The sequence below is a fragment of the Flavobacteriales bacterium genome (assembly GCA_016779995.1).
Taxonomy (GTDB): domain Bacteria; phylum Bacteroidota; class Bacteroidia; order Flavobacteriales; family UBA7312; genus UBA8444.
Genome location: JADHMO010000004.1, coordinates 115,344 through 173,014 on the forward strand (window position 1 = coordinate 115,344; position 57,671 = coordinate 173,014).

General features: G+C 36.3%; 54 protein-coding genes and 1 tRNA gene (1 of these 55 only partly in view). 25 read left to right on the plus strand and 30 right to left on the minus strand.

All coding sequences use genetic code 11. The features are described from left to right. On the minus strand, window positions 1–1,706 hold the 5' portion of the coding sequence (locus ISP71_04355; GenBank protein MBL6663319.1) for a M1 family metallopeptidase. 739 nt of this gene lie to the left of the window's left edge; the window shows 1,706 of its 2,445 coding nt (coding positions 1–1,706); the start codon lies at window positions 1,704–1,706; its stop codon lies off the left edge, out of view. Window positions 1,707–1,764: 58 nt separating this feature from the next. Between ISP71_04355 and ISP71_04360 the strand changes: the two genes are divergently transcribed. Beyond that, window positions 1,765–2,232 (plus strand): biotin/lipoyl-binding protein, encoded by a 468-nt coding sequence (locus ISP71_04360; protein MBL6663320.1) that lies wholly within the window; start codon window positions 1,765–1,767, stop codon window positions 2,230–2,232. 1 nt (window position 2,233) lies between these two features. On the opposite strand, the gene ISP71_04365 is transcribed toward ISP71_04360, so the two are convergent. Then, a complete protein-coding gene (locus ISP71_04365; GenBank protein ID MBL6663321.1) occupies window positions 2,234–3,157 on the minus strand; it encodes a sugar kinase in 924 nt (307 codons plus the stop codon). Between the two features lie 75 nt (window positions 3,158–3,232). Here ISP71_04365 and ISP71_04370 point away from each other — a divergent pair. From ISP71_04370 to narI, 7 genes are all read left to right on the plus strand, one after another. After that, window positions 3,233–3,306 (plus strand) — tRNA-Asn (locus ISP71_04370). 194 nt (window positions 3,307–3,500) lie between these two features. After that, window positions 3,501–4,124 (plus strand): SGNH/GDSL hydrolase family protein, encoded by a 624-nt coding sequence (locus ISP71_04375; GenBank protein ID MBL6663322.1) that lies wholly within the window; start codon window positions 3,501–3,503, stop codon window positions 4,122–4,124. A gap of 360 nt (window positions 4,125–4,484) precedes the next feature. Continuing rightward, complete coding sequence (locus ISP71_04380) at window positions 4,485–5,318, plus strand: cytochrome c (protein ID MBL6663323.1); 834 nt, start codon at window positions 4,485–4,487, stop codon at window positions 5,316–5,318. 22 nt (window positions 5,319–5,340) lie between these two features. After that, complete coding sequence (locus ISP71_04385) at window positions 5,341–8,982, plus strand: nitrate reductase subunit alpha (protein ID MBL6663324.1); 3,642 nt, start codon at window positions 5,341–5,343, stop codon at window positions 8,980–8,982. Window positions 8,983–9,001: 19 nt separating this feature from the next. Continuing rightward, window positions 9,002–10,495, plus strand: a complete 1,494-nt coding sequence (gene narH / locus ISP71_04390) for a nitrate reductase subunit beta (protein ID MBL6663325.1) — start codon at window positions 9,002–9,004, stop codon at window positions 10,493–10,495. Next, the gene (locus ISP71_04395; GenBank protein MBL6663326.1) at window positions 10,495–11,172 is read left to right on the plus strand and encodes a hypothetical protein; all 678 of its coding nucleotides are present in this window, start codon (window positions 10,495–10,497) and stop codon (window positions 11,170–11,172) included. The genes narH and ISP71_04395 overlap by 1 nt, the downstream gene beginning before the upstream one ends. Next, on the plus strand, window positions 11,169–12,128 hold the full coding sequence (gene narI, locus ISP71_04400) for a respiratory nitrate reductase subunit gamma (GenBank protein MBL6663327.1): 960 nt from the start codon (window positions 11,169–11,171) through the stop codon (window positions 12,126–12,128). The genes ISP71_04395 and narI overlap by 4 nt, the downstream gene beginning before the upstream one ends. On the opposite strand, the gene ISP71_04405 is transcribed toward narI, so the two are convergent. The 6 genes from ISP71_04405 to ISP71_04430 form a co-directional block, all read right to left on the minus strand. Beyond that, complete coding sequence (locus ISP71_04405) at window positions 12,125–12,844, minus strand: Crp/Fnr family transcriptional regulator (protein MBL6663328.1); 720 nt, start codon at window positions 12,842–12,844, stop codon at window positions 12,125–12,127. The two genes, narI and ISP71_04405, sit on opposite strands and share 4 nt — an antisense overlap. A 68-nt stretch (window positions 12,845–12,912) precedes the next feature. Next, window positions 12,913–13,920, minus strand: coding sequence for a GTP 3',8-cyclase MoaA (moaA, locus tag ISP71_04410; GenBank protein MBL6663329.1), 1,008 nt, complete (start codon window positions 13,918–13,920; stop codon window positions 12,913–12,915). Then, window positions 13,917–14,627, minus strand: a complete 711-nt coding sequence (locus tag ISP71_04415) for a hemerythrin domain-containing protein (protein MBL6663330.1) — start codon at window positions 14,625–14,627, stop codon at window positions 13,917–13,919. The genes moaA and ISP71_04415 overlap by 4 nt, the downstream gene beginning before the upstream one ends. 72 nt (window positions 14,628–14,699) lie before the next feature. After that, entirely contained in the window at window positions 14,700–16,328 is a 1,629-nt protein-coding gene (locus ISP71_04420; protein MBL6663331.1) for a NarK/NasA family nitrate transporter, read from the minus strand. A gap of 18 nt (window positions 16,329–16,346) precedes the next feature. Beyond that, window positions 16,347–17,894 (minus strand): MFS transporter, encoded by a 1,548-nt coding sequence (locus tag ISP71_04425; protein MBL6663332.1) that lies wholly within the window; start codon window positions 17,892–17,894, stop codon window positions 16,347–16,349. Window positions 17,895–17,924: 30 nt separating this feature from the next. Next, window positions 17,925–19,244 (minus strand): alginate export family protein, encoded by a 1,320-nt coding sequence (locus tag ISP71_04430; protein ID MBL6663333.1) that lies wholly within the window; start codon window positions 19,242–19,244, stop codon window positions 17,925–17,927. 143 nt (window positions 19,245–19,387) lie between these two features. On the opposite strand from ISP71_04430, the gene ISP71_04435 reads away from it, so the two are divergent. Further along, on the plus strand, window positions 19,388–19,852 hold the full coding sequence (locus tag ISP71_04435) for a hypothetical protein (protein ID MBL6663334.1): 465 nt from the start codon (window positions 19,388–19,390) through the stop codon (window positions 19,850–19,852). A gap of 236 nt (window positions 19,853–20,088) precedes the next feature. Here ISP71_04435 and ISP71_04440 read toward each other — a convergent pair whose 3' ends face one another. The 10 genes from ISP71_04440 to ISP71_04485 form a co-directional block, all read right to left on the minus strand. Then, a complete protein-coding gene (locus ISP71_04440) occupies window positions 20,089–20,421 on the minus strand; it encodes a hypothetical protein (GenBank protein MBL6663335.1) in 333 nt (110 codons plus the stop codon). A 108-nt stretch (window positions 20,422–20,529) separates the two neighbouring features. Then, complete coding sequence (locus ISP71_04445) at window positions 20,530–20,907, minus strand: hypothetical protein (GenBank protein MBL6663336.1); 378 nt, start codon at window positions 20,905–20,907, stop codon at window positions 20,530–20,532. Between the two features lie 4 nt (window positions 20,908–20,911). Continuing rightward, window positions 20,912–21,823, minus strand: a complete 912-nt coding sequence (locus ISP71_04450) for a bifunctional molybdenum cofactor biosynthesis protein MoaC/MoaB (GenBank protein MBL6663337.1) — start codon at window positions 21,821–21,823, stop codon at window positions 20,912–20,914. A gap of 3 nt (window positions 21,824–21,826) precedes the next feature. After that, window positions 21,827–22,267, minus strand: a complete 441-nt coding sequence (locus tag ISP71_04455) for a molybdenum cofactor biosynthesis protein MoaE (protein ID MBL6663338.1) — start codon at window positions 22,265–22,267, stop codon at window positions 21,827–21,829. Then, window positions 22,257–23,336: a HesA/MoeB/ThiF family protein gene (locus tag ISP71_04460; protein MBL6663339.1), complete on the minus strand. Its 1,080-nt coding sequence runs from the start codon at window positions 23,334–23,336 to the stop codon at window positions 22,257–22,259. Before ISP71_04460 ends, ISP71_04455 begins: the two co-directional genes overlap by 11 nt. A gap of 8 nt (window positions 23,337–23,344) precedes the next feature. Further along, a complete protein-coding gene (locus tag ISP71_04465; GenBank protein MBL6663340.1) occupies window positions 23,345–23,593 on the minus strand; it encodes a MoaD/ThiS family protein in 249 nt (82 codons plus the stop codon). Continuing rightward, a complete protein-coding gene (locus ISP71_04470) occupies window positions 23,568–24,155 on the minus strand; it encodes a molybdenum cofactor guanylyltransferase (GenBank protein MBL6663341.1) in 588 nt (195 codons plus the stop codon). Before ISP71_04470 ends, ISP71_04465 begins: the two co-directional genes overlap by 26 nt. Next, on the minus strand, window positions 24,152–24,886 hold the full coding sequence (locus ISP71_04475; protein ID MBL6663342.1) for a sulfite exporter TauE/SafE family protein: 735 nt from the start codon (window positions 24,884–24,886) through the stop codon (window positions 24,152–24,154). The genes ISP71_04470 and ISP71_04475 overlap by 4 nt, the downstream gene beginning before the upstream one ends. A 2-nt stretch (window positions 24,887–24,888) precedes the next feature. Continuing rightward, on the minus strand, window positions 24,889–25,236 hold the full coding sequence (locus ISP71_04480; GenBank protein MBL6663343.1) for a LysR family transcriptional regulator: 348 nt from the start codon (window positions 25,234–25,236) through the stop codon (window positions 24,889–24,891). Between the two features lie 87 nt (window positions 25,237–25,323). Beyond that, window positions 25,324–26,499 (minus strand): molybdopterin molybdotransferase MoeA, encoded by a 1,176-nt coding sequence (locus ISP71_04485; GenBank protein ID MBL6663344.1) that lies wholly within the window; start codon window positions 26,497–26,499, stop codon window positions 25,324–25,326. Between the two features lie 97 nt (window positions 26,500–26,596). Between ISP71_04485 and ISP71_04490 the strand changes: the two genes are divergently transcribed. After that, window positions 26,597–28,075 (plus strand): flippase, encoded by a 1,479-nt coding sequence (locus ISP71_04490; GenBank protein ID MBL6663345.1) that lies wholly within the window; start codon window positions 26,597–26,599, stop codon window positions 28,073–28,075. Between the two features lie 3 nt (window positions 28,076–28,078). Next, a complete protein-coding gene (locus ISP71_04495) occupies window positions 28,079–28,723 on the plus strand; it encodes a sulfotransferase family 2 domain-containing protein (GenBank protein ID MBL6663346.1) in 645 nt (214 codons plus the stop codon). On the opposite strand, the gene ISP71_04500 is transcribed toward ISP71_04495, so the two are convergent. Together ISP71_04500 and ISP71_04505 are read right to left on the minus strand one after the other, a co-directional pair. Continuing rightward, window positions 28,698–28,883, minus strand: a complete 186-nt coding sequence (locus ISP71_04500) for a hypothetical protein (protein ID MBL6663347.1) — start codon at window positions 28,881–28,883, stop codon at window positions 28,698–28,700. The genes ISP71_04495 and ISP71_04500 overlap by 26 nt on opposite strands. An 11-nt stretch (window positions 28,884–28,894) precedes the next feature. Next, window positions 28,895–29,062, minus strand: coding sequence for a hypothetical protein (locus ISP71_04505; GenBank protein MBL6663348.1), 168 nt, complete (start codon window positions 29,060–29,062; stop codon window positions 28,895–28,897). A 40-nt stretch (window positions 29,063–29,102) separates the two neighbouring features. Here ISP71_04505 and rnr point away from each other — a divergent pair, with 40 nt between their 5' ends. The 3 genes from rnr (at window position 29,103) to ISP71_04520 (ending at window position 33,159) form a co-directional block, all read left to right on the plus strand. Then, a complete protein-coding gene (gene rnr / locus ISP71_04510) occupies window positions 29,103–31,223 on the plus strand; it encodes a ribonuclease R (GenBank protein ID MBL6663349.1) in 2,121 nt (706 codons plus the stop codon). Between the two features lie 451 nt (window positions 31,224–31,674). Further along, window positions 31,675–32,109 (plus strand): ribose 5-phosphate isomerase B, encoded by a 435-nt coding sequence (rpiB, locus tag ISP71_04515; GenBank protein ID MBL6663350.1) that lies wholly within the window; start codon window positions 31,675–31,677, stop codon window positions 32,107–32,109. A 9-nt stretch (window positions 32,110–32,118) separates the two neighbouring features. After that, window positions 32,119–33,159, plus strand: coding sequence for a M28 family peptidase (locus ISP71_04520; protein MBL6663351.1), 1,041 nt, complete (start codon window positions 32,119–32,121; stop codon window positions 33,157–33,159). Here ISP71_04520 and ISP71_04525 read toward each other — a convergent pair. The 10 genes from ISP71_04525 to ISP71_04570 all read right to left on the minus strand — a co-directional run bounded on the left by ISP71_04525 (window position 33,156) and on the right by ISP71_04570 (window position 45,079). After that, entirely contained in the window at window positions 33,156–34,301 is a 1,146-nt protein-coding gene (locus ISP71_04525) for a hypothetical protein (GenBank protein MBL6663352.1), read from the minus strand. The two genes, ISP71_04520 and ISP71_04525, sit on opposite strands and share 4 nt — an antisense overlap. Window positions 34,302–34,317: 16 nt before the next feature. Continuing rightward, window positions 34,318–36,510, minus strand: a complete 2,193-nt coding sequence (locus ISP71_04530; protein MBL6663353.1) for a T9SS type A sorting domain-containing protein — start codon at window positions 36,508–36,510, stop codon at window positions 34,318–34,320. Between the two features lie 70 nt (window positions 36,511–36,580). Beyond that, window positions 36,581–37,387 (minus strand): hypothetical protein, encoded by an 807-nt coding sequence (locus ISP71_04535; GenBank protein MBL6663354.1) that lies wholly within the window; start codon window positions 37,385–37,387, stop codon window positions 36,581–36,583. Then, window positions 37,375–38,241, minus strand: coding sequence for a hypothetical protein (locus tag ISP71_04540; GenBank protein ID MBL6663355.1), 867 nt, complete (start codon window positions 38,239–38,241; stop codon window positions 37,375–37,377). The genes ISP71_04535 and ISP71_04540 overlap by 13 nt, the downstream gene beginning before the upstream one ends. Then, the gene (locus ISP71_04545; GenBank protein ID MBL6663356.1) at window positions 38,242–38,625 is read right to left on the minus strand and encodes a cytochrome c; all 384 of its coding nucleotides are present in this window, start codon (window positions 38,623–38,625) and stop codon (window positions 38,242–38,244) included. 38 nt (window positions 38,626–38,663) lie between these two features. Continuing rightward, entirely contained in the window at window positions 38,664–40,208 is a 1,545-nt protein-coding gene (locus tag ISP71_04550; GenBank protein ID MBL6663357.1) for an aldehyde dehydrogenase family protein, read from the minus strand. Between the two features lie 21 nt (window positions 40,209–40,229). Further along, window positions 40,230–41,558 carry an RIP metalloprotease RseP gene (gene rseP, locus ISP71_04555; protein ID MBL6663358.1) on the minus strand — a complete coding sequence of 443 codons (1,329 nt, stop codon included), beginning with the start codon at window positions 41,556–41,558 and terminating at the stop codon, window positions 40,230–40,232. Between the two features lie 4 nt (window positions 41,559–41,562). Further along, window positions 41,563–42,720 carry a 1-deoxy-D-xylulose-5-phosphate reductoisomerase gene (locus ISP71_04560; protein MBL6663359.1) on the minus strand — a complete coding sequence of 386 codons (1,158 nt, stop codon included), beginning with the start codon at window positions 42,718–42,720 and terminating at the stop codon, window positions 41,563–41,565. Then, the gene (locus ISP71_04565; protein MBL6663360.1) at window positions 42,707–44,209 is read right to left on the minus strand and encodes a GH3 auxin-responsive promoter family protein; all 1,503 of its coding nucleotides are present in this window, start codon (window positions 44,207–44,209) and stop codon (window positions 42,707–42,709) included. The genes ISP71_04560 and ISP71_04565 overlap by 14 nt, the downstream gene beginning before the upstream one ends. A gap of 3 nt (window positions 44,210–44,212) precedes the next feature. Next, window positions 44,213–45,079 carry a M23 family metallopeptidase gene (locus ISP71_04570; GenBank protein ID MBL6663361.1) on the minus strand — a complete coding sequence of 289 codons (867 nt, stop codon included), beginning with the start codon at window positions 45,077–45,079 and terminating at the stop codon, window positions 44,213–44,215. 94 nt (window positions 45,080–45,173) lie between these two features. Here ISP71_04570 and ISP71_04575 point away from each other — a divergent pair, with 94 nt between their 5' ends. The 11 genes from ISP71_04575 to ISP71_04625 all read left to right on the plus strand — a co-directional run bounded on the left by ISP71_04575 (window position 45,174) and on the right by ISP71_04625 (window position 57,600). Further along, a complete protein-coding gene (locus tag ISP71_04575) occupies window positions 45,174–47,762 on the plus strand; it encodes a tetratricopeptide repeat protein (GenBank protein MBL6663362.1) in 2,589 nt (862 codons plus the stop codon). A gap of 66 nt (window positions 47,763–47,828) precedes the next feature. After that, window positions 47,829–48,221 carry a polymer-forming cytoskeletal protein gene (locus tag ISP71_04580; GenBank protein ID MBL6663363.1) on the plus strand — a complete coding sequence of 131 codons (393 nt, stop codon included), beginning with the start codon at window positions 47,829–47,831 and terminating at the stop codon, window positions 48,219–48,221. After that, window positions 48,184–48,417, plus strand: coding sequence for an AtpZ/AtpI family protein (locus ISP71_04585; GenBank protein ID MBL6663364.1), 234 nt, complete (start codon window positions 48,184–48,186; stop codon window positions 48,415–48,417). The genes ISP71_04580 and ISP71_04585 overlap by 38 nt, the downstream gene beginning before the upstream one ends. After that, entirely contained in the window at window positions 48,407–48,796 is a 390-nt protein-coding gene (locus tag ISP71_04590; GenBank protein ID MBL6663365.1) for a hypothetical protein, read from the plus strand. The genes ISP71_04585 and ISP71_04590 overlap by 11 nt, the downstream gene beginning before the upstream one ends. 117 nt (window positions 48,797–48,913) lie before the next feature. After that, window positions 48,914–50,053 (plus strand): F0F1 ATP synthase subunit A, encoded by a 1,140-nt coding sequence (atpB, locus tag ISP71_04595; GenBank protein MBL6663366.1) that lies wholly within the window; start codon window positions 48,914–48,916, stop codon window positions 50,051–50,053. A 35-nt stretch (window positions 50,054–50,088) separates the two neighbouring features. Continuing rightward, a complete protein-coding gene (gene atpE / locus ISP71_04600) occupies window positions 50,089–50,280 on the plus strand; it encodes an ATP synthase F0 subunit C (protein ID MBL6663367.1) in 192 nt (63 codons plus the stop codon). Window positions 50,281–50,360: 80 nt separating this feature from the next. Further along, window positions 50,361–50,858 carry a F0F1 ATP synthase subunit B gene (locus tag ISP71_04605; protein ID MBL6663368.1) on the plus strand — a complete coding sequence of 166 codons (498 nt, stop codon included), beginning with the start codon at window positions 50,361–50,363 and terminating at the stop codon, window positions 50,856–50,858. Window position 50,859: 1 nt separating this feature from the next. After that, entirely contained in the window at window positions 50,860–51,414 is a 555-nt protein-coding gene (atpH, locus tag ISP71_04610; protein MBL6663369.1) for an ATP synthase F1 subunit delta, read from the plus strand. A gap of 10 nt (window positions 51,415–51,424) precedes the next feature. Continuing rightward, the gene (locus ISP71_04615) at window positions 51,425–53,005 is read left to right on the plus strand and encodes a F0F1 ATP synthase subunit alpha (GenBank protein ID MBL6663370.1); all 1,581 of its coding nucleotides are present in this window, start codon (window positions 51,425–51,427) and stop codon (window positions 53,003–53,005) included. A gap of 3 nt (window positions 53,006–53,008) precedes the next feature. Next, window positions 53,009–53,863 carry an ATP synthase F1 subunit gamma gene (gene atpG, locus ISP71_04620; protein ID MBL6663371.1) on the plus strand — a complete coding sequence of 285 codons (855 nt, stop codon included), beginning with the start codon at window positions 53,009–53,011 and terminating at the stop codon, window positions 53,861–53,863. Between the two features lie 161 nt (window positions 53,864–54,024). Next, window positions 54,025–57,600 (plus strand): right-handed parallel beta-helix repeat-containing protein, encoded by a 3,576-nt coding sequence (locus ISP71_04625; protein ID MBL6663372.1) that lies wholly within the window; start codon window positions 54,025–54,027, stop codon window positions 57,598–57,600. Window positions 57,601–57,671: the final 71 nt, after the last annotated feature.

Sequence of the window (57,671 nt, forward strand, 5' to 3'; positions counted from 1 at the left end):
TCGTCTGGTTTTTCGTCAAAAATTTCTGCTAACAAAACGTGTTCTGCATCTACAATAACATTGGTAGGTTTTTCTTCTACATCAAAATAATAGTCTTGTTGGTGAGAGTTCATTTCCACCAAATGACGTTTAGGCACACCGTTTTCATAAACGTCTATATAAAATGACAGTCTGTGAATAGGTGTGGTTGTTTTATCTTGTATTTGCTCTAACTTAACTATTTGTTGTTTGTTGTCTGCGTCGTATTCATAGTCTATAACTAGAAGGGGGTGACCAGACGCCAAAAACCATTGATTAAAAAACCAATTTAAATCTTCTCCACATACCTCTTCCATGGCAATCCGTAATTGATGTATTTCTACCGTGCTAAACGCATTGTCATTGAGGTATTTTTTTAATCCTTTATAAAAGGCTTCATCACCTAAGTAATATCGCAACATGTGTAAGACTCGACCTCCTTTAGCGTATGAGTGATTGTCGAACATATCTTCTTTATCTAAGTAGTTAAATCGAATCATATCTACTTGTTTGCGCTGAGACTCTCTCAGGTAATTGTTTAAGTCTGCATCTAAATGCATATCTGCTTCCATACGACCAAAACCTTTTTCTCTCCAGATGTACTCCCCATAAGTAGCAAAAGATTCGTTAAGGGGTAGGTTAGCCCACGACTCACAAGTCACCAAGTCACCAAACCAATGGTGAAATAATTCATGAGCAATGATGTCTTCTTCGTGGTCATCTAGCAATTCTCTATCTGTCATTTGAACAAACTCTCCATAGATAACAGCCGTTGTGTTTTCCATCGCGCCAGAAACAAAGTCTCTAACTATAATTTGAGCGTATTTTTCCCAAGGGTACTCTACACCAAGTATTTCCGAAAAATGGGCTATCATTTGTGGGGTTCTTCCAAAGATTGCTCTTGCAAAAGAGTGATAGTCGTCTTCTAGGTAATAATCTACCTCAATATCTTTCCATTTATCAGAAGTGATGTTAAAGTCTCCAACACCTAACATAGCAAGGTAAGGAGTGTGGGCTAATTTCTGCTCCCAAAAATCTGTTCTGGTGCCGTCTCCATTTTTTTCTGACTTCACCAAAAGGCCATTTGACAAGGTAACAAACTCGTCTTTTACGGTTATAGCGATGTTTTGAGTCATGCGTTCGTTAGGCTTATCTATGGTAGGAAACCAACATGAACTAGCTTCTGTCTCTCCTTGTGTCCAAATTTGTTGGGGTTTATCTTCCTCACCTAGTGGGTTGATAAAGTATAGACCCTTTGCATCGGTAATGGCGTCGCTACCTTCTATTTTTAGGTCATTAGGCTTGGCGGTATAATCAATGTTTATGATGTATTTCTCGTTTCTTTGATACTCTCTGTCTAGCTGAATGAATAGTTGCAAACTATCGTACTCAAAAGAAAGCTCTTTTCCGTTCATATTTATAGAGTGGATATCAAAACCTTTAGCGTCTAAAATTAGTTCGTTGGTAGAGTAAAAATAGGGGCTTATTGTGAGTTCTGCTTGTCCCAATAAGTGTTGTTTTTCCCAATTAAAACTTACGGCCAAATTGGTGTGAATGACATCGCTAAGACGTGTTGCTGAGGGGTTATATATTTCTTTTTCTTTAGAGATATTGTCTGAATTGACCTGATTTTGTGTAGAGCTAGTGCCTAATAATAGGGCTAGAGCCAAAGCTAGAATAGCTTCCATATTGGTATATTTTTTAGTGTGCATAAAAATAAGAAGAATTCTTTGCTAAATTTGTCAAATGAAAGGGATTGTAAATACACGTTTTGATTTTGTGTTAGATGAGGTGGTTAACTGGGATATCGTCGAAGTTAAAGAAGGTCGCTTTCACATTGTTTACAATAACAAATCTTTTGTAGCCGATGTTTTAACACATGACAGAAAAAGCAAAACCTTTGAAATTGCCATCAATAACAACACTTACTCCGTACAACTGAAAGATCGTTTTGATGAATTGCTTCACGATTTGGGTATGGACGCTGGAAACTCCAATAAAGACAATGATGTCAAAGCGCCTATGCCGGGAAGGGTTCTTGAAATTCTTGTTAAGGAGGGAGATGCTGTTGCTGAAGGCGACGGTTTAATTGTTTTAGAAGCCATGAAGATGGAGAATATTATCAAATCAACAAGGAAAGGCGTGTTAAAACACATTCAAACGGCTGAAGGGGATAGTGTTGAAAAAAATGCTGTTCTATTATCTTACGAATAGCTTAAACCAGCTGAATATCAAACTGTACTAAATCTACAAACTGGCTTATTCTGTCATTAACTTCCTGCATATCTAAGCCATTCATTCGCTCTGTACCGAACTTCTCAACACAAAATGACGCCATAGCAGAACCAATTATTACTGCTCTTTTCATATTCTCAAAAGAATAATCTTTAGTAGCACACAAATGCCCCACAAATCCACCTGCAAAGGTGTCGCCTGCTCCTGTTGGGTCAAACACTTCCTCTAAAGGCAAGGCTGGAGCAAAGAACACTTCCTTTTCATTGAATAGTAAGGCTCCGTGTTCTCCTTTTTTAATAATTAAAAACTTAGGGCCAAAGGATAGAATTTTTTTAGCCGCTTTAACCAGTGAATATTCTCCTGAAAGCTGACGTGCTTCTTCGTCATTAATGGTTAGTACGTCAATATTTTTTAGAGCAATCATTAAATCATCCATAAAGTTGTCCATCCAAAAGTTCATGGTGTCAAGAACGATTAGCTTAGGACGCTCTTGCAGTTGGTCTAAAACTTTTTGCTGTATGCTTGGCATTAAGTTTCCTAACATTAAGCAGTCGCAATTTTGATAAGAATTAGGAACTACAGGATTAAAACTTTCTAAAACATTGAGCTGAGTATCTAAGGTATCTCTAGAGTTCATATCGTTGTGGTAACGACCAGACCAAAAGAATGTTTTTTCGTTTTCTTTGATTTGTAAGCCCTCAGTATTTACGTTGTGATTATGCATCATATCAATTGCGTCTTTAGGGAAATCCTCTCCTACAACAGAAACTAAATTTATTTTATCATAAAATTTAGAGGCAGACAAGCCAATATAGGTTGCTGCACCGCCAACTATTTTATCTGTTTTTCCGAATGGAGTCTCGATAGCGTCAAAAGCAACCGTACCTACAACTAATAAGCTCATTTTATCTATTTTTTTTATTTTGGCAAATATATTGCATAATTATTAGCATTGTACTAATATTGCAAACTGATTTTTTCCTCCTTAGCTCAGTTGGTTAGAGCATCTGACTGTTAATCAGAGGGTCCTTGGTTCGAGCCCAAGAGGGGGAGCAAAAGACAAGGCGATTACGAAAGTAGTCGCCTTTTTTGTTTGGTTTTTTTATCTTGCAACAAGTAAATTCAAGTTGATATCCATGACGTTTCTTTTTCGCTTCTTATATTTTATCAAGAGAAAAATAAGAGCCTTATTCGTTTTAAGGAAAATTCATTTTATTGGTGATAGTCATACAGAGGTGTTTTGGAATATGGAGTTTTCTCCATGGTATTTCTGGAGGCTTACTCCAAAAATAAAAGTTGTTCACGGTGCCACAGCCACAGGTTTGGCAAACCCTAATAGCAAAACTCAAGCTCTTGGTATTTTTGAAAATTACTTAAAAGAAGAAGTTAAAAAAGACGATTATGTCGTTTTTCAGTTGGGTGAGGTGGATTGTGGTTTTGCGATTTGGTATCGAGCTGAGAAACATGGGTTAAGTATTCAAAAACAAACTCAATTAGCGATAGATAATTATTCTAGTCTAATTCAAAAGTCAAGTGCTATCAATGATAAAAAAACCATTATCTGCAGTGCTGTACTCCCCACCATACAAGAGGGGAGTAATTTTGGAGAAGTGGCCAATCTTAGAAAAGAGGTAAAGGCCAACATTAAAGAAAGAACTCAGCTAACCTTAGACTTTAATAAAATGCTGAGGCAATTAGCAGAGAAAAACCGCTTAGCTTTTATAGATTTGGATCAATCTCTTTTAAATGAAAAAACTAGCATTATTCACTCCAAATTTTTACATAAAGATTCTACTAATCATCACTTAGACCCCTCTAGTCTAGCTAAAATTATTTCAAGGGAGTTAAATTTTATAATCTCAAAATTCTAATTAAACTGCTGTAGTATTCAATACATCATCTGTTTAAAGTTCTTTTTGGACGTATTTACCTTCTGAACGCCATATTCTTTCTATATTAATTACCACCAATAGTAGTTTGGCCATATTTTAAATGTTGTAATGTGCTCAAAAATCTCTTTTTAAAATAGCCATTATAATCAAGTTTATGTAAAAAAGAGGGGTAATAAGGTGATTAAATCAAGAATTTATATAAATAATTTTTTGTTAATGATTTTTCTCTAATGTTGGTTTGTATATCGTTAAAACATGAGCCACATCATTTTTTGAGTCCAAGGCTATTCCGAATCTTGTAGTAAGAAAAATTAATAGTAATTTTTAAACTACTACTCAATGAAAAAATACAATTCGTTTTGGTTTGTTATAGGATTAGTTTTAGCGTCATTTCTTATCGCAGAGGCTCAAGATGGAGAAGCTCTTTACAATCAAAATTGTACCGCCTGCCATAAGTTTGGACAAAAACTAATTGGTCCTGATTTGATTGGTATCAATGAAAAAAGAAGTGAAAAATGGTTAATTGAATTTATTCGTTCGTCACAATCAATGATTAAATCAGGTGATGCTGAAGCAGTAGCAATCTTTGAAGAGTTTAATCAAATGGTTATGAACGACCAAACTCATTTGAGTGATGCAGATATCAAAGCAATACTAGCACATATCGAAAGTCAAAGCTCTTCAGAAGCTGGTAACAGTGAAACAGCTGAGCCTATTGAAGAGGTTGTTATAGAATACACACAAGAAGATATTGATAAAGGTAAGTTGTTGTTTTCTGGAAAAGAACAATTTGCAAATGGTGGTGCTTCGTGTATAAGTTGTCATAATGTTACTAATGATGAACTTATTAGTGGTGGTTTACTAGCCAAAGACCTTACAAAAGCTTTTAGTCGCATGGGTGATGCTGGTGTGAGTAGTATTATCTCGTCTTCGCCTTTTCCTGTTATGTCCACAGCCTACCAAAACAATCCTTTAGATAGTATAGAAATCGTTCAACTAACCGCTTTTTTAAAACACGCAGATGAGGTGAGTGCTGAACAAATGGAAAACAATGGCAATGCTTTGTTTGTTTTTGGAGGAGGAGGGGGTATTATTATACTCTTCCTTTTAATTGGATTGGTTTGGGCAAGACGACTAAGAAACTCGGTAAAAGAAGATATTTATAACAGATAATAAATTAACAAAACAATATATTATGAGTTGGATAGAAGACATCATATCACCTAAAACACGAAAGTGGGAAGAATTTTACAGAAATAGATGGCAATACGACAAAGTTATTAGAAGTACGCATGGCGTTAACTGTACTGGTGGCTGTTCGTGGGCTATACATGTAAAAGATGGTGTTGTTGTTTGGGAAATGCAGCAATTGGATTACCCACAATTTAATAAAGAAGTACCCCCTTACGAGCCTAGGGGTTGTCAAAGAGGTATTTCATACTCTTGGTATTTGTATAGTCCTATACGTGTAAAATACCCTATTGTAAGAGGTGCTCTAATTGATTTATTTCGTGTAGAAAAAGAAAAAGCTGGTGGCGATGCAGTACAGGCTTGGGCAAATTTACAAGCAGACCCTCAAAAAAGACACCGTTACCAAAGAGCTAGAGGAAAAGGTGGTTTTAGAAGAGTACATTGGGATGAGATTACTGAGCTAATCGCAGCCTCAAATATTTATACTGTTCAAAAGTACGGTCCTGATCGTCTTATAGGTTTTTCTCCTATTCCGGCTATGAGTATGTTAAGCTACGCCTCAGGAGCAAGGTATCTACAATTAATGGGTGGTGTAAATCTAAGTTTTTACGATTGGTATTGTGACTTGCCAAACGCTTTCCCAGAGATATGGGGAGAACAAACTGATGTATGTGAAAGTGCTGATTGGTACAAGTCTAAATATATCATTTCGATGGGTGCTAATCTCGGCATGACTAGAACACCTGATATTCATTTCTTTTCTGAAGCGAGACACAATGGTACAAAAACAGTAGTAATGTCACCAGACTTTAGTATGGTCGCAAAACACGCCGATCAATGGTTGCCATTACACGCTGGTTCAGACGGTGCTTTTTGGATGGCGGTAACTCATGTTATTCTAAAAGAATTTCATGTTGATAGACAAGTTCCTTACTTCATAGATTATGTAAAACGATTTACTGATTGTCCGTTTCTAATTAAGCTTAATAAAAATGGGGACAATTACTTACCTGGAAAAATGGTGCGTGTTAATGAGGTTGTGAACTTTAAAAACGTTGAAAATAGCGATTGGAAGTTTTTAAATTTTGACTCCAAAACAGGCAGCTTGGTTTCTCCGATGGGAACATCGGGTTATCGTTGGCAGGAAGAAAAAGGAAAATGGAACCTCAATTTTAATGATGGTGAAACTGGTAAAGAATACGATCCAGAATTAACTTTAATTGAAAACAATGATGATATCCTTCAGGTTGAATTCACCGAATACGGCTTAGATAAAAAGGCAGTTCGTGGAGTTCCTGTGAGATATATTGTTGATAAAGAAGGCAATAAAGTTCCAGTAACAACTATCTACGATGTTACTATGGCACAATACGGTGTTGGTAGAGGTTTAGAAGGGGATTATCCTTCGTCATATGACGACAAAGACAGTGCCTACACCCCTGCATGGCAAGAAATCTTTACAGGACTTAGTCAAAAAGAAGTTATTCAAATTTCTCGTGAATGGGCAAATACGGCAGAGAAAACAGAAGGGGCGTGTATGGTAATAGTTGGTGCTGCAATCAATCACTGGTTCCACAACAACTTAATGTATCGCTCATCAATAATGGCTCAAATGCTAACGGGTTGTAATGGAAAAAATGGTGGAGGAATGAACCATTATGTTGGACAGGAAAAATTAGCCCCTATGGACTCTTGGGCAACCATAATGAGTTCTAAAGATTGGGGAACAGCTCCAAGGTTACAACAAGGTCCTATTTGGCATTATATCAACTCCTCACAATGGAGGTATGATGGCAATCAAAAATACTATAACTCATCGCCTGAGAATAAACTCGCTAATATGCATAGTGCTGACTGGGCGGTTATGTCAGTTCGAAATGGTTGGATGCCTTACTACCCACAATACAATAAGAGTAATTACGATATTGTTAGAGAGGCTCAAGAGGCTGGACATACGACTGACGAGGCTATGCGTAAGCATATTGTCAATCAGTTAAAAGACGGCTCCTTGGTACATTCTGTGGCTCAACCAGACGAAGAGATTAACTTCCCTAGAGTGTGGTTTATATGGAGAGGTAATGCCATTGGTACATCAGCCAAAGGACATGAGTATTTCTTAGACCATTATTTAGGCACACATAACAATAAAATTGCAGATGAGGTGGCTGGTGACGTTGTACAAGATATTGAATTTAAGAAAGAAGGTGCTAGAGGAAAAATGGACCTGGTGATTGATATCAACTTTAGAATGGACACTTCAGCCTTGTATTCTGACATTGTTCTGCCAACTGCCTCTTGGTATGAAAAAGCCGATATCAACTCAACAGACATGCATTCGTTTATTCACCCCCTTTCTGAGGCTATTCCACCAGTATGGGAGGCAAAAACGGACTGGCAAATTTTTCAAGGTTTAGCCAAAAAAGTTCAAGAAATGGCACCTCATTACTTACCTGATGTCATGAAGGATGTTGTAAATGTGCCATTGGTTCATGATTCAAAAGATGAAATTAGCCAAACTAATTTACAAGATTGGAGTAAAGGAGAGTGCGAAGCTATTCCTGGCAAAACAATGCATAAAATTGTATTTAAGGATAGGGATTACACCAAAATATATGACAAATTTATTTCTTTGGGTAAAGGGGTTGCAGAAAACGGATTGGGCGCACACGGAAATTCTTACAAATGTGAAGATGTCTACCAAGAAATGTTGCAAAGAAGACAACACATATCCAAATGGGATGATGGAACAGAATACCCTTCATTAAAAGAAGATGTTGAAGCTATAAACGCAATATTGAAACTATCAACACTAACAAACGGTAAGTTAAGTAAGCGTTGTTATGAGAATATGGCAGAAAAAATCGGTGTCCCAGAAATTGCCAAGTTAGGAGACGCTTATGAAAGTGTTCAAATGGAATATATGGACCTTCAAGCACAACCTAAACGCTATAATTCTTCTCCTTTATGGTCTGGTCTTATGCATGATGGCAGAACCTATGCCGCCTACACATACAATGTTGACATGTTTGTCCCTTGGAGAACACTTACGGGAAGACAGCATTTTTACTTAGATCATGATGCTTATATCGCTTTTGGAGAGCATCTATCGACCTATAAACCTTCACCTACCCCCGAAGCTTATGGCGACCTGAGGGTTACTGTAAATGATGGTAAAGCAAAAATGCTTAACTGCCTTACTCCGCATGGAAAATGGCACATTCACTCCACTTATGGAGATACATTAAGAATGCTTACGCTTTCTAGAGGGGCTGAGCCTTGCTGGATTAGTGAGGTAGATGCTGCCGAATTAGGAATAAACGATAACGACCACGTAGAAGTTTATAATGACCATGGTACATATGTGGCAAGGGCTTGTGTAAGTTCTCGTATTCCTAAAGGTGTATGTATTGTATATCACGCTGTAGAAAGGACGTATAACATCCCTAAGTCACAAGAAAGAAGGGGTAAAAATGGTGAGCCAAGACGAGGGGGTATGAACAATTCTTTTACAAGGGTACACCTTAAGCCAAATTTAATGTGTGGTGGTTACGGTCAATTTACCTATCACTTCAACTATTGGGGGCCAGTAGGCGTCAATAGAGACACCCATGTGTTGGTTCGTAAAATGGAAAAAGTAGAATATTAATAAAGAAATAGATAGTATTATGGATATTAGGTCGCAAATTTCAATGGTTTTTCATTTAGACAAATGTATTGGTTGTCACACTTGCTCTGTCGCTTGTAAAAACATCTGGACAGATAGAAAGGGTGCTGAATACATGTGGTGGAATAATGTAGAAACAAAACCAGGAACTGGATACCCCACAAAATGGGAAGATCAAGATATTTACCAAGGGGGGTGGGAAAAAAACGGCGATACTGTTTCTTTAAAAGGTGCTGGAAAATTAAAAGGTTTGAAAAACATCTTTCACAATCCTAATATGCCAGTATTAGATGATTATTACCACCCATGGAGATATAAATACGAAGATTTATTTACCTCGCCAGAGGGAGATGACCAACCTATTGGAAGGGCGGTTTCATTAATTACTGGTGAGCCTATGGAAATTAAGGCTGGTCCTAACTGGGATGATGACTTGGGTGGTTCGCCAGACTATGCGCGTAAAGATACCAACTTCAAAAGCTTGAGTAATGCCGAACAAGAGGCTATGTTTCAGTTAGAAAAGATGACAATGATGTATCTGCCTCGAATATGTAACCACTGCCTTAATCCGGCTTGTGTGGCGTCATGTCCTTCTGGTGCTTTATACAAAAGGGGTGAGGATGGTGTTGTTCTCATTAATCAAGAGCGTTGTAGAGCGTGGAGAATGTGTGTGACTGCTTGTCCCTATAAAAAAACATATTACAATTGGAGTAGTGGTAAGTCTGAAAAGTGTATCCTTTGCTATCCAAGACTGGAGTCGGGTCAAGCTCCTGCATGTATGCATTCTTGTGTTGGGCGTATTAGATATCTTGGTGTTATGCTATACGATGCAGACAAAATTCATGAGGTAGCATCTTGCGACGAAAAAGATTTAGTGGATAAGCAGCTAGATATATACCTAGACCCCAATGACCCTAAGGTTATAGAAGAGGCTAAAAAATGTGGAATAGCTGAATCTACTATAAAGGCTGCTCAAGACTCGCCGGTGTACAAGTTTGTTAAAGAGTGGGAAATTGCACTTCCTTTACATCCAGAGTTTAGAACTATCCCTAACCTATTTTATGTTCCTCCAATGCTACCCGGAATGGCTCAGGTTGACGGCGATGGGGTATATGAGTCAAGTTCTAAGTCTTTGTTTCCAAGTATTGACGAAAATCGATTGCCAATGAAGTATATCGCCTCCTTATTTTCTGCGGGAGATACCGATATTGTAAGAAAAGTATACGACAAAATGATGGCTGTTAAGGTTCATCGTAGAGCAGAAACAGTCGGAGATTTACCTCAAGATGAGGTCAAGGATTTGATGGCAAAAGCAAAAATTAATGGAGATTCCGCAAACGCTATCTATAGGCTAACATCGCTTGCCACCTTTGAGGAGCGTTTCGTTATTCCGCCCGCTCATAGAGAGGAGTCTATTGAAATGCTTGAGGCTACAGCTGAGTTTAAAGGAGAAAATGGATTTGGATTTAAAGAAAGACCTGCTAGAGGATTATAATGAAAGAGCAATATTTAACATTAGCAGAAATATTCAAGTACCCCAAAAAGGGCTATGTTGAAAACGTCAAGAAGTGTTCGGCTTTTTTAAATCGTTACTACCCAGAGGCGGGCTCTTCGTTTAAGCGATTTTTGAGCTATGTAGAAGGTAAAGATTTGTTCGAAATTGAAGAGGTTTTTGGTTTTACATTTCATATTCAAGCCATTTGCTATTTAGATATCGGCTATGTTTTATTTGGTGAAGATTACTCTAGAGGAGAGTTTTTGGTTAATATGAAAAATGAACAGTTAAAACTTAAACACGACTGTGGAGAGGAATTAGCAGACAACTTGCCTCACGTTTTACATCTTATCGCTGTTTCTGAAGACAAAACTTTTGTGGACGAATTGGTTCAAATCGCACTTATTCCTGCGGTAGAAAAAATGCTAGAAGAATTTGAGACTGGAAGAATGGCCTTAAAGAATAAGGTTATGAAGAAAAAACAAAAAGCCATCATTATGGAAAATATTTCTGATGGTAATATTTATCAAAACGCTTTACAAGCACTATTGATGGTGTTAAAAACAGATTTTAACAATGATTCTGAAATCCCCGCCTACTCGGCAACGCCTGTTGGTCTTGCTAATTTATGTGGCGGTGGCTGCTCATTTACAACAACTAAAACTACGAAAAAATGATGTTATTAGATTCGCTTATTTTTGAAAAAACAATTAATTATTCTCTTATTGGACTTGCGGTTATTATTTTGGGGCTTACCCTATTTGTTGTTTATAAAATTTGGCCTGTTGTTGAGGAAAAACGCATGAGGATTAAACCCAAAGCCAACAACTATGTCAATGTACTTTTAAGTATGTTAATCGCCGCTTCATTTATTGTGTTTTTAATCAAAGAAGGATTAGAAAATAATGTTGGCATGTTAGACTATTTTCTCTTTTCTATATTTCCATATATAACCGTTGTTATTTTCATAATAGGATCAATTTATCGATACAAGAAAAGAGGTTTTCAAGTTTCTTCGTTATCTTCACAGTTTTTAGAGAGAAAAAAATTGTTTTGGGGTAGTCAGCCGTTCCACTGGGGTTTAATGGTCTTGTTTTTTGGACACCTCATCGCATTTCTATTTCCAAAAGCCTTATTGGCTTGGAATGGAGAGCCGGTGCGTTTAATTATATTAGAAATATCGTCTTTTGTATTTGGTTTATCAGCACTAATTGGCTTAATTCTACTCATCAAGCGTCGATTGGAAAGCAAAATGATTGTTGTCTCGACAAACAAAATGGATATGTTAGTATATACCGTGTTAATAGTTCAATTTGTTTCTGGTCTTGGTATAGCTTATTTTGAGCGTTGGGGATCGTCGTGGTTTGCTGGTGTTTTAACACCTTATCTAAGGTCTATTTTTGCATTTAATCCTGAAATTAGTGCTGTAAGCGAGATGCCGTGGATAATACAAATTCACATCTTTTCGGCTTTCTTTATTGTGGCTATAATTCCTTTTACTCGATTTGTGCACTTTTTGGTTGCACCAATAGACTATATATGGAGAAAATACCAATTGGTCATTTGGAATTGGAATAAAGATAAAATCCGTAAATCTACAGACTACTTCTACGGAAGAAAACCAGAAAATTAATCGTAAATGTTTGCGGTCTCGACAAGACGGCTCATATTTACCAAGCCTATGGATTTACCTTTTAGGTGTATGATGCCTTTTTTGTTGAGCTCTGATAGTGTTCGTATGGTTGTTTCTGTTGTTACTCCCGATAGGTCTCCAATTTCTCGTCTACTAAGTTTTACAGTAAGGTAGCCGTCTTCAGTAAGACCAAACTTTTCTTTTAGAATTAATAACGATTCGCTAACCCTTTGAATAACAGGCTTTTGTTTTAGGTTGATTATTTTTTTCTCCGACTCTTTTAGGTTTTGTGTTAGCATTTGAATAACATTATAAGAAAGGTTTTTGTTGTTTTCTAGCATTTCTAAAAATGTCTTTTTTGAAATATAACAAAGTATCGAGTCTTCAAGAGCTGATGCGGTTGCATAGTATGGCTCATTGCTTAACAATGAGCGATAACCAATAACGTCTCCTTCTTTGGCAAAACGAACGATTTGCTCTTTGGCTTCAACACCAAGTTTATGAATTTTTACCTTTCCTTTATAAACACAATACAAACCGTGACCACGAGTGCCTTCGGTAAAAATATGTTGCCCTTTTTTATAGCAACACCCCCCTTTTTCTTTGCTTGTCTTGTCTAGTTCTAATACTGACAAGGTGTTGAACAATTGGTTGTCACACCTTGAGTCGCATTCAGTACAATGTGGTGTTTCAATTATATTATTTGGCTTTGTCATTTTAAGGGACGTTAAATTTTTCTATTACAAAATTACAAATATTAAACAGTCTTTAATGGTGGCTATACTCAACCTCCTATGCTAATCATACTTCTGTTTGGTGTTATTTCAGAGGGGTCTGATATTGTGTTGAATAATTTCATTCCGCCTCGTTCTGCTTTCTTAGATTGTAAATTATTTTTTATCAACTCATAAATGCTGGTTGTGTTGTTTCTTAAGGCATATAACAAATCTGTTTCAGAATTAGAAAATAAACAGTTTTTGATTTTACCATCTGCAGTCAGCCTTATTCTGTTGCACCCACTACAAAAGGGTTGGGTTACTGAACTAATTATTCCAAACGTTCCTTTATAGCTCTTTATGGCGTAAGAAATTGCGGTATCGTTAGTGTTGGCTTGCTCTTTTTCAATGTTAGATTTACTATAATGGCCTTGTACTACGTCCATTATTTCTTTATACCCAACCCCTTTGGACCAATCCCATTTATTGCCATCAAAAGGCATAAATTCTATAAATCGTATGTGAACATTTTTATCTTTACTTAACTCAATGAAATCTATTATTTCATCATCGTTAACCCCTTTTATAAGCACCACATTTATTTTTACATAAAAGCCCTCATCAACCAAAAGACAAATGTTGTCAAACACTCTTTTAAAATAATTTCTTCTGCTAATTTTATTTTGTTTGACCTCAACAAGAGAGTCTAAACTGACGTTTACCGCCCTTATTCCGGCAGCATTAAATGTTTTTATGAATTGATCTACTAACACACCGTTAGTTGTGATGGCAAGTTCTACATCTAATTTTGCTAACTGAAGAATTATCTGATGAGCATCTTTTCTAATTAGGGGCTCTCCTCCTGTAAGCCTAATTTTATTTACTCCTAATTCAACAAAGGTTCTTGCTATTACAAGCAATTCTTCTTGGGTCATAAAACAGGACTTCTCTCTAATAGGAATTCCTTCTTCAGGCATACAATAGAAACACCTTAGGTTACATCTTTCTGTAAGTGATATTCTTAAATAATTATGAACCCTACCATACCGATCTGTTAAACAAGTTTGTTTGTTCATCGCTTTGTTATCTCGGTAAATTCTTTTGGCGTAATTAATTGATGGGCTAATGGAAATAAAATATTGTCCTCTCTGTATATATGGAGTCTTAAAAGTTCCACAAATTCCATCCCGTTGTTAAAAGCAACATCAAAAGCTAATGCTTTTGAGTGGTTGTCTGGAAGCCTGGTCGCTAAGCCCAATATGTTAAATGTCAAAACACTAAGTTGAATTAGTTTTACGTGGTCGTCCTCCATCATGTCTATAGCTGTCTGTGGCTGGTCTCCCTCGCTTTTTTCTCCTGATTCAATTAGTCTTTGATGTAGTAATGGAAAAAGTTGTTTTTCTTCTCTAATATTATGGTCTGAAATGCTTTCATCATAAAACTGAAAAAAAGAGCTAAAAGAGTCATTTATTTCTTTGGTTAGAATGTAGTTGTTCTCCTTAAAGCTAATTAAAGATTGTTCGAAGGTTTGTAGTTTTTCAATGGCCAACTTATGGTCATCGACAAACCCTTGCAAAAGAGGGTTCATGTCTTCGTATTTAACACCCTCTACAGTATAGGTTGAATCATAAGCTGTTGGAGGATCCATAGGAGAGTGTTCTTCTAACTCATCGCCCTTCAAGGCGTTTCTTTGTATAGGGTCTAGTTTGTTTAGTGATTTGTTGATTTCTTTTTGATTAGAACCAACTATTCTTTTGCCTGTTTTTTTATCTATTATTCTCATAAGCTAATCAGCGTTGTATTTTAATGTAAATAACGGATTATGCTTGTGATAATAATATGACCTAAATCATATTTATGGATTATCAAACTCTCTTTTTGGACCTTGATAATACCACCAGTTTAGGATAAGGCAAATTAGGTAATAAACCGCAAAGCCATATAGGGCGTATTCTGCGTGTCCTGCTTTTACTTGCTGACCAAAAACTTTAGGAATTATAAAGGCGCCATAGGCGGCAATAGCTGAGGTCCAACCCAAAACAGGTCCCGCTTTTTCTTTGCTAAATATGTAAGGGATACTCCTAAAGGTAGAGCCATTGCCTATTCCTGTAGTTAAAAATAAAACCATAAAAGCAATGAAGAATGGCCACCAATATGTTTCTGGTGTTTCTGTTCCTTTTGCTTCGACTACATAATATGCTACCGTTAGAGCTGCAATAATTTGAAATATCGTACTCCACATTGTAACTTTTGCCCCACTGTTTACTTTGTCTGATAATATTCCTCCTAGAGGTCTGATTAAGGCCCCAATTACTGGCCCTAAAAAAGCCCATAACATAATATTTGGTGCGTTGGGGTTAGCCCAGCTGGGGTCTTGAGGGTTAGAATAAACAAATATGTCTTGTGCTAGTTTTGGAAACACCATAGAATAACCAATGAATGAACCAAAGGTCATGGTGTAAATGATGGTCATTATCCAGTTATGTTTGTCACCTAATATAGAAAATTGTTTTTTGAGGTTTCCCTTAATCTCTGTTGGTGTGGCGTGTTTCATTAATAGTACTGCAACAACAACAACTATTGGTAAAACAATCCACATAGAGGTGTTTTTTAAGCCCCAATCTGCCCAAGGCAACCCTATTAGCATGAATGCCCCAATAGCCGCAGCGGTTATCCCCAAAACAACCATATAAAGTGTTTTGGACACTCCTTTTAGTGTGTTGGGAAGGCTTGGTGTTCCTGTAGAAACATTATTCATTCCAAAAAATGCTCCAAGGGTGGCTAACGCTATTAAAGGCACCCATACCCAAGCAGCGTTTTGTAAGCCCTCAAATGGAGCGCCTTTGGCCGTGGCTATCGACCCTGCGGTTCCTCCAAACAACGAAACCGTAACCACTAATGGTATTAATTTTTGCATAACACCAACCCCTAAGTTTCCTAATCCAGCATTCATTCCTAGGGCGTAGCCTTGTACTTTCTTTGGGAAAAAGAAGCTAATATTACTCATCGAAGAAGCAAAATTACCGCCGCCAAAACCTGAGAGTAGTGCCATTACAGCAAAAAACATATATGGCGTATTGATGTCGCTTAATGCCATACCGGTACCGATAGCAGGAATCAATAAAAGTCCTGTTGTAATAAAAATAACATTTCTACCCCCTCCTAAAGAGATAAGAAAAGAGTTTGGAAGCCGTAATGTGGCTCCCGCCAAACCAGCAATTGCGGGTAAGGTATAATACAAGTTGTTAATCTCTTTGAGTTTATTAATAAATTGGTCTGAGCCAGGAACAAGCCCGTCTGTTAAACCAAAATTAAAGCCAAACTCTTTCATATACTTAATCAACACCCCCCACATAATCCAAATAGAAAATGCTAGAAGTAGAGCAGGAATAGAACGCCATAGGTTTTTGTTTGCTATTTCTTTTCCTTTAGAGTTCCAAAAACTTTCGTCTTCTACATTCCAATCTTTTATGTTTACTGACATTTGATTTGTTTTTATTTGTTAGTATTCGTCTTGGTAATTTTTTTCTGGTGCTTTTAAGAATAGCAGGCAGTATAAAAAGCTTAAGGCTGCCCCTCCTGCAATAATGTAAAAGAAGGTTTTGTCATCTACCATAGAATAAATGACTAGATAGACAACAGCTCCAACGTTTCCGTATGCTCCTGACATGCCTGCAATTTGTCCTGTCATACCCCTCTTAATCATTGGTATGATAGCAAAGGTAGCTCCCTCGGCTCCTTGAACGAAAATAGAACAGGCAATGGTAATGATAATAGCAATCACAAACCACCACATTCCGTCGAACATAGGAACTATCGTTTGAACACCATCGATAACAGGCCCGTATTTTGCAATAAGCCCCATACAGAAAAATCCTATTGCTATTCCAATCATATAAACAAGCATTGTTTTTTTTCTATTAGCCATTTTATCAGACAAATACCCACCTAAAGGTCTAGCAAAAAGATTAACAAAAGCAAAAGAGGCGGCAACCAATCCAGCAAGAGTAGCTGTCATTATCATGTTTCCGCTTGAGTCGGTAAGGTTTTTAAATACGTTCTCAAAAAACATTGGCAACATAGATACCACCGCCAACTCAGCTCCAAAGTTTGCAAAATAAGTGCTGTTTAAAGCTGCAACGCTGCTCCATGGGTATTTTTTATTTTCTGGAATTCCTGCTTTTAAGTCGGGTAAGTTTGTTTGAAGTATTTTAATAACGTGGGCAACGTATATTAATGCCAACAACCCATAAATTATATTAAGCATCGTTTCTGGTAAAAATGGCTGTCCGTTTATAGATACTTTACCCACGCGCCAAGCTAAAAAACCCATAGCTCCTATTAAAGGAAAAGACCAAACTATATATTGTATAAGGTCGCCATAAGAAGTAACTCTCATGGGTTCTGCTTTGGGCGCGAATTTAATTTCTTTATCGGGGGGACAGTCTTCTACTAAAAAAGGGTAGGCAATACCATATAATAAACACACTAAGCCGTTTAATAATAAGGCGTATCTCCAACCGTCTTCAGCAAAGCCTAGCCAGTCTTGAAAAACAGTAATGGCTAACCAAGGTAGTGTCATAGCCGCAAAAGCAGAGCCAAAGTTTCCCCAGCCCGCATAAAACCCTTCGGCTCGTCCAATCATATGTTTTGGAAACCATATTGCCATCATCTTAATACCAATAACAAAGCCTGCACCGATAGTTCCTAACAATAATCTAGAAACCAAAAGTTGCATAAAGGTGTCGCCAAAAGCAAAAAAGAAAACAGGAATTGATGTAATAATCATTAGGCCTGAGAAAACACGTTTTGGTCCATACTTATCTATTAGGGACCCAACAACAATCCTTGCGGGTATAGTAAGAGCCACATTGCAGATAGCTAAAATCTTAATGTGGTCTTTGGTTAGCCAATCTATGGTTGCAAGCATTGTTGTTGCTAAAGGAGCCATGTTGAACCAGACGAAAAATGTCAAGAAAAAAGCAATCCATGTAAAGTGCATCGTTTTAATTTTTTCTTGGCTGAAGTCAAAAATCTTAAACTTTTCCATAATATAATTTGTTTGCGTTTTTAGTTTCGATTATCCCTTGATGAAGTTGGGTTTAAATACAATCATTAACCAGCCCCATTCGTTGCGTTCGTTGATGTCGCCACCTTTTAGATAGCCTAGTGTTTCGGTTGGTTCAAGAAATGAATAACCCGCTTTTATACTGACATCTTTAGACACGCTATATGCTAAACTCATATCCAACTCTGTTCCAAGGTGTTTGTCGGCTTCTGTTGTTCTTCCTGTTCTTGCAAATTCAGCATCGTCTTTCACACTAGCATTGGAGTGGAAATAGTGTAGGCTGGCTACAAAGGTGTAGGCATTTTTTTTATAAACTCCTGTTAGGAAGTAGTCGTTCAAACCAACACTATTAATGTGGTTTCCTACGAAAAAATAATCCATGTGTCCGTTAAACTTGTGATTTGTGCCATAAAAAGGATTAAAGGCGTGGTTCTTATCATTTGTTGTTAACTCACTATTTCCCGATAGCATTTCTAAGCCTGCGGTAGCCTTGAAGTTATCGCTCAATGGAAGTGTTCCGTCTATCTTGAAGTTATACGCTTGTATTTCTGTGTCAACAACATCAGCTTCTTCCCCTCTCTGTATATATCCTGCTATATGAATTAGTGCGTCTGAAGTGTTAAATGACAGTCTTCCACCCATTGTTTGACTGTAGTTATTTCTCCCACCGGTGATGTTTCCTTGAGAGTCAGTTAAAAACACTTGTTTTCCGTTGTTTAAAATAAGTGCACTTAGTTTGAAATTTGAGGCCTCGTGGTTATACCAAGCGTATTGGAAAGTCTTATATGTACCATTACTAGCCAACTGGCCGCTCAACCCTGCTTTGTCTTGGTTGTAAGCAGCTCCAAAATGAAGGTTATAATTGTTGTTTTTAAATTTCAAAATTGCTGCGTCGTGGCTTCTTGCTTGTTGTGTCCAATCAACACTACCAAAAATTCGATGATCATCATAAATTATTTCTTGACGACCAACTTTTAGCGAGTAATTAGGTTTTAAGAATACCTCTCCCCAACCTTCGTGTAGTGAGGTTAGCCCATCGCTTGACACTAATTGGGGTTGGCTTCCCCACACGCGAACATCTTGTAAACTAAACTTTACTTTGTATTCAGCAGACAAAAAACTCATATTTAACCTTGACCTTTGGTCAACAAAAGCCGCTGGATCATGGTTTGGAGAAGCGATTGTTTTGTAACCATGTCTATACTCTCCTCTAGGCCTTATCTCGCCTGACATTGTAAATTGGGCTAGAGAGTCTACGGAAAATAACAAAAGGAATAAAACTGTTAGGTGTTTAGTTAGGTGTCTTTTAGTGTTGGTTGTGTTCGCTTTCATCTTTGTGTGTTTTAAAAGTTATGTTTACAAACCTATTACCTGATTTTATTGAAAAAAATGACATAAATCATGTTTAAAAGTATGATTTAACTCATTTTTACGGTCATGCTTGAAGCTTAGTTTTGTTAAAAATTAATGTTGTTATGAAAAAGGAATTAATCTCTAAAGATATGGTGGATGGTCAGCTAGTGGAACAAACACTTAGTTTTTGGTTTAATAATGAAGATTTGCAGATTCGAAGTCCTTTTCCCGAGTATATTCGTCCCGACTTAAAGCGTACAGCAACACAAGCTTTTTATGTTTGGCTAAACGGCTTAAGCGAGGGGGCTGAAAAAGAACTTAATGATGAAATGATTGGTGAGAAATTCGAAGAAATTCTGTTTGAAGAAGGCTTAAAGCTTGTGCATACAGAAGACGAAAAAATAAGCATTAACTACCCTTTTTTGCCTCGTCTTAGTGATGTCATAAATGCTAATGACGAATCTGAAAAAAGTGTAATTATTGATCGTTCTGTTGTAAAAGAAGATGATGTGGTTTTCTTACTTATAAAGTTAGAAAAGGTGTCGGATAAAACTGTTTGGGAAACAAAATTCGAATTACCAAAATAAAGGCTTTAGCAGTTAAAAACACTAAATGTTGGGGGATGGGTAAAATTTGAAAGGTTTAATTTGAGAATGTCGTCATTCTCGTATGTTTTTAAGGTTAAAGCCGTTTCAATTGTTGGTTATTTATTTTATCTCCCAACTTTAGTGTTTAAGTATTTTGGTTATCAAATTTAGCTAAAACATTTCATCATAGCTAAGCATAGCTGTTTTATAGTTATTGTTGTAAGTGTCTTTATTTATTAGGGGCAACTAGCACCTAAGCTACAGGGGTATCGACCATTATTATTTATTACTATCTGAGCAAAGTCATAGTTCTGATAAGAAACAAAGATTAGGAAACCGATAGTAATTAGCTTCCAAATTGATTTAATCTCAAGTTTTATGTCTCTAATTATCTTAATCATCACAAGTAGATAGACGAAGGTCAATAGGATTATGTGAATAAGGAAATAATAGCCTTTTATACCTTCAATCCACATAATCAAAATGATAATAAAAAGAAAGAATAGGTTGAGGATTCCCCAACCAATACAGGTTGCTCTAAAAAAGTCTATCAATCCTCTTTTATTCATTTTAATTTTTAGTCATAACGTTGATAAAAAAACCATTGTATCGTTTAATTGATATCGGAGCTTAACTATTAAAAATAAGGGGGAATATGATTTTACCTAAACAACCTCTTATTTATCTAAATGTATTAGTTGGTCGTTTTTATAAAATTGGTGTTGTGTTTTTTCAAGACTTATCCATCGTATAAACTCGCCGTCAAGCTGGTCGTTTACATATTGTGCTTGTGTTAATTTTCTTCCGTTAATATCGTAAGTTATCCATACTCCGATTCTTTTTCCTTTATTGAATTCTCCCTCCATCTTCTTTGCTCCATTATGATAATACCATACCCAGTGCCCGTGGTTTTTTCCATCTTGTACCCCTCCAGTACTTCTAGCTTGACCACTGTTGTAGGTTGGTTCTTTTTCCTTTGTAGAAAAATGTAGTATCGACCAAATGAGTAAAATTATAACCGTTATTATCTTGTGGTGGCTGTTGTATTTAAACATTTTTCTAGTCGTGTCGAGCCCCTTTGAAAATTCTTAGAATATGCAATAATGACGGAAACAAAGCGTCCACACTTTGGCTGGCCCCATTAGTAGACCCAGGCAGTGTTAAAACTAAGGTGTTATTGGTAACTCCAGCAAGACCCCTAGAAAGTATGGCGTAGGGTGTTCGATTTTGTCCATAACTTCTAGCTGCCTCCATAATGCCAGGAATCTCTCTTTCAAGAAAAGGTCGAATTGCCTCTGGAGTAACATCCCTGGGTGATAGACCTGTTCCACCAACAAAAATGAGCAAATCTACCTCCTCATTAGTGCTTTTTTTAAAGACGCTTTGGATTTGTTCAACCTCATCAGGAATAATTTTATAGTTTGTGGTTCGAACGCCATTTTCTTGAAGTTTTTGAACAACAGTCTTTCCTGCTTTATCTTTCTTTTTTCCAACTGAAACGCTATCGGAACAAACTATAACGTGTGCTGTTGGGTTAGTTTTAAAACCGTCCTTAAAGTCTGATTTTCCTCCTCGCTTTTCCTTTAGTCTAATGTTGCAAATCTCTATCCCTTTGTCGATAGGTTTTAACATATCGTATAGGGTGAGTGCTACTAAAGAGGCCCCGTGCATGGCTTCAACCTCAACTCCTGTTTTATAGGTTGTTTTGACCTCTAGGTCTATGTTTATTTGCGTAGCGCCCAATTGATATGAAATATGGGTATATTCTATTGGTAAAGGGTGACAGTCTGGAATAAGTTCTGCTGTTTTTTTTACCGCCAATAAACCCGCTGCTCTAGCGATTTCTAACACATTTCCTTTAGGCACCTTGTTTTGTTTAATGGCGTCTATGGTTTCTGGTTTGCTTACCTTTAGTATTGCTTGAGCGTGGGCATATCGCAGAGTGGTGTTTTTGTGGGTGATGTCAATCATATATTATGTGTTGGTTTTCCATTGATAATTATCGTCCTCCAAAATTTCTTTGCCGAATATGGGGGCTTTTTCTTTTATTTCTTCCACCAAATATTGAATGGCGTTAAAGCAGTCTTTGCGGTGTGGAGAAGAAACAAAAACAAACAAACAAAGCTCGCCAACCTTAACTGTATTTAAACTGTGATAGATGTGGAGACAAGTTAGATCAAAGCGTTCAAAAGCAGCTTCTCTAATGTTTTTAAAAACCTCATTGGCCATGGGCTCATAAGCAGAGTATTCTATAGCCTTAACTTTTTTTCCTTCTATAAGGTCTTCTCTAACTTGACCCAAAAATATTTGATGAGCTCCAATCGAGGTTTTGTGTTGGTGTTTTCGAATAGAATCTGCTATAAAGTCTGATTGTATGGCTCCGTCTACAAATGTGTTTTTGATTTTATTTTTCATGTTGCTTTGTTGTGGTGTTTGGAAATTGTTTTATCCACTCATTTATTCCTCCTTTCAAACTTAAAAAAGAGGGCGTGTGCTTATTTTTTTCAACAAATTGACCGCTCCGAACACCAGACTGACAATACACTATTGTTAGCACGTCTTTTTGGGCTTCTGACGGCAATGTGCTATAACGCTCTAGTAAAGGTGGTTTTGGTAGTTCATTTGGTTCTCTTAAGTCAATAGTTTGTATTTTTTTTCCTGAGATAATATGCTCCATAACTTCGTTTGCACTTATCTCTCTGAGTGTTGTTGTGCATCTCTGTTTGTATTCGTTGTTATAAAACTCCTCTACTGATGGGGTTTTTTGGTGAATCTTATCAAAATGTATAGTCTGTGTTTGGTTGTCTAAGGCGTTTATTATGGTTAGCTTACCACTAAGAACCCGCCCTATTCCTAAAATAATTTTAATTGTTTCATTTGCTTGTAGAGTGCCTACTATTCCTGCCAAAACACCTAAAACCCCTTCTTCTGAACAACTCTTATAATGGTTGGGGGGTTGTGGAAATAAACACCTATAGGTGGGGCCGTTTTTATAATTAAAAACCGAAAGCTGACCTTCAAATTTATATATTGAGGCATAAACCACGCTTTTATTAGTTATTAATGCGGCGTCATTTATTAGGTAACGACTGTCGTAATTGTCTGTGGCATCTAATATTATGTCGTACTTTGCAAAAAGCTCTAAAGCGTTTGATTGAAGCAATCCTTCTGGGTGGGCGTTAATTGTTATTAAGGGGTTGTTTTTTGATAAGACGTTTTTAGCTGTCGTCGCTTTATTTTTTCCTATTGATGCTGTGTTAAATAGTATTTGGCGTTGTAAGTTACTTTCTTCAATCTTGTCAAAATCAGCTATTCCTATTGTGCCAACGCCTGCTGCGACGAGGTATTGAAGTGCCGGACAACCCAGCCCCCCAGCTCCCACCACTAAAACGCTGGCTTGTTTTAGTTTTTGCTGACCCTGAGCTCCAACCTCCTTTAGTAGAAGGTGGCGGCCGTAGCGTATGTGTTCTTTTTCTGAAATCATCGTTTTTTTTATCCTCCAGCGAAAGGGGGTAATAGTGCTATTTCGTCTTTGGCTTTTAGAGATTGATTGGCTTGTATTATTTTTTTGTTGCATACCAAAGTATAAACAGCGTCTTTTAGTGGCTTATATTTTGATAAAATAAGTTTGTTTAGGTGCTCCACAGTACTTGTGTTGTTGACCTCAAACTCTTCAAAATCGCAATTAGTTGCGTCTACAATAGAGCCAAAGTATTTAACAGTAATTCTTATGTTTTTCAAAATCTTCTGGGGTGTTTATGTTTGTTAATAATTTTTCATTAAAAAGAGGGTAATCATTGTGTACGTCTATTAGCTTGACCTTTATCAGTGATAATGCTTCTTTTACCTTTAGTTTTTTGTTTTTTAATTGGTTGTTAAAAACCTCAAAACAAGAGGTGTGATAAACCGCAGTTAGTGGATAGCTTTTGTTTTTGTAATAAGGCACAACAGCCTGATACCCCTCTTTTTTGCTAATCAAAAAAGAAATAAAATCTGAGTGTATGTGTGGATTATCACAACTAAGAAATATGTTCCAGTCTGTTTTAGAAATTGACAAGCCTTTGCATAAACCAGAAAGTGGTCCGCTATTTTTTACTTCGTCTTTAAAAACTGGGTGTCCAAAATGATTGTAGCTATCGTTGTTTGCTAGTATGACAATTGATTGGGCATGGTTCTTTAATGCGTTTAACACATACTTTACCATAGGTGTGCCGTTTAAAAACAATAAGCCTTTGTCTTGTCCCATTCTGCTGCTTTTCCCCCCAGCCAATACATAAGCTGTTAGTTCTTGCTCTTGAGTCATGTTAATAATAGTTTTGTGCTTGCTATAACCAAAACAAAGGCTAACAAGTAGTTTAGTTTTTTATTACTAAATTTTTTACTTCCAAAATAACCCCCAAAAAAACCACCGGCAACAGTAAGAAATAAAAAAATAGGCGTTTTTTCATCAATACTAAATTGTCCGCCACTAAAATTTCCTAAAAGCGCTGCTGCTGAATTCACCCAAATAAATAAGGCTGAAACAGCGGCGGTATGTTTTATTTTTCCCCATCCGAATAATAGTATTACTGGACTTAATATTATTCCGCCCCCTATTCCTATCATCCCTGAAAACAGCCCTATTAAAGCCCCAATTAATAACCCTTGCCATAGCTTTATGTTTTTTGTGTTTTTTTCCTCTGCTCCTAAGAGCCCCAATAATCTTAAGACTGAGAGTATCAACAAAACAGCTAATAGCTGTTTGTATATTGAAATGTTTAAACTTATCGTGCCTCCTAAAAATGCAAATGGTATGGATGTTATGGCAAAAGGGTAAAACAAACTCCACTTAAAGTGGTTTGCTCGATGATAGTTGTAAAAAGAAACTCCAGCCACAAAAAGGTTTAGAATTAATACTGTTGGCCTCATTTGGCTTATTGAAAAACCAAAAATTGCCATAAGAGCAAGGTATCCGCTTGCCCCTCCGTGTCCAACTGAAGCGTATAAAAACGCTACTAAAGGCAGTAGTATGTAAAAGAAGTTGTCTGGGCACATAATTAAAACTCTCTGAGGTGTTTTTCTAGTTTTTGATTTAAATATTGGTCGTGGTCTTTTGTAAGGTTTTTAAATAATTGAATTACTTTTTGTCCTTGTTTTGTAAGGGTTGTTCCTCCGCCCTGTTTCCCGCCAGTAGAACGCTCTACTAATGGTTGTGACGAAGCTTTGTTCATGGACTCAACTAATTTCCAAGCCTTTAAATAAGACATGTTCATAGATTTTGCCGCCTTACTTATTGAGCCTAACTCAGAAATAGCAAGTAATAAAGCTACACGACCCTCTCCCAAAAACGTTTCTTCTTGGGAAATAATCCACAGTCTACTTTTAATTGTTAGTTTATTTTTCATTAGCGTTATATTGAGTAGAATATAACGTTCAAAAGTATGTTTCTTCAAATAGGCAAACTATGATTTACATCATAATTAAAGCTAGATTTATGGTAGTATGTAGGCTGTTATTTTGTCACCAACAACTACATTTTGTTGAGGTTCAGGGAGGTACACCAGAGCATTTGCTTGTGCAAACGTGTGAAGCATTGCTGAGCTTTGTCCTTCTAATAGTTGCGCTTGTGACTGGTTTATTTTTGCTTTTAAAAATTGTGGCCTAGAGCCTTTTTTAACAAAGTTATTTTGAGAGATTAGTTCTCTTTTTTCGAGTTCTACATCCTTAAACCCGCTCATCATTTTCAATGATAAAAGAACATAATGATAAAAACATATTAAGGATGCTGATGGATTGCCGGGAAGACCAAAAAACAAGGTGGTTTCGTTGTGTCCAAAAAACATAGGTTTGCCTGGTTTTTGGTTTACCTTATAAAACACTTCTTTTACGCCTATGTTTAGAAGTGCTTGTTCTACATAATCGTAGTCACCAACCGATATTCCTCCGCTAACAATTACAACATCTGATGTTTTTGATGCTAATTCTAGTTCTTGAATAGTGTTATTTAAATCGTCTTTGACCCAAACTATATTGTTTGAGGTGTATCCGCTAGCGTTTAGTGCGGATGCCAACATTTGAGAATTGCTTTCATATATTTTTCCTGGCTCTAGCTTTTCATTTGACCGGCTTAGTTCGTTACCCGTTACAACTATACTAATACTTGGTTTTTGATAAACATTTATGTCGGTAATTCCTAAAGCTGTTAGAAATCCTATTCCTGCAGGATTTAATAGCGTTCCTTTGTTTAGGGCAATCTGATTTTTTTTGATTTGCTCTCCTATTGGTCTAATATTAGACCCTTTTATTGGTAGTTCTTGTAGATTTATCTCGTTTCCATTGGCTACAACTTTTTCTTGCATGACAACTGCTGTTGTACCTTGTGGTATCATTGCTCCTGTGAAAATTCTAGTACACTCTCCTTTTTTTAATGTTAAAGCTTGAACGTCGCCTGTTTTAACTTCAGCTATGACTTTAAATTTTGTTGTCGGTGATGAAAAACTTATTGCATAGCCATCCATAGCTGATTGGTGAAATGAGGGTAGGTTTATTGGGCTATAAACATCTTGTGATAAAACAAAACCAAGAGAGTCTTTAATGTGTTGTTTACTTTCTTTAAGTGAAAGAGTGTGTTTTCTTATCAGGGCTTTAGCGTCCTCTATTGATGTCATGGTTTGGTTTGTTTAGTTAGTTGTGTTCTTTAAATTATATATTTAGCAGCTCTGATAGAAAATTTTTATCTTATTTTTACATATCAAGATATGGTGAATGTCCTTAGTTAAAAAAATTGTTGGTCAGTCTGCGGTATATTTTTTTGGTACTGTTATTTCTGTAATAGTTGGTTTTTTCTTTAAAGTATACTTGTCTAGAATTTTAGGTGCTGATGCTTTAGGAATATATAGTCTAGGTATAACAACGATTGGTGTATTAGGAATATTTTTAAGTTTTGGATATGGCAATGGGCTTATTCGTTTCATTTCAAAGTACAAAGCTACTCAAAACTATAACAACCTTATTTCCTACCTTACTAATACTTCAATAATAAATCTGTGTGTTGTTCTGCCTATTTCTTTTTTATTTTATTTTTTTCCAGAAATTGTTGCTGATAACGTATTAAAAACTCCCAAACTTAAGGAGTATGTTCCTTTGTTTGGGTTTATGATGTTTGTAAATAGTTTTTTGATTTTAGCAGAACAAACTATTCGTGGTCTTCAAGAGGTGAAAAAAAGTACTATAATTAACACTTTTCTTAGGTTACCTTTTAAAATTGGTTTGGTTGTTCTATTTTTTAATTGGGGTTGGCAATTAGAGGGTTATATTATTGCTGAAGTTTTTGGCTCGGTACTAGCTTTTATTTTTCTAATAATTCTGATTAAAAGATTATTACCTCGTCTTTCGGATTTTAAAAGAACTAATTTTAATAAAGAAGAAAAAAAATATAGTCTAAATCTTCTTATAACTAATAGTGTTTTAGCTCTAGGAAGACACGGAGATAAAATTGTATTGGTTTATTTTTTGAGCACCTTTGAGTTGGGTATATATTCGGTAACTTTGACTATTGCTGCTTTTATGCCATTAGTACTAACTTCTGTAAATTCTATTTTTTCCCCTATTATATCTCAACTTCACTCACAAAACAAGCTAAAGGATTTAGAACATTACTTTCAATTAAATGGAAGGTATATTTTCTTATTAAGTTTTCCTTTAATGGTTTTTATTTTTCTTTTTTCTAAACCTATTATGTCCTTGTTTGGTAATGATTTTATTCAGGGTAGTGTTTTATTATCATTAATAGTAATTGGTCAGCTTATTAATGTTTCTATGGGGTCTGTAGGTTTAATGCTTCAAATGACAGGTTTAGAAAAACCTATGAGAGATATTTCAATAATCACTTCATTAATTTCATTTTTATTATACTTTGCGTTAATAAGCAAGTGGGGTTTAGTTGGTTTAGGTGTAGTTTATATTTTTAATATTTTATTACAAAATATTGCTTGTACTTATGTTTTGAACAAACACTTAAATATACATCTCTTTCATACGGAATATATCAAGCTTATAATCTTATTTTGCGGTTTATGTATTCCTAGTTATTTTATTATTGAAGGAATAAGTTTAAATCCTAGTCCTTTGTTTTTGGGAAGTGTATTAGTAATAATTTATGCGGTGTTTATCTTTTTATGGTTTCTATTTTTTTCTAAAAAAGATCTTCCTCAAATTTTGAATACTATAAATTTTAAACGTTAAATAGTGAGTTCTTTTTACAATAAAATAAAAGTCTTTTTAGGTGTTGAGAAAAAAGAAACTAACCCTATTTTATCTATTTTTTTAGAGAAAAAATGTGTTTTTTTTCATATCCCTAAAACCGCTGGAATTTCTATTTCAAACGCTCTATTTGGAGATGTAAAATGGGGTCATCGGAGTGTCAATTTTTACAAATCACATTATGGAGAAAACGTTTTTAATTCTTTGTATAAGTTTTGTTTTGTAAGAAATCCTTATGATAGACTCTTTTCTGCATATACATTTTTAAAGGAAGGTGGTATCAATAATCTAGACTTAGAATTTTCTAATTCATACTTACAAGAATTTGCAAGTTTTGATGAATTTGTTTTAAAAGGTTTGGAAAAAGAAGAAATTATGAATTGGGTTCATTTCAAACCTCAATATACTTTTGTTTGTGATGAAAACGATAATATTGTAATGGACTTTGTTGGAAAAATGGAAAATTTAAACGCTGATTTTAATACCGTTTGTAAACATTTAAATATTGAGTCAGAATTACAAAAACTTAATATGAGCGCAGCTAAAAAAAATGATTTTTCTGAAGAAGTAAAAGCAATGATAAGGTTAAAATATCAAAAAGACTTTAATCTTTTTTATCCTCATTTATAGATTTCCTAAGTAGCTTGTCTACACCTAGCCAAATAAGTATTACAGGCCAATACACTCTAATGAGTTCTGCTAAAGAAACCTCTATTAAATTGAGATTATTCAATAAGAATATCAGTCCTAAAACAATAAATAATATTCCTATACTTTTTCCTTTTAACATCTGATTTAATTTTAAGGGTTAGAACTAGCAGGTAATATTCCTTTTTTGAACAACCCTTGTTTAGTTTTATTTTTTTTGCCTTGTTTACCAGTATCACAACCTACTGAAGTAGATTTAGATTGTGATCCACAAGCTGATAAAAATACTATTAACAATATAAAATGAAAAGCTCTTCTCATGTTAAGCAAAGTAAACACATTTAATTTATATTTTCGTTGAATGGGTAGAAAAAAGAAAAAAAGAAATATTGAAAAATCCACATTAAAATCTCTTATCACATCTATTCTTCGTCAAAACCCTAGAAAAGCTTTTAATTACAAACAGCTTTCAAAACAAATAGGTGTAGGAGATGAAAATACCAAACGCTTAATTCAAATTGTTCTTGAGGATATGGAACAACATGATTTAATTGTTTCTGTTTCTAGAGGTAAGTATAAATTAAAAAGTAAATCTACAATTGTAGATGGTATAATAGATATAAATAGTGCAGGAAATGCTTATATAAATTGTACAACTCTTGATGATGATATATTTATTCATAGAAAATATATTCCAAATGTTGTAAGTGGTGATAAAGTAAAGGTTTCTGTTTTTCCTTCTTTTAAAAAGAGTAAAAAAGAAGGTGAAATTATTGAAGTCATTGAACATAATACCGAACAATTTGTTGGTGTTGTTGAACTCGCTACAAATCATGCTTTTGTACTTCTTTCAAACCCAAAAATACATTTCGATATTTTTCTACCTGCCAAAGAAATTAAAACTATTAAAAATGGACAATTAGTTGTAGTAAATGTTGTTGACTGGGGTGATAAAAAAACTAATCCAACGGCTGAATTAAAAGAAATATTAGGTTATCCAGGAGAACATCAAGCAGAAATTCATTCAATTTTAGCTGAATATAATTTCAATAATAAATTCGATAAGCATATAGAAAATGCTGCAAAAAATATTCCTTCAAAAATTACATCTGATGAAATTAAAAAAAGACGTGATTTTAGAAATATTACAACTTTTACTATTGATCCTTATGATGCTAAAGACTTTGATGATGCTCTATCAATTCAACAGCTAGAAAATGGAAATTGGGAGGTTGGAATTCATATAGCAGATGTTTCTCATTACATCCATGAAAATGATAGTATAGATAAAGAAGCACAAGAAAGAGCAACCTCTGTTTATTTAGTTGATAGAGTAATTCCTATGTTACCAGAGATATTATCAAACAATTTATGTTCGTTAAGACCTCATGAAGAAAAATTATGTTTTTCGGCTGTTTTTGAACTTGATGAAAGGGCTAAAGTATATAATGAATGGTTTGGAAGAACAGTCATTTTATCTAATCACCGTTTTACCTATGAAGATGCTCAAGATATTATAATTAACAAAAAAGGTAAATATGTTGAAGAACTTTTAAAACTGGATTCACTAGCTAAAATATTAAGAAATAAAAGAATAAAAAATGGTGCTATTTCATTTGAAAGATTAGAAACAAAATTCAAAATTGATGAAGAGGGTAATCCTATTTCTATTTATTTTAAAGAAAGTAAAGATGCTCATAAATTAATAGAAGAATTTATGCTTTTAGCTAATAGAAAAGTAGCTGAATTTATTGGAAAACAATCTTTAACTTTTGTTTATAGAATTCATGATAGTCCAGATCCTGATAAATTAGATGTATTAAGTGTATTCTTAAAAAAGTTTGGTTATAATTTACAAACAGAAAATAAAAAGACAATTGCTCAATCCATGAATAAAGTACTAAAAGATATTCAAGGAAGTCAAGAAGCAAATATGATAGAAACTTTGTCAATAAGAACTATGGCAAAAGCAGTATATACAACAGAAAATATAGGACACTATGGATTAGGATTTAATCATTACACCCATTTTACCTCACCTATAAGACGTTATCCTGATGTTATGGTACATCGACTTCTACAACATTATTTAAGTGGTGGAAAAAGCTATAATAGAACTAAAATAGAACAACTATGTAAACATTCTTCTGAAATGGAGATTATAGCTTCTAAAGCTGAAAGAGATTCTATAAAATATATGCAAACCAAATACATATCTCAATTTGTAGGTCATACGTTTGATGGAATAATATCAGGAGTTACTGATTTTGGAATTTTTGTGGAAGTTAAAAATACAGCTTGCGAAGGATTAATAAGACTAAAAAACATACCAGGAGATTTTTATATATACGACGAAAAAAATTATTGTGTTTACGGAAGTCAAACCAAAAGAACACTTACTTTAGGTGATTCATTAAAAGTAAAAATTAGAAAAGTAGATATTGAAAAAAGAGAAATTGATATGGTTATAATAAATATATAATATTTTTAATTTTAATAATAATATGTATTTATATATAGGCTGTTAATTAAGTTGATAATTATTTTTAATAAAACTATTTAATGTTAGTTATTAATGGATATTAACAATTAATTAACTTCTTATTTTATTATAAACACCACAAAATAAAGAACTTATATATTTATTAATATTATTTATTAAGAATATTAAAGTTTAACTAACAATTTAATTTTGAAAAAAAAGAGCTTTAAAAATTATATTTTATGTTAATAGTATCTTAACATTTTGTCTATTAAAATTTAGGTAAAAATTAGTAGAAATGCTAAAAAAAATGAAAGCAAAACAGATATTAAAAAGTCAACTAAAATTTATTAAAATTTTTAACTGTAATTAACAAAAAATGAGTTTTGTTTGTTAATAATCTTTATGATATACTAATATAATTATTAACCCTTATAAACATTACCATCAAATGAGTAAAAATATAGGCATAGCATGTGATCATGCAGGTTTTGACTACAAAGAGAGCGTAATATCACATTTAAAAAACAAAGGTTATACTGTAACAGATTACGGTTGTTTTAGTACAGATAGTGTAGACTATCCTGATTTTGCTCATCAATTAGCCCAATCTATTGAAAATGGAATTAATGAATTAGGAATTCAATTTTGTGGCAGTGGTAATGGAATAAATATGAGTGCTAATAAACATCAAGCTATACGTTCAGCATTATGTTGGGAGGTTGAAATTGCTGAATTAGCACGATTACACAATGATGCTAATGTATGTACTATGCCAGCACGTTTCATAGATTTAGAAAAAGCGCTTTCAATAATAGATATTTTTTTAAATACAGATTTTGAAGGTGGAAGACATCAAAGAAGAGTTGATAAAATAAGTTGTTAAATAAGTACCATGAAAAAAATATTACTACTATTATTTCCTTTAGGATTGTTTGCTCAAGTAAACACTTGGTCAGAGACTACTCCTAAACTTAAATATGCTAATTCTATAATTGTTGAAGATTTACAAAAACACATAAGTGTTTTAGCTGGAGATTCTTTGCAAGGTAGAGAAACGGGTCAGCCAGGTCAGAAAATGGCGGCAAATTATATTGCCAACTTTTTTAAAGAAATAGGCATACCTCCCTATAAAAACAACTCTTATTTTCAAAAATTTAAAGTCAAAACAGTTAAACGTTATGGCAAATGGAAATGGGATAAAAATGGTGTTTTAGAAAAGATGCTTAATAATAATTATATCAGAGGAGAAAACATTATCGGTTTTATTGAAGGAAGTGATTTAAAAGATGAAATAGTAGTAATTACAGCACATTATGACCACTTAGGTATTAAAGACTCATTGATTTATAATGGTGCAGACGATAACGGTTCAGGTACTGTAGCTATTATGGAAATAGCAGAAGCTTTTATGTTAGCAAAAAAAGAAGGTAAAGGACCAAGACGAAGTATACTTATTATGCCGGTTTCTGCTGAAGAAAAAGGTTTGTTAGGTTCTAAATATTATGCTGAAAACCCTATTTATCCATTAGAAAATACAATAGCAAATTTAAACGTAGATATGATAGGTAGAATTGATGATTATCACGATAATCCAAATTACATTTATCTAATAGGTTCGGACAGATTAAGTACTGAATTACATGATATTAGTGAATCTGTAAATGATAAATACATTAATCTAGAATTGGATTATAAATATAACGATGAAGATGATCCTAATAGATATTATTACCGTTCAGACCATTACAACTTTGCTAAAAATAATATTCCTGTAATATTTTATTTTAATGGTGTACATGCTGATTATCACAAACCATCAGATACTATTGATAAAATACACTTTCCAAAAGTTGAAAAAATAAGTAGATACATTTTCTTAACAGCCTGGGAACTGGCTAATAGAGATGAAAGACCAAAGTTAAATATTGATTAATTTAGAATTAAAATAGAACGGCTATTGTTAAATTCTGAAATATAACTACCTCTATTAAGAAAAGATAAATTTACACTGGATTTATTATAAGCAGAAAAAACACGCTTTCCATCTAAGGAATAAATAGTTATATCACCTTTAAAAGGAAAAGTTAATCTATTATTGAAGATATTAAAAGCTGATTTATTTACTTGATTAGACTCATTTACACTTGATATATCAGTCCAATACACTAACCCTCCTTCTGTTCCTATCCAATAACCTAATTCATCTTTTTCTATACATAATACATAGTCATTAATTAAACCGCTATTATCAGTATTGAAGGTATTTGTATTCTGAATGCCAAACTCATAACTAAAAGAGAAAAAACCACCACCACTACTACCAATGTAAAACAAGTCATCACCTTTGTATATGGTGTTTAAACTGTTGCTGGGCCAACCACTAAAAAAACCGGTATTAAAAACTAAGAAATTCCCGTTCAATAAATGTGATATTAAACCACCATAAGGAGTAGTTATCCATATATTTTCATCATCAACCACCATATCAGTGGATGTATTGTCTATTAATCCATTATTAGCATTATACCAACTAATAGAGTCGTTATACAAATAACCTAAACCACCATTAACAGTGCCAATACATAAAGAATCGCCCTTAAAAGTCAAGCAACGTACATTTATAAAACTTGGTTCTAAAGAAGATGAATCAAGAACAATAGAAATGTCATCATTACTCATTTTAAACAAACCATCAATAGTGCCAATATAAGCTGTATTGTCATCATCGAAAACCACCTCATTAACATGACTAGTAACAATACTATTCTGTGAGGTAATAGTTTCCCACGAACTCCCATTATAAATAGCTATGCCACTTAAAGTGCAAACATAAATATACCCCTCTTTATCTATTGAAATAGAGTTTACTAAAGGATGGGGAAGCATATCAGTATAATCTACCCAAGAGGTGTTGTCGTAAGTATATAGCCCCCAGTTTGTGCCTATCCATTTTACACCATCAACAATTAGAATATCATTGATTTGATTATCTACCAGAATAGTATTTTCTGTGGTGAAATTTTGCCAATTGCCTTGCGCAAAAAGAGCCCCTAAGGGCCCTAATTGAAACATCATCCATATGAGGATTGTTTTATTGAAGGACAATCTTTTCAAACGTTTTCTGATTGTTTATATTAAAGCTTATAGTGTAAATACCTTTTGGTAGCATTGACCAATCAAAAGACTTATCTAATTTAGTCAATTTTCCTAAGTTTTCATAATATACCATTTGACCTAAAGAGTTGCTTAAAGTCAAACCTACATTATTTTCTTTTTCGAGGCTTAGGTTTATAGCAACAAGCCCTTCGGTCGGGTTAGGATATATACTTATATCTACAAGAATCTCATCTATAGAGCTACAATCTTCTACTGTTACAGGAAAAACAACAGGATTACACTCAATAGGCTCGCCAACAATTACCCAATTATATAAGTAGTAGTAGTAAGTTGTATAATCATCACCACCACTATTGTCTATACCTTGTCCGTAATAAACAGCTTTATTAATAGAGACCTTTCCGTCTAATACATATGGGTATGACAAACCACCATTAGTACCTGTTCTTTTCAGTTGTGGGTTTTCTCCGCCAACACTACTTACATTTACTTCAGCATCTGTGCCAATTTGATAATTTACTCCAGCAGGAACCTCAAAGTTTAACACGACCACTTGAGGTTCATCAGCACAAAAACCGATAAATTCAGTATGTTCAGCGATAACCTCACCAGCCTCATTCATCAATATAAATTTTCTTTCAGCAGGTTCTTCTGTATAAACACTTACACTTTCTAAAGTAAACGCGCTCAAAGCATCAAAAGAAAGAAAGCCAATAGCATTTGAACCTCCACTATAATTTGAATCTCCCTCATGTTGCTCAGGACCTACATTGTTATCAGAAAAACTATTAGTGACATAATAGTTAACACTTTCGTTTAATACTGGTGTTGTAAAGCTAAGACCTGAGCCTACAACATTCATATTTTCATCGTACCAAGTAACATCGTGTTCTGAACCTACAGTTAACTCAGCGCTTTCGTTTTTACAAATGGTTACTGAATCAAAACTAGGATTACTGATAGTAGAAACAACAATATTTTTTGTGGCAGGACAATCAAACTCTTCGCTATTTATTGTTACTGAATACGTTCCAGCCTGATTAATTTCAATAGACTCAGAGGTGCTTCCGTTTGACCACAACAAAGTTGTGTTGTCAGGAGCGTCTATAGATAAAGAAACGTTTTCTCCCTCACAAACCAAGTTAGTAGCAGAACTTGTAATTTCTGGTACGTTTGGTACTTCAGATTGTTGTGTTAAAGTTACTGGAAACCATGTGAAATTGTTATCCAGACGCTCTTCAAGCATCACCTGAGGAACCTCTAAAACAACAGCATAGTCTCCATTACAAGTGCCTAATGGAATATTCAAAAACATACCATCTAAATACGAACCATAAGTGTCGTTATACCCTACAGAAATACCTTGTGAAATAGGGCTACAGCCATATTCACCACCACCAAGACCATAGTTAGGAAAGTCGTCTTGTGAAAGAAGGTTTCCCTCGTTGTAAACAGACTCATCGTCTCTACAACCCGCATTTACACTACTACAGTTTCCGAGGTCCATTACACAAAAACCAACTTTTGCACCATCGCCGACAACTTCCCACTCTAGAGGGTTTTCCATGTTGTTGGGGTCAGGAATACGTAAAGACATTATTGTCCATTCGTTAAAGTGCATGTGTCCATGTGTAGGGTGATACTCCATTGTGCCCACCATTACTTCATAAAAATCCATGCTTCCGTCAGCATTTTTATGATATACTCTTTGAATAGAAATGTGTTTAGGAGTGCTGTTATCAGGACAATAACTTTGTTCGTTCCAATCAGGATCATAAACTGAAAAGGTGTCAGCAACACCACTATCGTAGCAAATCATCCATCTATATCCGTCTTTGTCAACACCTCTTAAATTTAATGGACCAGAACCAATATTAGGCGTTCTTGCCCCCACTCTTATCCTGCCCATAGCTTCGACTTCTGGGGTTATTTCAAACCAATTTTCAGGGTAGTTAATTTCACCGTTTTGCAAACCTTCACCAGGAGGAAACTCTTCATAGTCACCTATACCCCATTGCCAAGAAACAGTAATATCAGGTAGTAAATCACAAGAAGTGTCGTTTGCGTCTTCACACTCACAACCCAAAGCGTTTTCGGTTGTACATTGAGCATAAGAAAAATTAACACCGACAAAAAAAGCAAAAAATAAGAAGCAGAACTTGTTCATATTAAAGAGGTTAAGTTAGATAATCTGTAAGTACAAAAATACTAAAAAAAAGAGCAGATAGAAAAAAAACCTAATTCTCTTGAGCACCTTGGCTTATCCAGGTCAAAATAGTTTGTACTTCAAAAGGTGTTAGAGCGTTGTTTGGCGGCATCGAATATTCAACATCTTCGTCTGCCACCAAGCGATATAAATAGCTTTCTTCAGGCTGTAGGCTATTGATATAACTCACCCCACCATCGTTTTTACTTATACCATTAATAAGGTTTTCATAGGCAACATTAGCTGGGGCAAGTCTTATTTGTCCACCGTCAGAATTATGACAAGGCATACACCTTCCTTCACCGTTATTATAAAAAATAGGATTGTAGATGTCGTTCAAAAAGCTAACCAAAGGCACCTCTGCCCCCATATCTAAAAGATGATAATAATCTTTGTAAACCCTGATATAACTGCCGCTCACCAGAGTGTATTCCAAAACCATTAACGAATCCTCTTTAACAACCACTTTTTGTCTCAAAGTGTCTTGACTATTATATAAAAACAAGGAGTCTAACATAAGCTCAAACACCCCATTAGTAACCCCAACAAACACACTGTCCTTACTTTCTTCTAAAAAAGTAAGAGTATATTCTTGTGTTTCATAAAACAAACTCAAGGTGTCAGGAGAAGATATGCCGTAAGGCGTTACTTGTTGATTCAGAACAGCAGTGTCTAACAATAGAGTATAAACCAAAGAATCTTTTTTCCAATACTCTGTAGGATATATATAAGGTTCAACATCAATCAAACGGTCTTTACTACAAGAAGCTAGAATAGCCGTTGTTAACAAAAGAACGAACACCAAGCCTTTTATGTTTTTTACACCTAAAACCACCATACTCTACGAATATTAAAACCCAACACAAACTCATTTGGACCCTGATAAAAATCATAAGGCTCAAGAGTGTAAATATTAGCTTCTCTTAAATAGTAACTATTACTCATAAACACCTGAAAAACGTGTCCCGCTGTACCAAATTCAAAACCTAAAGAAAAGGGGTTGTCAAGCGCCGACTCAGAACGGTTGTTTAGTTTGTGAGCGTATTCAAATAATATTGCGCTACCAAACGAATATTGAAAACGACCACTAAAGGGAAGAACAAACGTAAAGTGGTCTTCTTCCAAACCCCAAACTAGGTTTTTATATATCATTGTTGGGCTCAATTGTAGCGATAGTTTATCGCTAAACTTTCTAGAAAGAATAAGCTCTGTTGTGTAGCTTATACGATGAGAAAACTTATTTTCAAAAGGCGTTATACTATCAGAGAAAAAAGCATTAGGACCATAATCGTTAAACGGCTCGGTGTTTATTCCTGTGTTGTTAAAAATAGCAATACTTAAAGGTGAACTGTTGTCGGCGGTTTGTCTTAACAAGACGTATTTACCCTCAACATCTATGGTTTTACCAATTTTGGTTCTTCCCACCCCAACATAAAGCCTGTCGTTTAACTTATAAGACAATGAAAAGCGAATGTTTGCAGGATTATCAAAACCTAAAAAGTCTTTATACACCCTATCGTCTAGACCAATCTTACCAAAGCGATGCATGATGGTAAAGTCAAAACCCTCAGGAATTACAGCGGTTTGTGCATTGATAAGCTGCTTGTTTTTAAAAGCGTTTACATACTCCTTTTCTTGTGCTCTAACATCCAAACTCAACAACAACAAACCAAGAACAACAATTTTTTTCATCTACTTTGCGCTTAGGGTTCTTATATAGTTTATTAGTTGCCAGCGTTTTTCTTCATTCAAAGAGTGTTTGTAGGGCACCATCATGCCCTTGCCGTTTGACAACTTCCAAAACAACTCGCCGTCAGTTTGTTTTTGTAGGTCAGCAGACGAAAAATCCCTAGGTTTGGGCTTAAGGTTGGTAGCGGCAGGGCCATCACCTTTTCCGTTTTTGCCATGACACGTCCAACACAACTTAGAGTATAACACTTGACCTTTTTGAGCTGCTATTTTATTACCAGCATACGGATTGTTAATCTCTTTAGCCGACTCTGGAGCTTGCCACGACACTTGAGCAAAAGAGTTAAATCCAAACAACACAAATGAAAGCAAAAATAATAATCGCATTAGACTAATTGGTTAAGCTACAAAAATACGACCTTTTATTATAAGTCGAATTTTATGCCTTGAGCAAGCGGTAGTTCATCAGAATAATTAATGGTGTTGGTCTGACGACGCATATATATTTTCCAAGCATCAGAGCCTGATTCTCTACCACCACCAGTTTCTTTTTCGCCACCAAAAGCACCACCTATTTCTGCGCCAGAAGTACCAATGTTGACATTGGCAATACCACAATCAGAACCAGAAGAAGCCAAAAACTTTTCAGCGTCTTTAAGGTTAGAGGTCATGATAGCAGACGACAAGCCTTGTGGCACATCGTTTTGTATTTCAATAGCGTTTTCTAATTCACCAGAATACTTAATTAAGTATAATATTGGAGCAAAAGTTTCGTGTTGAACGATAGCAAAATCGTTCTTTGCTTCAGCAATAGCTGGTTTTACATAACACCCACTTTCGTAGCCAGAACCCTCTAACACACCACCCTCAACCAAGACTTTACCACCCTCTTCAACAACTTTAGTTAGCGCGTCCTGATACATGCCCACAGCATCTTTGTCAATTAACGGCCCAACGTGGTTGTTTTCGTCTAAAGGATTTCCAATTTTAATCTGTTGGTACGCGCTAACAATAGAGTTTTTAACGGTGTCATAAACAGATTCATGAATAATTAAACGCCTTGTTGAGGTACATCGTTGCCCACAGGTTCCGACCGCACCGAATACAGCGCCAGGAACAACTATTTTTAGGTCAGCGGTTGGCGTGATAATGATAGCGTTGTTTCCGCCAAGCTCTAGCAACGATTTACCGAAACGACTCGCCACTGTTGCCCCTACTATTTGTCCCATTCTTGATGAGCCTGTTGCTGAGATTAGCGGCATACGTTTGTCGTTGGTCATCATTTCACCAACTTCGTAGTTACCAGTCACGATACAAGAAATACCTTCTTCTAAATCGTTTTCTTTTAAGACTTCAGCAATTAAGTTTTGACAAGCCACTGAGCATAATGGCGTTTTTTCAGAACCTTTCCACACACAAGTGTCACCAGCTATCCACGCCAAAGCGGTGTTCCAACACCACACAGCCACTGGAAAATTGAAGGCAGAAATAATGCCCACCACTCCTAAAGGATGATATTGTTCGTACATTCTGTGTCCTGGACGTTCAGAATGCATAGTCAAACCGTGTAATTGTCTAGACAATCCAACCGCAAAATCACAAATGTCAATCATTTCTTGAACCTCACCCAAACCTTCTTGATAAGATTTGCCCATTTCATAAGAAACTAACTTTCCCAAAGCTTCTTTGTGTGTTCTTAGTTTATCTCCGAATTGACGAACCACTTCACCACGTTTTGGGGCAGGTACTGTTCTCCAATTTTTGAACGCAGAGGTAGCTGCCGACATAACCTTTTCATAATCCTCTTTGGTGCTGCACCTTACTTTTCCAATTAATTTTCCATCAACAGGAGAATACGACTCTAAAAGCTCTCCGCTAGAAAAACAATCGCTACCAGTAGAGCTGCCGTTGTTGATTTCTTTTAAACCTAATTCTTTTAATGCCTCTTGTATTCCAAACGTATCGTTCATTATTTTTTATCTTTTAGTTAGCTATGATAGTAATTTAAAAATATCGTTTCCATTGGCATATAACACTAAGCCCAATAACAATATTACACCTAAGGTTTGGGCATATTCCATTACTTTTTCATTAGGCTTTCTGCGAGTAACCACTTCATATAATAAAAACATAACGTGACCCCCATCTAAAGCAGGAATAGGCAATAAGTTTAATACTGCTAACATAATAGAAAGAAAAGCGGTTAAACTCCAAAAACGCTGCCAATCCCAAACAGGAGGGAAAATGCTGCCAATAGAAATGAAACCACCTACAGATTCAGGTGATTTTTTAATGAGTTTAAACTGCTTAAGATAGTTGGCAATTTCTGACTGTGTTTTCTTTAGTGCTGCTGGAAATACTGTAAGCACATTATATTGCTCTGTTTCTAGTTCATACAAAGATGAAAACGACGTTAATTGCACACCCATAATACCTTCTTCCAAGAAAACGCTAAATTCTTTTTCTTGTCCGTTTCTGTCCACCACAACAGTTGCAGAATCTCCTTTTAGTGATGGCGTGTAAGCAATGACGTCACCCGCAAACCCCATGGGCCTATTGTTAATAGTAACTATTCGGTCGCCAACTTGAGCTCCTGCTTTTTTCATCACAGAACCCTCGCTAAAACCCCCAATAACAAAAGGTATATTTGGCGAGAACAGCGGTGTTTTTGCTAAAACAGCATTTTTGACCTCTTCTGTAAACGGCACATCTAATTGTTTGCCACTCCTTACTACAGTAATTATTTTAGCATCATCTAGAATCAGCTTTTGTATCATTTCTGAATGCAGACTTCCGTTTTCTCTAGCAAAACGATCTACTTTGCTTCCGTCGATGGAATATATTATATCGCCGTTTTGAAAACCCGCAGCTAAAGCTAGAGAATCACAATGTATGCCGTAAGTCGCCTTTTCACTAGGCAAATATTTTTCTCCCCATATCACCAAACTAAAAGAGTAAATAACGAAAGCTAGAATAACATTTACAGTAACACCACCCAACATTATGATGAGTCGTTGCCAAGCGGGTTTTGAGCGAAACTCCCAAGGCTGAGGAGGTTTTTTCATTTGCTCTTTGTCCATAGACTCGTCTATCATACCAGAAATCTTAACATACCCACCAAGAGGTAGCCAACCTACACCATATTCAGTGTCGCCTACTTTCTTTTTAAAAAGAGAAAACCAAGGATCAAAAAACAGATAAAATTTTTCTACTCGGGTTTTAAATAATTTAGCTGGAATATAGTGTCCAAGTTCGTGTAAGATGACCAATATTGACAAACTTAAGAGAAGTTGTCCTGCTTTAATTATTATTTCTTCCATTTATTTAAATTAGTGCGTTAGCTAAAACCCGACTTTCTTCGTCTGACGACACAAAGTCATCGTATGTGGGATTCGCCACAAAAGTACTCTTTTCCATGCAATCGGCAATCACATCAGACATTTCTAAAAAGCCTATTTTGTCTTTTAAAAACGCATCTACAACAACTTCGTTAGCAGCATTTAGAACACAAGCCATATTACCCCCTTTATTCATCGCTTTATAAGCTAGTGCTAAATTTTTGAAAGTGTCAGTGTCAGCCTTTTCAAAGGTTAAACTTGGGTAGTCCATAAAGTCGAAACGTGGAAAATCCGAAACAATCCTTTGCGGGTAAGCTAAAGCATACTGTATAGGCAGCTTCATGTCTGGCAAACCCATTTGAGCTTTCATAGAGCCGTCTGTAAACTGCACAATAGAGTGTATTATGGACTGCGGGTGTACAATAACATCTATTTGTTCGCTTTTTAAACCAAACAACCATTTTGCCTCTATAACTTCAAGCCCCTTATTCATTAAGCTCGCCGAGTCAATCGTAATCTTAGCCCCCATATCCCAATTAGGGTGTTTTAACGCTTGTTCTTTTGTAACATTTAACAGACGGTCTTTTGTCCACCCCCTGAACGGACCGCCTGAAGCAGTTAGGTATATTTTTTCAATAGGGTTGTGGAACTCTCCTACCAAACATTGAAAGATTGCTGAGTGTTCGGAATCAACAGGATAAATACTTACACCGTATTTTTTTGCCAAGTCTGTAATTAAAGCACCCGCCACCACCAAAGTTTCTTTGTTGGCAAGAGCAATGTTTTTCTTGGCTTTTATGGCACTTATTGTAGGCTTTAATCCAGAATAGCCAACTAGGGCGGTTAACACCATGTCTATATCCTCCATTTCCACCACCTGAGCCAAAGCTTCTTTACCAGCATAAACCTTAATGTCTTGACTTGACAAGGCTTCAAACACCTCTTGATATTTTGTTTCATCAACAATAACAACAGCGTTTGGATTAAACTTCAGGGCTTGTTTTATTAATAAGTCGCTATTGGAATTGGCGCTGAGCACTTCAACAACGAACAAATCCGTATTAGCTTCTATTACATCAAGAGCTTGAGTGCCTATTGAGCCGGTTGAACCCAGTATGGCGATGTGTTTTTTATTGTCGGTCATCTAAAAAGGGGGTTAAGCTATTTGCAAGTTTACGATTATTTGACAAACGAGGCGGCTTATTCTGTCCCCCTAATTTACCTTCGGACTTCATGTATTGATGAAATCCACCCTCCCGAACCTTTGTTATTGTTAATGGTTTTAATACTTTTCCTTCGATGAGGTCTTTGTAATAGCTGTTTTGTTTTTGCATAGCTTCGTCTAGGTCCTCAGCAAACACAAACTCATCGGCAGGAGGTTCTTTAAACTCTATAAACCATTCGTGGTAAGGCAAATCTGTTTTAGGATTCACCTCTGGAGCAACATGGAACTCGGTTACTACGGCACCTTGCTTTTTCAAAACTTCACGCATAGCCTCCTCAACTTCTTTACCAATAACGTGTTCCCCAAAAGCAGAGGTAAAGTGTTTTATTCTACCACTTACCACCAACCTGTACGGAGAGGTAGAAACAAAACGAACAGTATCACCAATATTATACCCCCATAAACCAGCGTTGGTGTTTAAAATAAGAACATAATCTTTTCCCACCTCTACGTCTGCTAGAGTTATTCTTTTAGGGTTTTCTTCAAAAAATTGGCTTGACTCGATGAACTCATAAAAAATACCGTGATTAACACACAACAACAAACCCTCAGTTTTTTGTTTGTCTTGATAAGCAATAAAGCCTTCTGAGGACGGGTATGTTTCCACACTTGGCACATCTTTTCCTATCAACTCCAAAAAACGATTTTTATAAGGCTCAAAGTTTACACCACCGTACACAAACAAGCTATAATTAGGAAAGACATCTTTGATTTTTTTGTCTGTTCGTTTAGCAAGTCTTTCAAAATACATCTGTACCCAAGGAGGAATACCGCTTATCAGAGTCATATTTTCAGAAAGGGTTTCATCAATAATAGCCTCTATTTTTGTTTCCCAATCCTCAATACAGTTGGTTTCAAATGACGGCTTATTATCTCTTTGCAGATACCAAGGGATATGGTGAGCAACAATACCAGACAAACGCCCTATCGGTGATTTTTTACTAAAATCTAATTCTGGACTTCCTTGTATAAAAATGTTTTTACCATTTAAAAATTTAGCCTCGCCCGTTTCTTCAATAAAGCTCAAAATAGCGTCCTTTGCACCCTTCAGATGATACGGCATAGATTCCTTTGAGATAGGAATGTATTTGGTGCCAGAGGTGGTCCCCGATGTTTTACAGAAATACAAGGGGCGACCCGGCCATAAAACGCTTTCTTCTCCTTCCAATGCGCGCTCAACATAAGTCTTTAAACCCTCATAATCTCTTACAGGAACTTTAGATTTAAAATCTTCGTAAGTGCGAATGTGTTTGAAATCGTGTTCTTTTCCGAAAGCCGTTTCAGACGCTCGTGACATTAAGGAGTTAAAAATCTTTTCCTGAGATTTTATAGGGTTTTTTATCCACCACTTGTTTTGTTGTTTTACAACACGAGCATACAGAACACCAAAAAAAGACTTTACACCCATCTGTTAAAATAAGATATACTGTTCAGGGTCAACAGGGTTGTTGTTGTACCACAATTCAAAGTGTAGGTGTGGACCACTGCTCCATTTGCCAGAGTTTCCAATAATAGCAATAGCTTCTCCAGCCTTAACTCTCTCACCCTGACTCTTTAGCAAGACAGAGTTGTGTTTATAAACAGAAAGTAGATTGTTTTCGTGCTGAACAACTATGACGTGACCAGTTTCAGAAGTCCAAGAAGACATCACTACCACCCCATTAAGCGTACTTTTAATAAGTTCATTTTCTTTAGTAACCACATCAACACCATAGTGTTCATCTTCAACATTAAACGATCCAGTAACAAGACCTTTTACAGGTAGAAAAAACAGGAGTTTTTCAATACTTTGATTATCCACGTTTGTATAACCAAAAAAGTTAAACTTTTCTTCTGCCTCCACCTGCTCTCTCAACAAAGAATCTTCAGGTGTTTTTTCAAAATTAATATCTTCTTGTGTTGAGTTGAGCGACACTACCCCTATTTGGTTTGTGTCTATGTTGCGACCTTCGATAATATTTTTGATGTTTTGGAGGTAGCGTTCTCTGTTGATTAATTCAACACTTAGAGAATCCGACAACAGGTTAAGGGTGACCATTTGTCGCCTTATGTCTGTGCTCGTATAACCAGGGATATACTCTCTCAATGGGCTAAAAGCAATAACCAAAGCAGTCCCACCCATTAATAAAGTTACGGTAATACAGGTCAATAAGAAGACGTTTAGCCTCGACATATTGAACGATAAGCGTTCTTCGAAGTTTTCGCTATTGAGAATAACAAAGCGATATTTGAATCGCCACCTATTCCAAAAAGAGTTCTTTTTTTTATCTTTCGACATAATCGCTGCAAATATCTTAAAATTTTATCTTAACACCCTTTAATCTTTATTCAAGAAAATAAAATAATTTTGTCAGATATAAGTTATTGCACTAATGTTTGTAAAAACCAAATCTTTCATTCTAGCCTCTTTCTTGTTGCTCACCATCTTTTTTTTGGGGTCTTGCAAAACCACTAAGAACAAGTTTTTTAACAAAGCCTATCACAAGACCACTACAAGATACAACTGGTATTTTAACGCTAAAGAAAGCTATAAGTCAGGTGTAAATAGACTGGAAACACAACACAAAGATGATTTTAATGAACTTTTAAGCATATACCCCCTTGGAACAGATAAAGACGCACAAAGTGTAAGCCCTCAAATGGACAAAGCACTAAAAAAGAGTGCTCAAGCCATCAGCAAACACTCTATGCTTATTAAAGGCAAGGAGTATAACCGCTGGATTGACGATTGTTACTTGCTTATTGGAAAAGCCTATTTCTACAAAAAAGAACACATCAAAGGTGTAGAAGCCTTTCGATTGGTTAGCCGACAATTTGAGGGGCTTACCTCCTCTTATGAAGCCAAAATTTGGCTAGTCAAATCTTTTGTAGAAGCTAATGACCTCAGCTCAGCAGACCTCATACTTGAAGAAATTTTGTCTGACGAAGATTTCCCCACCGAACTTAATAAAGAGTTAGCCTTGGTAATGGCGCATTACCATATTCGACAAAAAGACTATGCCCCAGCTATTTTGGAGTTAGAGGAGGCGATTTCTTTAACCAAAAAGAAAAGAGAAAAGTCCCGCTTTTTATACATTATTGCACAATTGCATTACAACCAAGAGAATTATTCTGCGGCTACCAATTATTTTTCTAAAGTCATACGGATAAGTCCAGATTATGAAATGACATTTAATGCTAAAATTAATAGAGCACGTTCTTTTGACACTTCTTCAGGGGGTTCTGAACAAATTCAAGACGAACTTAATAAGATGTTGAAAGATGCCAAAAACAAAGAGTTTTTAGACGTTATCTATTTTGGTTTAGCGGAACTTTCTAAACGCCAAGGCAAGACTAAAGAAGCTATCCCTCTGTATGTTAAGTCGGTTGCTAAAAGCATTAAAAACGACGCTCAAAAATCCTTGTCAAGCGTTATACTAGCTGACATTTACTACGATCAACAAAATTACCGTTTTTCTCAAGCTTACTACGATACTGCCGTTGCCTATATGAGCACTGACAACGATAGGTTTGTACCGGCTTCAGCTAGACAAAAAACCCTAACAGAACTGATTACCAATTTGGATATTATTCAACACCAAGACAGCATACAGCGTGTAGCGCTGATGCCAGAAAAAGAGCGTTTGGCATTTATCGATAATATTATAGAAAAGCTAAAACAAGAAGAACAACGCTTAAAAGAGCTAGAAAGCTCTAGACGTTCTGAAAACAACTTTTTTAACGACCCACAACAAAACAATAGCTTTAATAGGCTGAACCAAAACAGAGGTGGGGATTGGTATTTTGACAATCCTAATACGCTGAGTTTTGGTTTTTCAGAGTTCAACAGAAAATGGGGAAAAAGAAAATTAGAAGACGATTGGCGACGTTCAGATAAAAAATCACTAACCATAGAGGAGGCTTTGGCAGACACCACAAATGAAGACGAGTTTGACCCTAAGAGCAGAGACTCCTATCTAAAAGAATTACCCGTAACGGTTGAAGCTATGAAAGAGTCCAACCAAAAAATTATAGAAGCCTATTTCGATGCAGGGGTGATTTATAAGGAAAAACTAAGCGACATCCCCCAATCTATAAGTACTTTTGAAACTCTAAATAATCGTTTTCCAAACAGCGAAAATAGGGTAATGGTCTTGTATTTTTTGTATAGACTACACGAGGAGAAAGGCAATATAGACTTTGCTAAGGACTATAAAAATATGTTGCTCAAAGAGTTTCCCCAAAGTGACTACGCCAAACTCATTAAAGATCCCGACTATGCCGAAGAATTGGTTCAAGCCAATAGCCTACTTAACACGGATTATGAGAAGGCACACCAATACTATTTACAGTCTCAATTCGACGCTTGTATTAATCTTTGTGAGCGAGTCAACAAAAACAACCCCAACAATACCCTTTACCCCAACTTCGACTTTTTGAAAACTATGGCTAAAGGCTTTGGTATGACCAAGAGCAATTACATTAATGCCCTCACGCTAATCGTGGAGAAATACCCCAAACATCAGGTTGCAGAATCCGCTAAAGAGATATTGGTGTATTTAAAACTAGAGGAATTAGAAGGCGATAAGATGGTATTAAGTGAGGAAGACCTAGCTTATTTGGATAAGCCCAATGCGGGGCACTATTTTATTTTGTTGTTTAAGGAGTTTGACCTCGAAGTATCTATTGCTAAGTCCACACTTTCCGACTATCACGCCGAATATTATCGACTAGATAGGCTAAATGTTAGCGATTTACTTTTTGACGACCATACCCACATGATTACAGTCAGGGAGTTTCCCAACAAAAGCAAGGCTATGAGCTATTACAAGGCATTTGTTGAGGGAGATGTAAGGGGTGTTTTTGGAGACGATTATGACGTTTTTGTCATTGCAAGTCCAAATTTTCCAACCTTTTTCAAAAACAGAGATATTGAGGGCTATAAAAAGACTTTTCAAGAGTATTATCTAAATAATCAATAATCAGACTTTTTATTATATTTGTTCTACCAAAAACAAATAGTAATGTTTTCATCAAAAGAAAAAACCATGGCAAAACCACACGAAAACACAGGAGTAGTAAATTTAATTGGCGTAGGCACAACTATCGTTGGCGAGGTAACTTCCTCTGGCGATATTCGTGTTGATGGTAACCTTTCAGGGTCTATAAACACCAAAGGAAAAGTTGTAATTGGATCTACAGGAATGGTAGAAGGCAATGTAAACGCTTCAAACGCAGATGTTTCGGGTGAGTTAAAAGGCTCTATCTCGGTATCAGAGCTTTTAGCCTTAAAATCTACCGCAAAATTAGACGGCGATATCGTAACAAACAAACTTGCCATAGAGCCAGGCGCTTCCTTTACGGGTTCTTGTAGCATGGGTGCAGTTATAAAAGACATCAACCATGCCGGAAAACAAGAAAAACAAGAAAAAACAGCCTAAACGTTTTATCGTTCTTATTGCTGTTGCCTCTCAGATGGGAATAACCATCTTTTTAGGAGCTACTTTGGGCAAATTTCTAGATGCCAAATACCAAACTGAAAAAGCTTGGTTCACCATCGCTTTAACCCTTTTTGCCCTGCTCATCTCTTTGTATTCTGTTATGCAGACCCTCAACAAACTTAACAATGACGACTAGTCGTTTTGTTCTTTCTTTTGCTAGTAAATTAGGACTTGTTTTAGTCTGTGTAGGGCTGATGCACTACCTGGCTTTTGAGTTGCAGGATATTCAGCTTAATCTAAAAATGTGGGCTTTTACTTACCTCAGCAACTTTCTACTGGCAGGACTTGCCATTTTGACGATTTATAAATTTAGAATCACCCACACCGCGAGTTTGGGGTATATTTTTTTAGCAACAAGCCTACTAAAACTGATTGTTTTCCCGCTCTTGATACAGCCCATCTTAGTTGAACAATGTCCTAACTCAACCCATGCTTTTCTCTTGTTTTTTATTCCATATTTTGTGGCTCTAATGGTTGAAATAAGTGTTTTAATAAAGCTACTCAATCGACTCTAAACTTCTTGACAACAAGACGTTAAAAAAACTTTAAAATAATTCATCATTTTATTTTTAGAATAAACATTAATATTTAGTTTTGCAGCGAATTCCATAACAGCAATTTTTTGCAGACGAATGAGAAGAAAAATTAATTTATTAGCCTTACTTTTTACACTAACTATTAGCAGTGTAACTTTTGCAAAATCTGACAATACACACCAAAAAGACACTCCAGAAGAGGTAAAAGGTTTCATCAAGCATCACTTGAAAGACGCCCATTATTTTGAGCTTTTTCACGGTGTAAAAATGCCGCTACCAATTATTGTTTGGGACAATGGTATTCAATTCTTCTTGTCTTCAGACTTCAAGAAGGTTGAGGTTAAAGAGGTCACAGCACCCGATTCAACCATTACTTTTGAGCCGCTTAGCGAGAGCGACACTGTAGCTAAAGAAAGTAGAGACTACCTTTATGAGTCTAAGAGTTCTAATTACTCCATTTTCCACGGAAAAATAGTGGCGGCACAACATGGAGATATGCTGCTCAAACTTAACTCAGACGGTAAGAAAAAGCTAATCAGCCACCCCTACTTAATTGACTTTTCTATTACAAAAAACGTTTTAATGACTCTGTTGATTTGCGTTTTAATATTCTTTCTTTTTACAGGTCTTTCAAAATCTTATAGCAAAGGACCCCTGCCTACCGGCTTTGGTAGATTATTAGAGCCACTCGTTTTATTTATCAGAGACGACATCGCTATTCCTAACATTGGAGAAAAGCACTACAAAAGATACATGAGTTACTTGCTAACGGTATTCTTTTTCATCTGGATTGTGAACCTAGCTGGAATGACACCCTTAGGAATTAACATCACAGGAAATATAGCCATCACATTTTCGTTGGCACTGATTACTTATTTAATCACACAATTTACAGCAAACAAAAATTATTGGGGACACATCTTTTGGATGCCTGGCGTACCAGTACCAATGAAATTTGTTCTTATGCCCATAGAGCTTTTAGGAACAATCATTAAGCCATTTTCTCTAATGATACGTTTGTATGCTAACATTACAGCGGGTCACGTGGTGTTGATGTCGCTTATTGGTTTAGTGTTTTTCGCCTCCAATTTATTTGCTTTTGGATCATTTTTTGGACTAACACTATTCTTAGGAGTTATTGAATTGCTTGTAGCCTTTTTACAGGCTTACATATTCACTATGCTAACAGCCCTTTATTTTGGTGCTGCAGTAGAAGAACATCACGATGAACATTAAGATATTAACTAATTATTAACTTTAAATTTTTTATTATGACTATTCCAAATATTGTAGGAGCGGGATTAATTGTAATCGGTGCAGGTTTAGGTATTGGTAAAATCGGTGGCTCTGCCATGGATGCTATCGCTAGACAACCTGAGGCGACTTCAAAAATCCAAACAGCAATGATTATTGCCGCTGCACTTATTGAAGGTATTGGATTTGCTGCATTATTTGCTGCCTAATTCATCATTTTAAATCAAAGCTGTAAGGGTTGCTTACAGTTTTGATTTTAGCATTTTAAAAAGAAAAATAAAGATATAATATGGATTTATTTAACGACTTTTCACTTGGCTTGTTTGTTTGGCAAACCGTTTTATTTTTAGCTCTTTTATTCTTATTAAGAAAATACGCTTGGAAACCTATTCTTAGCGCGGTAGAAGAAAGAGAAGAAGGTATTAAAAATGCTTTGGAGGCAGCAGATAACGCCAAAAAAGAGATGGAAGCCCTCAATGCTGACAACGAGCGTATTTTGCGTGAAGCAAAAGCCGAAAGAGATAGCATACTCAAGGAAGCAAGAGAGATAAAAGAAACAATTATTACTGAGGCAAAGACACAAGCTACAGAAGAAGCAGATAAGGTTTTGGCATCAGCAAGAGAGCAAATCAACAATGAAAAATTGGCGGCTATTACAGAGCTTAAAAACCAGGTAGCAGACCTTTCTATTGATATTGCAGAAAAAGTATTGAAGTCAGAATTGAAAGACGCTGACAAACAAAAAGAATTAGTAAACAACGCTTTGAAAGAGGCGGCTTTGAGTTAAGATGAGAAACACAAGAGCAACACTGAGGTATGCTAAGTCTTTACTAGAGTTAGCCAAAGAGCAAAACACATTAGAGCTTTGCAAAACAGATATGGCTAGTGTCGTATCTCTATGTCAAAACTCTAGAGAGTTAGTTTTGTTGTTGAAAAGCCCTGTGGTTAAGACCGATAAAAAACTAACCATTATAGCCGAAGTATTTGTAGGTTGTTCACCTTTGGCGTTAAGTTTTATTAACCTCATTACTAAAAAGAAAAGAGAAGCTCTATTGTTTGATATAGCACAAGGCTTTTTAGATTTATACAAAATTGACCAAGGCATTGAATCGGCAACCCTAACCACAGCTGTTGCATTAGATGAAGACACCAGACAACAAGTCTTAGACTTCATCAAAAAGCAAGGCGTTAGTCAGGTCGATTTAACAGAACAAGTAGATGAAAGCCTTATCGGTGGAGCAATCCTTAGGTTGGGCGACAAACAACTAGACGCCAGCGTAGCGCGTCAGATAAAAGATTTAAAACAATCGTTTAATAAAAACCTTTACATAAAGGACTTCTAAATTAACAACTATGGCAGAAGTAAAACCAGCTGAGGTATCAGCAATTTTAAGACAACAATTAGCAGGGTTCAAATCTGAATCGGACTTACAAGAGGTAGGAACTGTATTGCAAGTGGGTGATGGTATTGCTCGTGTTTACGGTTTAACCAACGTTCAGTCGGGTGAGCTTATAGAATTCGAAAGCGGACTACAAGGTATCGTTCTAAACTTAGAAGAAGATAATGTCGGAGCGGTATTATTAGGACCTTCTAAAGGGATTAAAGAAGGCGATGTTGTTAAAAGAACCAACCGTATTGCTTCTATCAATGTAGGAGAAGGTATGTTGGGTCGAGTAGTAGATACTCTTGGAAACCCTATCGATGGTAAAGGACCTATTCAGGGCGACACTTATGAAATGCCAATTGAAAGAAAGGCACCGGGTGTTATTTACCGTCAGCCAGTAAACGAGCCATTACAAACAGGTATCAAAGCCATCGATGCTATGATTCCGGTTGGTAGAGGACAAAGGGAGCTAATTATTGGTGACCGTCAGACAGGAAAGACTGCCGTAGCTATTGACACCATTATCAACCAAAAAGAATTTTATGATAAGGGAGAACCTGTATTCTGTATCTACGTTGCCGTAGGACAAAAAGGCTCTACCGTAGCAGCTATAGCTAAGACTTTAGAAGATGCTGGAGCATTGCCTTACACCGTTATTGTAGCGTCTAATGCTTCTGACCCTGCACCGATGCAGTTTTACGCACCACTTGCTGGAGCTGCTATTGGCGAATACTTTAGAGATACAGGTCGTCCAGCATTGATTGTATTTGACGATTTATCTAAACAAGCGGTAGCCTATCGTGAGGTATCTTTATTATTAAGAAGACCACCAGGTCGTGAGGCTTATCCAGGTGATGTATTCTACTTACACTCACGTTTATTGGAAAGAGCTGCCAAAGTGATTAATGATGATGCTATTGCCGCTCAAATGAACGATTTACCAGAATCCTTAAAAGGTATGGTAAAAGGTGGAGGTTCATTAACTGCTCTACCTATTATTGAAACACAAGCGGGTGACGTATCGGCTTATATTCCTACCAATGTAATTTCTATTACAGATGGTCAGATTTTCTTAGATGGTGACTTATTTAACTCGGGGGTTCGTCCAGCTATTAACGTAGGTATTTCGGTATCTCGTGTAGGGGGTTCGGCACAAATTAAATCCATGAAGAAAATTTCAGGAACCTTAAAATTAGACCAAGCACAGTACCGTGAGCTAGAGGCTTTTGCTAAGTTCGGTTCGGATTTGGATGCGGCTACTACGGCGGTTATCGAAAAAGGTAAGCGTAATGTGGAAATCCTTAAACAAGGTCAATACTCACCATTAAGAGTAGAAGAACAAGCAGCTATCATTTTCTGTGGTACTAATGGTCTTTTGATGGACGTACCAACTGAAAAGGTAAAGGAATTCGAAGCGGAGTTTATCGCTTTCTTACACAACAAGCACCAAGACGTCTTAGACGCTTTGGCAGCAGGTAAGTTAAGCGACGATATTACTGACACTTTACGTGCAGTATGTGCCGATTTATCTAAGAAATACGCAGCATAAACTATGGCTAACTTAAAAGAAATACGGGCAAGGATTACTTCGGTAGGTTCTACTATGCAAATTACATCTGCCATGAAAATGGTATCGGCAGCTAAGCTCAAAAGAGCCCAAGACGCCATTACACAGATGCGTCCGTATGCCAACAAGTTAAGCGAGTTATTGGTCAATCTGAGCTCTACCCTAGATGCTTCTGAAGGAGGCGTTTACGCTCAAGCTAGAGAGGTCAAATCCATACTTATTGTAGCGGTGACTTCCAACAGAGGGTTGTGCGGTGCTTTTAACAACAACGTGATAAAAGGTGCTAAGGCATTAGCTGAAGACTACGAGCAAGCTGCTTTTGTGACCATAGGAAAAAAAGCCTCTGAGTATTTTGCTAAAAACGGTTATGAAGTTATATCTTCTCATGACGACTTGTACAACGACCTTAGTTTTGCCAACACTTCGGCTATTGCCCAAGACTTGATGGATCACTTTGTAGAAGGGCGTTACGACAAAGTCGTGGTGGTGTATAACCAATTTAAAAATGCAGCTTCTCAGAACCTCATGACAGAAGCCTATTTGCCAGTAGAAACACCAGCTGACGATACAGCCACTATTGGCGATTACATTTTCGAACCTGAAAAGGAAGAAATTGTAGCCGAGCTTATCCCTAAATCATTGAAAGTACAACTTTTCAAAGCAGTTTTAGATTCTCACGCTTCTGAGCATGGCGCACGTATGACGGCTATGCACAAGGCAACGGACAATGCTGGTGAACTCAAAAGAGAACTGACCTTGACTTATAACAAGGCTAGACAAGCCGCCATTACGGGAGAAATTCTCGAAATTGTGGGGGGTGCTGAGGCCTTAAACGGTTAAGCACAAGTACATAAACAATATACAAAAGCCCGTTCGTCGGGCTTTTTTTTGTTTCATCACAAAAACCTCTATACTCGTCAAAAATTACTTGACTTTCTCATTCTTTTCTATCTAAATTTATACGCAGCTTAGTCTTGACTTAATTTTTAAAACTTAAGACTATGAAAAGATTTTTACTTCTACTTAATTTAAGCCTCTTTGCTTTGGGCTTAATGGCACAAAACAATGAGGTTTCTGGTCCAAATTTTGGGCTTTTAAACCTAACAAATGGTTTTTATCGCCCTAATTCAGAGATTCATACCTCAACATCTAATTATATGGGTTCAGCTTGCCAAGGAGAAACACACCAACTAAAATTGGTACCTAACTCATCCAGCTTTAATGATTCGCCACAACATACTATTACTCCTCTTGATAGTAGTTTTGATGTTACTATAGTCAACACTACATACCCCAATCCAGCATCTGTAACTTTCAATCAATCAGGAATATTTTATTTTTCTTTTAGTGAACATGTTGGGGTTATGTTTCATATGCTTGTATACCCTTCCGAAATTACAATAACACCTTCTAATGCTAGTATATACTTAGGTCAAGACATAGAATTATCTTCAAATAGTCAACCTAACCAATGGTCTATGGGTGATGGCACCACCTATACATCAAACCCTGTCATTCACACCTATGAAAGCACAGGCGAGTATACGGTTAACTTAAATGCAGGTAGTGAAAATTGTGAAGGACAAGCCGAAGCTATTGTTACCGTTCTTCCTAACAACCCAACAATAGCTTCTAGCAATTTAAATCCTTGCGTTAATGAGAACATTACCCTTTCAGCTTCTTGCCCTTATGAAGAAGGCGTTGGACTTTGGCAATGGTTGGTTAATGGACAAATTATTGGTAGCGGTCAGCAAATAAACTGGACACCCACAAGCGAGGGAAGTTACACCATAACCTTAAACACTTATGATATCAATAATAATCCAATAGGAAGTGCTCAACTTCAAATACAAACCCCTCCTAGTTTTTCAAATCAAAACATATTAGGCTCTAGCTTTTATTGTGGCACTCAAATATATACCATTGAAAACTATAACCCCAATTTTGAATACGACTGGTCGGTGACAGGTGGAACACTTACTGCTGACAACGGTAACACCATTACAGTTGAGTGGCTAAACAATATCTCTGGAGGACACATAGTACTGAATATATACGACCCCATTACAGGGTGTAAATCTACATCTCGCATAGAGGTCAATAAAAAATGCTGTGAAATAAATGGGCTCACCCCAGATTATGTTATCAATGACGGCTGGACACAAGACCCACTTATTGAGCTAAACGGAGGTTCTACCGTAAGCAACAAAACACTTTTTGTTAATGGTGATTTTCACGTTAATAATGAGCAAATAACATTCAATGGTTGCCGAGTTTTTGTTGCGCCTTACGCCAAAATTTTTATAGAAGAAGATGAACAAAACAATTACGGGACGCTCATTAGTAATAACTCAATATTTACAGCTTGTTTTGACACGGTTTGGTATGGTTTTGATGTAGATAGAGGACACTTAAAAATAACCAACTCCACAGTTAGCCATGCCGACCATGGTATAATTTTACGTGGAGATGGTTTCGGACAGTCTCACAACGGACAAAGTTTTTTAGAGCTTAAACACTCTCAATTTTTAAACAATAACACACATCTATTTGCCCAATACAACATTGACACCAATTCAACCATTTATGGCAATACCTTTAATGTAACTAGCCCTCATTTGATGTATCCTTACCATTATAATACGACTTCTTCAACAGGGATTCTTCTCGTTTATGTGCCCCACATTAATATTGGAGAAAATATAGCTGATAACGTTTTTAAAAAAATGTCTTTTGGAATATACAGCAGTTACTCCAATGCGACTATTCGACACAATCAATTCATTGACTTACCAGGGCTAAGCTTTTGGCCCGAACCTATTAATGGTGTTCATGTGGGAACAGCTATTTATGCCCACACCCCACATTATGAAGACCATACCTTAACTATTCACAACAACACCTTTAGAGGAAACATAGCTGCTGTTGATGCTGACAAAATGAACATTATTGCTCACAACAACCATTTTGAAGAAGGCTTTATTGGTGTGCGTACCAATTTTTTGAACAACCAAAGGGTTGATGTAAACAACAACACGTTTGAGGGTATATCTCAAGGGGTGGTATCTTTTGTTACAGGAGGGGGTAATATCAATTATTCCAAGAATAAATTTGAAGTTGGTTCGGTGGCCATTACCTCCTCTAGTGAGCCTGGCACAGCTAATGCCAATCACACGACTTCCATAACAGAAAACTGTATCGCTGACTATACCGTAGGTATATACGTCAATGGCGAATACCAAACCCAAATTAACCGCAATTGGCTATGGAATACCTTTGCTACGGGTATTTCTTTGGTTAGTGCTTTTGACACCGATGTTACTTCCAACAACATACAAGGGCAAGGGCATAACCTCATGGCTTCGACTGGCTTACACGCTACTTTGAGCGGTCTCAGCAACATTCGACGAAATACCGTTGACCATTTTCAAAGGAGTATGCAGTTTACTTCTGCCAACCACGGCACCCGACTCAGAAGCAACCTATTTAGAGACGGTAAGTATGGGGTGTACTTAGCCAACCAAGGCGTTATTGGCCCTCAAGGCAGCCCTAACGAAGCCTCCGACAACCGCTGGGTGGGTACAGGCAGTCAAGCTTGGGGCACTAACCGACCTCACCTTTTTAGCCACGATTCTTATGGAGAATTATCGCCCTTTTACCACCGCATGAACAGCCAATCTTTTAGTATGGGAGGTTTTAACCCTTTTATGTCGGATATTATGGGGGGGACTTATATTCCAGCCATACCTGTTCATTACAGTCCAGGCTACCCCATCTTGGCGGAGCAGGTGCAGTGCTTTGAGTTGTTGAACAGGGGCATTATCAATTCTTTTGACGATTACATTCATTTTGTCTTTTCGGAATGGACGGACGACTTTAACCCCTATTGGTTCAATTTTCATCAAATGGTATTGCGCTGGATAGGCAAGGAACACCACCTCTTAGAAAACCGTCCCGACTTACAAGCCTTTCTACAAGAAGCCCAACAACGCCCCATTTACAAAATTCAGCAATCGCTAAAGTATGCCTCAGAAGGGCGTTACGACAAAGCCCGAGAGACCATCAACAAACTAGAAGGCAGGAACGACATTACCCGCACCGCTAAAGAGGTGTATGATATTTATTTCGGTCAATTGGGACAAGACCGCCCTATGCGTACCCTCAGCTTAGCCAAACAAGATCGCCTCAAGGAATTGGCTAAACTCTGTCCCTTTACTCACGGTACTGCCGTTTATGTTGCCCGTTCTATGGCACGTTTTTACGATAGAGAGTGGGTCAATTACCGCAACGACTGCGAAATAGGCACCCCTTGGATAGGTGCTAGAAAGAGCACTTTTGCCCAAGACCTAAAGGTTTATCCTAATCCCTTTGCTGAGGCTTTGCACATAGAAACCAACGGTAGTCGTATAGGCATTTACGATGTTATGGGTAAGCTACACCACGAGCAAGAGGTGTTATCAGGCAATAAAAACAGCATACTGTTGGGAGACTTACCCATAGGTATCTATATCCTCAAAGCCTTTAATGACGATGGTCAGGAGTTGAGCTCCGAAAAGGTCATTAAAATACGCAAGTGATGGTAGTCAACAACACTCATACCATTCTTCACAATGCCATTCTGAACGGAGTGAAGAATCTAACCCATAGG

Bases quoted from the DNA above. Each gene is read 5' to 3' on its own strand.
- ISP71_04540 (MBL6663355.1), bottom strand. From the start codon at position 38,241: ATGAAAAAAATTGTTGTTCTTGGTTTGTTGTTGTTGAGTTTGGATGTT.
- ISP71_04405 (MBL6663328.1), bottom strand. From the start codon at position 12,844: ATGACAAAGCCAAATAATATAATTGAAACACCACATTGTACTGAATGC.
- rpiB (MBL6663350.1), top strand. From the start codon at position 31,675: ATGAGTAAAAATATAGGCATAGCATGTGATCATGCAGGTTTTGACTAC.
- ISP71_04380 (MBL6663323.1), top strand. From the start codon at position 4,485: ATGAAAAAATACAATTCGTTTTGGTTTGTTATAGGATTAGTTTTAGCG.
- ISP71_04475 (MBL6663342.1), bottom strand. From the start codon at position 24,886: ATGTGCCCAGACAACTTCTTTTACATACTACTGCCTTTAGTAGCGTTT.
- narI (MBL6663327.1), top strand. From the start codon at position 11,169: ATGATGTTATTAGATTCGCTTATTTTTGAAAAAACAATTAATTATTCT.
- ISP71_04520 (MBL6663351.1), top strand. From the start codon at position 32,119: ATGAAAAAAATATTACTACTATTATTTCCTTTAGGATTGTTTGCTCAA.
- atpB (MBL6663366.1), top strand. From the start codon at position 48,914: ATGAGAAGAAAAATTAATTTATTAGCCTTACTTTTTACACTAACTATT.
- ISP71_04420 (MBL6663331.1), bottom strand. From the start codon at position 16,328: ATGTCAGTAAACATAAAAGATTGGAATGTAGAAGACGAAAGTTTTTGG.
- ISP71_04545 (MBL6663356.1), bottom strand. From the start codon at position 38,625: ATGCGATTATTATTTTTGCTTTCATTTGTGTTGTTTGGATTTAACTCT.
- ISP71_04535 (MBL6663354.1), bottom strand. From the start codon at position 37,387: ATGGTGGTTTTAGGTGTAAAAAACATAAAAGGCTTGGTGTTCGTTCTT.
- rseP (MBL6663358.1), bottom strand. From the start codon at position 41,558: ATGGAAGAAATAATAATTAAAGCAGGACAACTTCTCTTAAGTTTGTCA.
- ISP71_04565 (MBL6663360.1), bottom strand. From the start codon at position 44,209: ATGGGTGTAAAGTCTTTTTTTGGTGTTCTGTATGCTCGTGTTGTAAAA.
- ISP71_04525 (MBL6663352.1), bottom strand. From the start codon at position 34,301: ATGATGTTTCAATTAGGGCCCTTAGGGGCTCTTTTTGCGCAAGGCAAT.
- ISP71_04435 (MBL6663334.1), top strand. From the start codon at position 19,388: ATGAAAAAGGAATTAATCTCTAAAGATATGGTGGATGGTCAGCTAGTG.
- ISP71_04575 (MBL6663362.1), top strand. From the start codon at position 45,174: ATGTTTGTAAAAACCAAATCTTTCATTCTAGCCTCTTTCTTGTTGCTC.
- ISP71_04440 (MBL6663335.1), bottom strand. From the start codon at position 20,421: ATGAATAAAAGAGGATTGATAGACTTTTTTAGAGCAACCTGTATTGGT.
- ISP71_04480 (MBL6663343.1), bottom strand. From the start codon at position 25,236: ATGAAAAATAAACTAACAATTAAAAGTAGACTGTGGATTATTTCCCAA.
- ISP71_04550 (MBL6663357.1), bottom strand. From the start codon at position 40,208: ATGAACGATACGTTTGGAATACAAGAGGCATTAAAAGAATTAGGTTTA.
- ISP71_04605 (MBL6663368.1), top strand. From the start codon at position 50,361: ATGGATTTATTTAACGACTTTTCACTTGGCTTGTTTGTTTGGCAAACC.
- rnr (MBL6663349.1), top strand. From the start codon at position 29,103: ATGGGTAGAAAAAAGAAAAAAAGAAATATTGAAAAATCCACATTAAAA.
- ISP71_04625 (MBL6663372.1), top strand. From the start codon at position 54,025: ATGAAAAGATTTTTACTTCTACTTAATTTAAGCCTCTTTGCTTTGGGC.
- ISP71_04395 (MBL6663326.1), top strand. From the start codon at position 10,495: ATGAAAGAGCAATATTTAACATTAGCAGAAATATTCAAGTACCCCAAA.
- ISP71_04455 (MBL6663338.1), bottom strand. From the start codon at position 22,267: ATGAAAAATAAAATCAAAAACACATTTGTAGACGGAGCCATACAATCA.
- ISP71_04415 (MBL6663330.1), bottom strand. From the start codon at position 14,627: ATGAGAATAATAGATAAAAAAACAGGCAAAAGAATAGTTGGTTCTAAT.
- narH (MBL6663325.1), top strand. From the start codon at position 9,002: ATGGATATTAGGTCGCAAATTTCAATGGTTTTTCATTTAGACAAATGT.
- ISP71_04585 (MBL6663364.1), top strand. From the start codon at position 48,184: ATGCCGGAAAACAAGAAAAACAAGAAAAAACAGCCTAAACGTTTTATC.
- ISP71_04450 (MBL6663337.1), bottom strand. From the start codon at position 21,823: ATGATTGACATCACCCACAAAAACACCACTCTGCGATATGCCCACGCT.
- ISP71_04590 (MBL6663365.1), top strand. From the start codon at position 48,407: ATGACGACTAGTCGTTTTGTTCTTTCTTTTGCTAGTAAATTAGGACTT.
- ISP71_04500 (MBL6663347.1), bottom strand. From the start codon at position 28,883: ATGTTAAAAGGAAAAAGTATAGGAATATTATTTATTGTTTTAGGACTG.
- ISP71_04360 (MBL6663320.1), top strand. From the start codon at position 1,765: ATGAAAGGGATTGTAAATACACGTTTTGATTTTGTGTTAGATGAGGTG.
- ISP71_04425 (MBL6663332.1), bottom strand. From the start codon at position 17,894: ATGGAAAAGTTTAAGATTTTTGACTTCAGCCAAGAAAAAATTAAAACG.
- ISP71_04560 (MBL6663359.1), bottom strand. From the start codon at position 42,720: ATGACCGACAATAAAAAACACATCGCCATACTGGGTTCAACCGGCTCA.
- atpE (MBL6663367.1), top strand. From the start codon at position 50,089: ATGACTATTCCAAATATTGTAGGAGCGGGATTAATTGTAATCGGTGCA.
- ISP71_04580 (MBL6663363.1), top strand. From the start codon at position 47,829: ATGGCAAAACCACACGAAAACACAGGAGTAGTAAATTTAATTGGCGTA.
- ISP71_04505 (MBL6663348.1), bottom strand. From the start codon at position 29,062: ATGAGAAGAGCTTTTCATTTTATATTGTTAATAGTATTTTTATCAGCT.
- ISP71_04460 (MBL6663339.1), bottom strand. From the start codon at position 23,336: ATGATTTCAGAAAAAGAACACATACGCTACGGCCGCCACCTTCTACTA.
- ISP71_04445 (MBL6663336.1), bottom strand. From the start codon at position 20,907: ATGTTTAAATACAACAGCCACCACAAGATAATAACGGTTATAATTTTA.
- ISP71_04615 (MBL6663370.1), top strand. From the start codon at position 51,425: ATGGCAGAAGTAAAACCAGCTGAGGTATCAGCAATTTTAAGACAACAA.
- atpG (MBL6663371.1), top strand. From the start codon at position 53,009: ATGGCTAACTTAAAAGAAATACGGGCAAGGATTACTTCGGTAGGTTCT.
- ISP71_04365 (MBL6663321.1), bottom strand. From the start codon at position 3,157: ATGAGCTTATTAGTTGTAGGTACGGTTGCTTTTGACGCTATCGAGACT.
- ISP71_04430 (MBL6663333.1), bottom strand. From the start codon at position 19,244: ATGAAAGCGAACACAACCAACACTAAAAGACACCTAACTAAACACCTA.
- ISP71_04375 (MBL6663322.1), top strand. From the start codon at position 3,501: ATGGAGTTTTCTCCATGGTATTTCTGGAGGCTTACTCCAAAAATAAAA.
- ISP71_04470 (MBL6663341.1), bottom strand. From the start codon at position 24,155: ATGACTCAAGAGCAAGAACTAACAGCTTATGTATTGGCTGGGGGGAAA.
- ISP71_04385 (MBL6663324.1), top strand. From the start codon at position 5,341: ATGAGTTGGATAGAAGACATCATATCACCTAAAACACGAAAGTGGGAA.
- moaA (MBL6663329.1), bottom strand. From the start codon at position 13,920: ATGAACAAACAAACTTGTTTAACAGATCGGTATGGTAGGGTTCATAAT.
- ISP71_04490 (MBL6663345.1), top strand. From the start codon at position 26,597: ATGTCCTTAGTTAAAAAAATTGTTGGTCAGTCTGCGGTATATTTTTTT.
- atpH (MBL6663369.1), top strand. From the start codon at position 50,860: ATGAGAAACACAAGAGCAACACTGAGGTATGCTAAGTCTTTACTAGAG.
- ISP71_04530 (MBL6663353.1), bottom strand. From the start codon at position 36,510: ATGAACAAGTTCTGCTTCTTATTTTTTGCTTTTTTTGTCGGTGTTAAT.
- ISP71_04485 (MBL6663344.1), bottom strand. From the start codon at position 26,499: ATGACATCAATAGAGGACGCTAAAGCCCTGATAAGAAAACACACTCTT.
- ISP71_04570 (MBL6663361.1), bottom strand. From the start codon at position 45,079: ATGTCGAAAGATAAAAAAAAGAACTCTTTTTGGAATAGGTGGCGATTC.